Source organism: Sulfitobacter undariae, from assembly GCF_014196805.1.
In the GTDB taxonomy this organism is placed as follows: domain Bacteria; phylum Pseudomonadota; class Alphaproteobacteria; order Rhodobacterales; family Rhodobacteraceae; genus Sulfitobacter; species Sulfitobacter undariae.
The window spans coordinates 173,014-229,055 of sequence record NZ_JACIEI010000004.1; the positions used below are offsets into that span (position 1 = coordinate 173,014).

The window sequence follows — 56,042 nt, forward strand, 5'->3', positions numbered from 1 at the left end:
AGTGGGGTCCAGCAGGTCAAGCCTGCGACCTGATAGCATACGTTGCCATGCACGGGGCTGCTGCGCCATATTTGCGTCCTCGTTTTATCTGTTTCAGCGGGTCCATAACCCATTCAGGGAACCAAAGTGTGTGCTGCACAGTTATTTCCTCAACAAGGAGATAACAATGAAAACCGCATTAACTGCAATCGCCACTGTGGCCGTGATGGCCACATCTGCCGCCGCCCAAGGTGTCTGCATGGACGCCGGTGAAATGCAATCATCATTGATTGAATGGTACGGCGAGCAACCCGTGGCTGGTCCGTCCCCTGATAACACCCGTCTTTGGGTCTCCGATGCCACAGGATCGTGGACCTTGGTCCGTTCCCTGTCTGGTGGTATTTCTTGCGTAGAGGGCCAAGGCGGCAATTGGACCGCTGGCATGGACGCCGAGCAGGTGCTTGCCACGCTTGATGCCCGCACAGACGGCTGATTGCGAAAAAAACTGCACAGTGCTATGGCCGCTCTAACAAGATATGAAGGAGCGCCTCATGGCCAATGACTATATCGTAAAAGACATCAATCTTGCCGATTTTGGCCGTAAAGAGCTGGATATCGCAGAAACTGAAATGCCGGGGCTGATGGCGCTACGCACAGAATTTGGCGAGGCTAAACCATTGAGCGGCGCGCGTATTGTCGGCTCGCTTCACATGACGATCCAGACTGCCGTTTTGATTGAAACACTGGTGGCACTGGGCGCAGATGTGCGCTGGGCGTCTTGCAACATTTTCTCGACCCAAGACCACGCTGCCGCGGCCATTGCTGCGGGCGGTACGCCTGTGTTCGCGATCAAAGGTCAGTCTTTGGAAGAGCATTGGGATTATCTGGATAAATCATTCCAGTTCCCCGAAGGCCCTAACCTGATCTTGGATGATGGTGGCGATGCCACGCTGTACATCCTGCTGGGTGCCCGTGTTGAAAACGGTGAAACGGATCTGATCGAAGTACCCACTTCGGAAGAAGAAGTTGCCGTGTTTGCTCAAATCAAAAAGCGTCTGGCGGCCAGCCCCGGTTGGTTCACCAAAATGCGCGAGCAAATTGTTGGCGTCTCCGAGGAGACAACAACAGGTGTGCACCGCCTTTATGACCTGTTCAAAAACGGCCAGCTGCCTTTCCCTGCGATCAATGTGAACGACAGTGTGACCAAGTCCAAGTTCGACAATAAATACGGCTGTAAGGAATCTCTGGTGGACGGTATCCGCCGCGCCACTGACACGATGATGGCCGGCAAAGTTGCTGTTGTTCTGGGCTACGGTGACGTTGGCAAAGGCTGTGCTGCATCGCTGCAAGGCGCTGGTGCACGTGTGAAAGTCACCGAAGTCGACCCGATTTGCGCGCTGCAAGCGGCGATGGACGGCTTTGAAGTTGTGCTGGTCGAAGATGTGGTTGCGACTGCTGACATCTTTATCACCACCACAGGCAACAAAGACGTGATCCGCATCGAACACATGCGCGAAATGAAAGACATGGCGATTGTCGGCAATATTGGTCACTTCGACAATGAAATTCAGGTTGCCGCGCTGAAGAACCACAAGTGGACCAACATCAAAGAGCAGGTAGACATGATCGAGATGCCTTCTGGCAGCCGCTTGATTTTGCTGTCTGAGGGCCGTTTGTTGAACCTTGGCAACGCAACGGGTCACCCGTCATTTGTGATGTCCGCGTCTTTCACCAACCAAGTTTTGGCACAGATCGAACTGTGGACACGCGGTGAGCATTACAAAAACGAAGTCTATATCCTGCCCAAGCATCTGGACGAGAAAGTAGCGCGTCTGCACCTCGATCGTATTGGCGTGAAGCTGTCCAAACTGAACCCCGAGCAGGCAGCTTATATTGGCGTCACACCCGAAGGTCCGTTCAAACCCGAGCATTACCGCTACTAAGCGGGCGCTGATTTGAGCGATCAACACCCCTACAAGCGCCGCCCCGTACTCCACTGGGCGGCGCTTTTGTGTTTCATCTTTGGGGGTACGGCTTTTGCGGTGTGGCAACTGATGGTTCACCCCGACACTCCTTTGCCGCCCGAATGGAACCCGACAGTGCCGCTGGTAATTGGTGATCCTGTCACCACCCTTACCCCTTGGAAACTGCGCGTCGCGCTGGGCGATGACGCGGCTTGTAGTGCGGCGTTGCAGACAGGGGCGCAGGCGCAGAGCAAAGCGGATTTTATTGATGGTCCTCAATGTGGAATTGCGCCGCAAGTATCACTCAGTGGTGCGGCGGGGACGGCGATCAAGCCCGTGAACACCCGCTGCCAAACGGCGTTGAGGTTGGCAATGTGGACACAGCACGGATTGCAACCGGCAGCGCGGGACATTTTTGGCCAAGACATCGCGCGGATCGAGCATTTTTCCAGCTATTCTTGCCGTGCTATGCGGACAACGGCAGGCAATACGACACGCATGAGCACTCATGCCACCGCCGATGCCATTGATATCAGAGGTTTTGTGCTGAACGATGGCACCCGTATCAGCCTGTTGCGGGATTGGGACGGGGATGCCGACAAGACGGCCTTCTTGCGGCGCGCCAATAGTACGGCCTGCAAGTGGTTTCGCGTGACCTTGGGGCCAGAATATAACAACCTGCATGCAGACCATTTCCATCTGCAAAATACGGGTTTTGGTTTGTGCCGCTAAACATGGGGAAAACAGGCAATAAAATTTCCTTTCGTGATGCGCCGTTTTCAGACTAGGGTTCCCGAGAATGTTGGTGAAAACACCAGCACAGTCCAACCAAGGAGAGTATCACATGGGCAAGCGGGATGAGTGGATCGCGAAATACGCGGAAGATCTCAAAGGGAAGTGCGGCATTGAGCCAGACATGGCACTGCTGACAAAAGTCACAATCGGATGCGGCCCTTCTATCTATAACGCGGATGCATCTACAGTTGCTGGTTCACAGGAATCCGAACTGGAAACCGTTAAAAACAACTTCCTGATCAAGAAGCTTGGCCTTTCCGATGGTCCAGAGCTGATGGCGGCGATCAATTCCGTGATCGAAGTATACGGCAAATCCGAGCGCAACAAATACCGCGCGGTTGTCTATTACATGCTGACCAAGCACTTTGGCAAAGAATCCATCTACGGTTGATCTAGTCACTGATTAACACCATAGAAACGCCGGCTTGGTTAAGTGGGCGTTTCTTTTTTGAGGTCAATTCAACCTACTGTTTTCTTGCAGAAAAATACGACTGCGCGTATGAATGATCTCACGGCTAGGATGGCCAGAACATATTTCGAATACGTGTGCCGGGGTTACGGGAGTGCACGGGGTGAGGAGGGGTGCCGGAACCCTTTTTTCGTATGCGATCGGGTCTTTTTGTCAGGCTTGGGTTTTGCCCATGTCACAGACGATTTTCCATTCTGCCTCTGTCACGGGTTGCACAGACAATCGTGAACTACGCACCAATGCCATATCCGCCAGCCGCTCATCTGCTTTGACCATGTCCAGCGTGACAGGCGCAACAAAGGGGCGCACGGCACGAATATCCACACATTCCCAGCGCGGATCATCGGTGGAACTGTCGGGATGCGCTGCTGCGCAGACCTCGACAATGCCCACCACGGATTTCTCTTTCAACGAATGATAGAAAAATCCCAGATCACCTACGGCCATCTCACGCATAAAGTTACGCGCCTGATAGTTGCGCACGCCGTCCCATTCCTCGCCCGCGTCGCCTTTGGTCACCTGATCGTTCCAGCCCCAAGTGGCGGGTTCGGATTTGAACAGCCAATACGCCATCAGCCGATCACCTTTTTCCATTCGGTCAACGTGACGCTTTGGAACAGGCCCGCTTTGGCATAGGGATCATTGGCGGCCCAAGCTTCGGCGGCGGCCATGTCGGGTACATCCAGCACAATCATCGAGCCGCACATGCCGCCATCCACACCAATCAGCGGGCCTGCCAAATGCACATGATCCGTGCTTTTGAGGTACTCAACATGGGCTGAGCGGTTTTCCAGACGCACGTCCAGCGCGCCAGATTTGTCATGAGCAATCAAACATACAAGCATGTTATTCTTCCTTTAAAGGTCTGTTGAGAAGGCTATGCACAGCCTCTTTTACGTCTAATGTCTTATCCAATAATCCAGCAACCGCCATGGTAATCGGCATATCCAGCCCCGCGTCTGTCGCCACACGTGCCACAGCCAGCGCAGTCGCAGCGCCCTCTACGGTTGTGCTGGCGTCAAACGCTTCTCCACGGCCAAGGCTGAGGCCAAGACGGTAGTTGCGTGATCCTTCCGAGGTGCAGGTCAGCGTTAAATCTCCAAAGCCCGACAGCCCTGCCAGTGTATCCGGATCGGCCCCGCGATGCGCTGCCATACGCTGCATTTCCGCATAACCGCGTGTCATCAGGGCGGCACGTGCGCTTTCCCCCATGCCAGCACCCATCGCCGTGCCACAGGCGATTGCCACCACGTTTTTCAACGCCCCGCCCAACTCTGCGCCAATTGTATCTGTGGTCCGATACAAGCGCAGCGCACGGGTGGTTAGCTGCTGTTGCAGCTGTTTTGCTGTGTCTTCGCACTGTGCGGCGAGGGTCAGCGCTGTTGGCAGTCCACGTGCGATATCGGCCGCAAAGCTGGGGCCAGTCAGGATTGCGGCCTGCGCATTCGGCACCACGTCGTTGATGATCTGGACAGGGCCTACGCCCGAACTCAGCTCAATCCCTTTGCAGCAGGCCACAAGCGCTTTGCCGTTCAAATCGGCTACATGTTCTTGTAAAAATCCCCGCAACTGTTGCAGGGGCAGCGCCAGTAAAATTGTCTGTGCGGTCAAAGTATCGGTCAAATCACCTGTCACCTGCAACGTATCGGGAAACGGGCAATCAGGCAGGCGTTTGGCATTTTGTCGCGTGGTTTGCATATCCGCTGGATCACGCGCCCAGAGCGTCACAGGGCCATTCCCACCCAAAGCAATGGCCAAAGCGGTGCCAAATGCGCCTGCACCTAAAACGGATATGCTCATGCTTTTGCTCCCTTTTTGCCACTACCCAACATCGCGGGCGCGCTTTGATCCAATGGCCAGCGCGGACGCGCCGACAGGTCCATGCCGTCTGGCGCACGGGTGCCCATCTGTTCCAACGCGGCATAGGCGATCATCGCAGCGTTATCCGTGCATAGGGCCAGCGGCGGCGCGATGAACGCGGCATCAAATTTGTGTGCAACCGTTTCCAATGCGCTACGAATGGCCATGTTCGCGGCAACGCCACCCGCGACACAAATGCTGGGCGTATCTGTCATCGGGGCATAAACCGCCAAGGCGCGGCGAGTTTTTTCGGCCAGCACATCCACAACAGCGGCTTGGAACCCTGCGGCAAGGTCTGCCTGATCTTGGGCAGATAACGTGCCATCCTTCAGTAGATGATCGCGCTGGCGCAGCACGGCGGTTTTCAGGCCCGAAAATGACATGTCGCATCCTTGACGGTCCAGCAACGGACGCGGCAGTTTGAACCGTTTTGAATCGCCAGCCTTGGCGCGGGTTTCAATCGCAGGGCCACCCGGTTGGGGAAGGGAAATCAAACGTGCGACTTTGTCAAAGGCTTCGCCCGGTGCGTCATCAATCGTACCGCCAAGGCGCTGGAATTGATCTGGCCCCGAAACGATAAGGAATTGGCAATGCCCGCCAGAAACAAGCAACATCAGGTACGGAAAGGTCACGCCATCTGTCAGGCGCGGTGTTAGGGCATGCCCCGCCAGATGGTTCACACCGTACAGCGGCAGGCCCCGCCCCAGTGCAATGCCTTTGGCGCACATGACCCCGGATACAACGCCCCCGATCAGCCCCGGGCCAGCCGTGACCGCGACAGCATCAATGTCATCAAGGCTAAGCTCTGCCGCCTCAAGTGCCTGCGCAACACATAAATCCAGCTTTTCAGCATGCGCACGTGCTGCGATTTCTGGCACGACACCGCCGAAATCTGCATGCAACGCGGTTTGCCCCATCACAATAGAGGAGAGAACCTGCGCATCCCCTGCTTGCCCGCGCAAAACGGCGGCGGCGGTGTCATCGCAACTGCTTTCAATACCTAAGAGGGTGAGGGAAGTCATAAATCGGGCGTATCCGTTGTGTAGCTGCTGTTGTGGAGGTAACACTTTGACGTCCGGCAAACAATCCAGAGAGCGCCCAAACCCATGGCCCTGCCCAGCCTGCTGATCACCCGTCCCGTTGACAGCGCAGCAGCGTTCGCCGCATCGCTGGACCCTGCGGCATTGACGGCGGTGCGCGTTGTGATTGCGCCGTTGATGAAAATCGTCCCGACGGGGCAGCCATATGGTTTAGAAGAGCACCACGCCGTAATCTTCACTTCTGCAAATGCTGTGGCGCATGTTCCCGCTGGGGCAGGGCGCATGGCCTATTGCGTAGGAGAGAAGACGCGGCAGGCGGCCTTAGCTAGTGGTTGGAAGGCGCAAAAAGCAGGTGATACGGCGCAAGAGTTGGTTGCGACCCTGCAAGCTGACCCGCCGAATGTGTCGTTGTTGCATCTGGGCGGGGTCCATACCCGTGGTGACATTGCACAAAGGTTAACGTCATCGGGCCTGAAAACGGCGCATGTTGCAGTTTATGAACAACACTTGCTGCTAATGGCGAAAACCGCTGTGGAAGCTTTGAAAGCACCCTGCGTTATACCCGTTTTTTCACCCCGAAGCGCTGCGCATTTGGTGCAAATTTCCAAGGGTGACCTTGGAAATGCCCACGTTATTGCCCTTAGTTCTGCTGTTGCCGCGCCTTTTGAGCGAGAAAAATTGGCGCAATTGGTGGTAATATCTGCGCCGCAAGCGATATACATGCGTAATGCGGTTGAAAATATGTGTAAGAGCATCTGCTTGCCTTGAGGGGCCAGAAGATGCGGGTTAAGCTTTCAAAGCTGACCTTGTTCAGTGGTTGGAATCGAAAAGGTATCTGTTGTGGCAACATCGAAGAAAACGGGCCCCGCAAAGGGCAAGTCATCGAAAAGCGAAACGGTCGACGCTATCGAGGATGCAGTGATTGTTGAAGACACAGCAACATCTCCTGCAGATGCAGAAGTGACCAAGCCTGAAGATACTGCTGAGGCCTTGGCCAATGATACGGTTCCCGCCGTGGACGAGGAAGAGTCGCTCACCCCAGATGAGAAAAAGCCGGAAACGCCGCCAGAAACCTATCTGGATGCCTCGGATGACGAGCCATTGGATGCGCAAACCGAAACACATGACACCAGTTCAACGGCGCAAATGGTCCACCCCGTTCCAGCCGTCGCACAAAGCGAGAAAAAAGACAGTATCTTTTTGCCGCTGGTTTTGGGGGGTATCGTCGCGGGTGCGCTTGGCTTTTTCGCGGGTCAGGCTGATTTGTTTGGCGATGGTGATTCAGGTATTACAACCAAACTCCGCAGCGACCTAAGTGCCCAGCAAGAACGGCTTGCTACGTTGGAGGCGGCAGAGCAGCCTGTGACGGACCTATCACCTTTGGAAACGCAGTTGAGTGATCTGGAAACACGGCTTGCCGCGCTTGAAGATCGGCCTGCGCCCGTTGCAAGCGAAGGGGGCAATAGCCAAGCTTATGCGGCAGAGTTGAAAGAGCTACAGTCATCGATTGCAACACAGCGCAACGAAATTCAAGCATTGCTGAATAATGCCAAATCCGTTGAGGAAGCCACAGCAGACGCCGCACGTGCCGCAAGCGCACAGGCGGCGATATCCAAGATTGTGTCTGCGATTGATGCGGGCCAGCCATTTGCGGGTCCGATTGAGGATTTGCAGTCACTTGATCTGGGTGAAATTGATCCGGCGTTGACCGCATCGGCGGCAGATGGTGTCGCCTCATTGAGCGCGTTGCAGGCTGAATTCCCTGATCAGGCCCGCACCGCTTTGGCGACGGCCCGTGCAAGTGGCGCTGAGGAAGGCCAGCAAGGTTTTGGCAGCTTTCTCAAACGGTCGTTGGGCGCGCGTTCGGTTGCCCCGCGCGAGGGGAATGACCCCGACGCGATCCTGTCTCGCGCCGAAGCTGCTATCAGAAAAGGTGACTTAACGGCCACATTGTCCGAACTTGATACCCTGCCCGAAGAAGCACAGGCCGCTATTGCCGATTGGCGTGCGGCGGCTGATGCCCGCGTTTCTGCGCAGGCTGCTGCCGAAGCTTTGTCACAACGCCTCACGGCAGACTAAGGAATAATTTATGCTCTGGTCCCTGATCAAAATCATCTTTTTCATTGGCGTTGTTGGCGCGTTGGCGTGGGGGGCGGGTGTTCTTCTGGAAGCAGATGGCGGACTGCAAATCCGCGCTTTTGGCTATGAATTAAATCCGGGTCCGTTGGAATCGGTTCTGCTTCTGGTGCTGCTTGTCTTTGCGGTTTGGGTACTTCTCAAGGCGCTGGCGCTGCTTTTGGCGTGCTGGAAATTCCTGAATGGGGATGAAACTGCGCTGTCGCGTTATTTTGACCGCAACCGCGAGCGTAAGGGTTTTGATGCGTTGTCCGAGGGTCTGATGGCTTTGGCCAGCGGCGAGGGGCGTGTGGCGATGGCCAAGGCCGCTAAAGCCGATAAATATCTGAACAAGCCAGAGCTGACTAATCTTCTGGTCGCACAAGCGGCTGAAATGGCGGGCGACACGCGCACAGCCGAAGCGACTTACCGCAAGCTGGTTGAAAACGAACAGACCCGTTTTGTCGGTATTCGTGGGATCATGAAGCAAAAACTGGCGGCAGGTGATAAAGAAGTTGCCCTGCAATTTGCTGAAAAAGCCTTTGCGCTGAAACCAAAGCACGAAGAAACGGGCGATATCCTGCTGCGCCTTCAGGCCGAAAAAGAAGATTGGACTGGCGCACGTAAAACCCTGAACGCCAAGCTGCGCAATGGCCAGTTGCCGCGCGATGTTCACAAGCGCCGCGATGCTGTTCTGGCCTTGTCCGAAGCCAAAGAATTGATCGCTGATGACAGCTCAATCGAGAAACGCGAAGCGGCGATTGAAGCAAACCGTCTGTCACCGGATCTGATTCCTGCTGCCGTGATGGCCGCAAATCAATATATTGAGCAAGGCAAGCCGCGTTACGCAGCCCGTGTGTTGAAAAAAGCTTGGGAGGCGCGCCCGCATCCTGATCTCGCAGCGGCCTTTGCCGCAATCGCCCCTGATGAAACACCCGTTGCACGGATCAAACGCTTTACGGCACTGACAAAAGTGAAGGTCGATCACCCCGAGACGAAAATGCTGCTGGCCGAATTGAACATCGCAAACGAAGATTTTCCGGCTGCCCGCCGTGCGTTGGGTAATCTGGTAGAAACTGATCCTGATGCACGTTCTGTGACATTGATGGCTGCGATTGAACGCGGCGAGGGCGCGTCTGATACGGTTGTAAAAGGCTGGCTGGCGCGTGCAATTGCTGTGCCACGCGGCCCGCAGTGGATTTGCGACAACTGCCAGCACATTCATAATGAATGGAAGCCGATCTGCGAAAACTGTTCCAGCTTTGATACATTGGAATGGAAGCGCCCACCGCTGTCCGAGGTCGCCATGCCTGCGGGTGTGCAGATGTTGCCGCTGATCGTTGGTGCGCTGGAAGAGAGTAAAGCAGTGCCAACTCACGGGAATGAGGGCATTGAAGATGCGGAGATCATCGACGCCGAAACATTACCTGACGTAGACAGCACTACGGCCAAAACTTAACGCCCCGTGCAAACTCTTTAGCGTCCCATGTATTTGGGGCGCTAGGGATTTTTGATTGCTATTTTTTCAATTGTGATCGCAAGTCAGCAGCATTCTTAGTCTGTTAGGTGGTTAAGGGAAGCCTGTCAGGCGGTGAGGATTGCGCGAAAAGCTTGTGGCGGGTATAGCGCCACCTAACCCTTCTTACTTACCGGAGTTCCAACATGTCCAATGCCCAGCTTGAAACCGCAATCGAGGCCGCGTGGGAAAACCGCGACGGCATCACACCAGCCACCACAGGTGAAACCCGTGACGCCATCGAAGCGACACTGGCCGCACTTGATACAGGCAAGCTGCGCGTCGCAGAAAAGCAGGCCAGCGGCGATTGGCATGTAAACCAATGGGCGAAAAAGGCTGTGCTGTTGGGTTTCCGTATCAAGGACATGGAAATGCAGAGCGGTGGCCCACAAGGCAGCAGCTGGTGGGACAAAGTTGACAGCAAGTTCATGGGCTGGGGCGAAGAGCAGTGGAAAGAAGCAGGTTTTCGCGCTGTGCCAAACTGTGTCGTGCGTAAATCAGCCTATATCGCGCCCGGCGTTGTATTGATGCCCTCTTTCGTGAACCTGGGTGCCTATGTCGATACAGGCACGATGGTTGATGCATGGGCCACTGTTGGGTCTTGTGCGCAAATCGGTAAAAACGTGCACCTGTCAGGCGGTGTTGGTATCGGTGGCGTGCTGGAGCCGATGCAGGCTGGTCCGACAATCATCGAAGATAACTGCTTTATCGGCGCACGCTCCGAAGTTGTTGAAGGTTGCATCATCCGTGAAGGTTCGGTTCTGGGTATGGGCGTTTACATCGGCCAGTCGACCAAAATTCTGGACCGCGACACAGGCGAAGTCACTTACGGTGAAGTGCCTGCTGGTTCGGTTGTTGTGGCAGGGTCTATGCCCTCCAAAAACGGTGTGAACCTGTATTGTGCGGTGATCGTAAAGCGAGTCGATGAAAAGACCCGCTCCAAAACATCCATCAATGAATTGCTGCGCGACTGATGCGCTTTGCCCTGCTAGTGATCGCGGCGTCAGTGATGGCATCCGCTACATGGGCAGGGCCCTATGATGGCCGCTATCGCCCTGATCATCCTTCGGGCGATAGCTGGGATTGCAAAAGCATCGGCAAAGAAGGTGGCGCAGTTTTGCTAACCACTAACATCTTTTTCGCGCTGGGCAGTCGCTGTACGTTGCGTGATCCGGTCGCCGTCAGCGGTATGGAGGCGACTCTGTACAACGCCATATGCCGCAGCGACGGTGAACCATGGCACAGGCGGATCATGATTATGCGCACGGATACAGGCATCGCAGTGATCCAGAAAGGCGCACGGATGAGCAAGCTGCGCAAATGCGAATGACGCGGCCCGCTTGAGGCTTTTCAATCAGCGCCCAAGCGACTAGGTGTTGCCCCGATACTCCATGAGGCGCACCGATATGTCTGACACTCCCAAACCCAAAAAGCCGTCCCGCCAGCAGGTCTTTACGCTGTTGGTCGAAATCGGCCGCAAAGCAGGCGACGGATTGCCTGACAAGGCCACGGGTGCTGCGCTTATGTGTTTTGCCTCAGGGATTGATGAGGCCGAAGCCGTGCGCGAGACTGTTGCCATCCTCAAGCAAGCAGATACTGCGCCGCTGGATGTAACAGGATATGGCACATTGGCCGAACGTGAAGAAGAAGGTCACGAGATCGACGCCGAAGAGCGCGCTTTGATGCAACGCGCTCTTGACGAGAATTCAGTCATTGTGGCGCAAATGACTCCGTTTTTTGACTAACCCTATGCTGCGCGGCGGTCAGCCAGATAGACAGCTTCAAAACGTTTAAGAACCCGATGTGCAGGCGCGCCGTGTTCGGGCAGGTCATTCCTGTCGATGCCAAACATCACACTCGAGGCGAGTTTATGCGTGTCACGGCGAATGCGCCCGATGTACATGCTTTCCATTGCGGCACCGGCTGCAAGGATCGGTTCGTGATTTGGCAGGATCAGTTGAGTGTATTGGATCAGGTGGCTGGGCGGTTCGATACGCGCCGCAAATCCGTTCACCAGATTTCGCGCAGGGGTGAGCACCTTTTCACATGAAAACAGGTACTCCACTTCTGGCCCATCAATCACCACATGTTGTTCGGGGGCGATGATGATGTCGTCTTGCAGGCCAAAATAGGGCGCGCGCATACGGATCGGGGCAAAGCTGCCCCTTGCGGGAACCGTGCGTGTGATAGATTGCAGCACAGGCACCACTTCGCCATCCGCAGTATAAACGGTATCACCGCGTTTTAAGGTTGCCGCGTTGCGGTATCCCCACGGGGTCGCGATTGGCGTATCAGGTGACAAGGTGGGGCTGACGCCAATCGGCTCGATCTGGTTGGAGAGGGCCGCAAAAACCACTTCGGGCGCGTAATCATGCGTGCCGCGCCCCAACATCAAATCGCGTAAATCCTCTAGAGTGAGCGGCAGAGGGTTTTCAACGGGAACACTGATCACCGCACCATCGCCGACTTGCTCCATCGTCAGGCGGCCCCACTTGTAGGTGATATCCCAAGAATATGTCAGGCGCAGTGTTTCAGCGCGGCCCGTGTTTTTGTGGGCGATTGCAGCATGGGTGACAGTGTTACCCTGCACATGCACCATCGACACGCCCCCACCGGGGATGGCTTGAAACACCAGACTGCGGTGTGTCGGATGGGGGTTGGTAAAGCCAAACAAGGCCTGTGGCTTGGTCTCGCCGGAAAGCTGCGTTTCAAATACGATACTGCCGCGGTTCAGGGTCTGGCCCGCAACATCTGCCACAATCGGAGAGCTGCGTTTTTCGTGTCCAAGCCCATTCAGAGACAGGCGGCGATCATCGTGATCGGTCAAAGCAAGCCAAGTCATTCAAGCCACCCCGCGAGCGGCAGTGGCATTGCGCACTGATTCTGTTCTGTTTGTTGACGTTACTATCATATCACTGCCTCAAACCATTCAAGTGAAACAGCGCAAGCCAATGATGGATATGGGGATTTCCCCATCCGGTCACGTTCGTTTTACGAACCTATCCACCCCTGTTTTCAGGTGATGGAACTGCTTTAGCCCTGCCTCGGGTCATTTATTATGCGGGTACGGTAGCACAATCGCGCTGGAATTGAACCGCGATTTAGGGGGGCTGGCACTTTTACGCCACAAGAGGGATAAGGTGCGTAAACCGCTATAGGAGCCCTGATCCCATGTCGAAATTCACCCCAGTTGATCCCGTTGAACTGACCGCCGCTTTGGTGCGCTGCCCTTCTGTCACCCCCGCAGATGCAGGCGCGCAGGATATTCTGTATGATCTACTGAGCGAGGCAGGTTTTACCTGTGCATGGGCGGAACGTGGCGGCATCCGCAATCTGTTTGCGCGTTGGGGCAGCCAAGGCAACACGCGCAGCTTTGGTTTTAACGGCCACACGGATGTTGTGCCAATTGGCGACGAAGCGGCATGGAGCATGCCGCCCTTTGGCGCTGAAATCAAAGATGGAATCATGTATGGTCGCGGCACCACGGATATGAAATCGGGTGTAGCCGCCTTTGCCGCCGCCGCTGTTGATTTTGTGAAAACGACTCCGCCGGACGGTTCTATCGTGATCACGATCACCGGCGATGAAGAAGGCGACGCCATTGATGGCACCACCGCCTTGCTTGAGTACATGGAAAACAACGGCGAGCGGATGGACGTCTGTCTGGTCGGAGAGCCGACCTGCCCGAACACTATGGGCGAGATGATTAAAATCGGGCGCCGCGGGTCTATGACGATCAAGTTCCGTGTTGTGGGCAAGCAAGGTCACTCTGCCTATCCCCACCGCGCCAATAATCCGCTGCCTGCCATGATGCGTTTGATGGATCGTTTGGCCAGCCATGAGTTGGACACAGGCACCGATCATTTCGACGCCTCCACACTGGCAGTCGTAACAGTGGATACGGGTAACCCGGCCTCCAACGTCATTCCGGCAGAATGTGCGGCGACGGTGAATATCCGTTTTAACGATTCCCATTCCGGCGCCAGCCTGAGCGAGTGGATCGAGAACGAAGTGGCAGCCATTCGCGAGGCGTTTGGCGTGCAGATCGAAACACAGGTAAAAATCTCGGGAGAGAGCTTTATCACTCCTCCGGGTGATTTGTCCTCAATGGTTGCCGGTGCTGTTGAGGCGGTAACAGGTGTCGCGCCTGAATTGTCCACTACAGGCGGTACTTCGGATGCGCGGTTTGTGAAATCACATTGCCCAGTGGTTGAGTTTGGCCTTGTCGGGCAGTCGATGCATCAGGTGGATGAACATGTCCGCGTTGAACATATCGAGCAGCTGAAAACCATCTATACCCGCATCTTGCAGGACTATTTTGCATGATCACGATTTCTAAAACCGAAGACAGGCAAGCCTGCTATGATCTGCGCCATAAGGTGTTTGTAGAAGAGCAAGGTTATTCTGCCGAGGGCGAAATCGACGCGTTAGACCCTGTTAGCCACCATCTGCTGGGGCTTGATGGCGATACGCCTGTTGCCACCGCGCGGGTCTATCTGGAAGGCGATACGGCCAAGATTGGCCGCGTCTGCGTGAGTGAGTCCCAGCGTGGCACTGGCTTGGGCGCTGAGTTGATCAAAGCGGCTGTTGTTTTGGCGCAAGAGCTGGGGGCCACCCGCGCAGCGTTGGGTGCGCAGGTTTATGCAATCGGCTTTTACGGTAAGCTGGGGTTTGAACCTTACGGCGATGTCTATGCCGACGAAGGTGAACCCCATCAGATGATGGCAAGAACTCTGTGAAACCCACACTGGTTGTGATGCTAAAAGAACCACGGCCGGGGCGCGTCAAGACGCGGTTGGGACGTGACATCGGAATGGTCGCCGCCGCGTGGTGGTTTCGACATCAGGTGCGGCGGCTGTTGCGGCGGATCACTGATCCGCGTTGGACAGTTGTACTGGCCGTTGCGCCAGACCGTGCTGGCATGACGTCACGTGTCTGGCCTGCGCATTTGCCGCGTGTCCCGCAAGGGGGCGGCGATCTGGGGGATCGGATGGGACGCGCGTTGCGCAATGCGCCTGTTGGCCCCGTTTGTGTGATTGGCGGGGACATTCCCGATATTAACGCGGATCGGATTGCCGAGGCATTCAAGGCGCTGGGCGCCCATGACGCGGTGTTTGGCCCTGCGGATGATGGGGGGTATTGGCTCATCGGGTTGCGGCGGCGCCGTGCCGTGCCACCAAGCCTCTTCTCTGGGGTGCGTTGGTCTACTGAACACGCGCTAAAGGATACCGAGGCGACGTTATCAGGCCACACAATCGCCCATGTGGCGGTTTTGCGTGATGTGGATACAGTTGCCGACTTAAAATGATGTGACGCGCCTGCGTCTGCGTGCTACCTCCAGTCACATGAATAACATACCTACTAAAAAAGAGATCCTTACATGGGTCGAAGAGAACCCCACCCTGACAGCCAAGCGCGAAATCGCCAAAGCATTCGGGATCAAAGGGGCTGCGCGGATTGATCTGAAGCGGATGCTGAAAGAGCTGGAGGCCGAAGGCCATCTGGAAAAGCGCAAGAAAAGCTATCAAGACCCTGAGCGCCTGCCGCCCGTGAGCGTGCTGTTGGTGACAGGGACGGATGGCGACGGTGATTTATACGCCAAGCCGATGGAATGGGGCGGCGAGGGGGTCGAACCTGTCGTCTTGATGATTCCGCGTGCCGCTGATCCTGCACTGGGTGCGGGCGACCGTATTCTGGGACGGCTGACCTTGGTGAAGGGTGAAAGCCACCACTACGAAGGCCGCCTGATCCGTCGCATTGGCACCAACCCCAAAAAGATTGTCGGCATTTTCCGCAAACATGCGGAAGGCGGGCGTATCCAGCCGATTGATAAAGGTGCGGATAAAGAATGGGCTGTGCCCTCTGATTTCACCGGCGGTGCAAAAGACGGTGAACTGGTCGAAGCGGAATTGGCGGGGCCAAAAGGCCGCATGGGCCTGCCGCGTGCGCGCATTGTGAACCGCCTCGGCGATCCTTCGGCGCCCAAAGCCGTATCACTGATAGCGATCCACCAGCACAGCATCCCCGATGATTTCCCTGATGATGTTGTCGTCGAAGCAGACGCCGCTGCGCCCAAAGGGCTGAAAGGCCGCGAGGATTTGCGCGATGTGCCATTGGTCACGATTGACCCGTCAGATGCACGCGACCACGATGATGCCTGCTTTGCCGAGGCGGATACTGATCCAGCTAATGAGGGCGGCCATATCCTTTGGGTGGCGATTGCGGATGTGTCAGCCTATGTCACGCCGAATTCCGCTTTGGACCGTGAGGCGCGCAAACGTGGCAACTCGACCTATTTCCCAGACCGCGTTGTGCCAATGCTGCCTGACCGCCTATCGGGTGATTTGTGTTCCCTGCATGAGGGCGTTGAACGTGCCTGTATTGCGGTACGCATGGTGTTGGACGCTGAGGGCAACAAACTGCGTCACGATTTCCACCGTGGTCTGATGTGTTCGCCTGCAAGTTTGCATTATGAAGAAGTCCAAGATGCGATGGACGGCAAGCCGAATGACCGTACAGAGCCCTTGTTAGAGACTGTTATCAAGCCGCTTTACGCAGCCTACGCCGCGTTGGTTGCAGCGCGTGAACGCCGTCAGCCGCTTGATCTGGATTTGCCAGAGCGGCGGATTGAACTGGATGAAGATGGCACGGTACGTTCTGTCAATTTCCGCATGCGGCTGGACGCGCACCGCTTGATCGAAGAATGTATGGTACTGGCAAACGTTGCCGCCGCCGAAACATTGATCGCGAAGAAAACGCCGCTGTTGTTCCGTACGCATGAGGAACCAACCCCCGCCAAACTGGACGCCTTGCGCGAAACGGCTGCGGCTGCGGGGTATACGCTTGCCAAAGGGCAGGTGTTGCAGACCGCGCATTTGAACCGCTTGCTGGACCAAGCAGCAGGCACCGATGATGCGGAGTTGATCAACATCTCGACGTTGCGGTCGATGACACAAGCGTACTATGGGCCGGATCAAATCGGCCACTTTGGTTTGGCGTTGCGATCTTATGCGCATTTCACCTCACCCATTCGCCGCTATGCGGATTTGATTGTGCACCGCGCATTGATCACTGCGCATGGCTGGGGCAAAGACGGGCTGTCGCAGCACGATATGGACGATATGGAAGCCACTGGCGCGCATATTTCCGACACCGAGCGGCGCTCGATGATCGCTGAACGTGACACCACTGACCGTTATCTGGCGGCCTATTTGTCTGAACGTGTGGGCAATGAAATGACTGGCCGTATCAGCGGCGTGGCGCGGTTTGGTGCATTTGTAAAACTGGACGAAACAGGTGCAGATGGCCTGATCCCGATGCGCAACATCGGGCGCGAATATTTCCACCATGATGCGGATTCAAGCACCTTGATGGGCTCGGACACGGGGATGACCATCGGTCTGGGCCAACGGGTTACCGTGCGCCTCTCCGAAGTGACACCTGTCACGGGTGGCATCGCGCTGGAGTTGCTGGAGATCGAGGGCGACAAAATCCCGCAAGGCCGTCAAAGCCCTGCAGGGCGCAGCCCCCGCCGCAAAGGGGCGAAGGCCAAAGGCAAGAAGGCCGCGACCAAACGCAAGGTCACGCGCAGCCGCCGTTAATCCATAGCGGCGGCGCAGCGTTTCACATAAGCGCTGAGCACCGCATCCTGTGCCACTCTGCGTGAAAGTGGTGTGGGTACAGGGGCGGCCATCACACCACCAAGAATCGCGCCCACGCTTGCATCTGCAGCCGTGGGCGTATCGCCAAACAGGAACGCACGTTCGTTCAGTTGCGCGGCAATCGCGACAAAATCAGGCTCTACACGGGCCAAACGCTGCTCCACAGTCATTCGCCCCAAACCCATTTTATGGACCATGCCCAGCACGTCTTTCCTGAGTTTCCGCGTGACCATTCCGCGGATCAATGCGGGGAGAAAGCCGAAATACTCTTGGCGGATCACGGCCCAGTTGGCGTCATCGCCCCAGCGATCTTGCATTTGGTGGAAATAGATATGCTCTTCGGCCATGCGGATAAAGGCGCGGGACACAGCCCTGTCACGGGGCGATAGGCCCGCATCAAAGTCATGGCCCGTCTTCTCTAGATATGCGCGAATATTGTCACTGTCGGGGATGATCGTACCGTCAGCAAGGCCAATCGCGGGCAGTTTGCCCAGCGGCATTTTACGCGGGTCGGTCGTGTCTTGGCGCTGCCACGGGACGTTAGACAGCTTAAGAAGCCAACCTGCCTTGGTGCAAAAGGGGCTATAGCTGAATTGTCCGAAACCAGAGGCAAATGTGTAAAGAGTAATCATAACGTTTCCTGTTGGGTGAAGTGGGGCTTGTGTAACAGGGCGTGCTGACAGAAAGTGGCAGTATAGTCTGGCATGTTTGTTTTGATCCGCAGGAGGCGCAGATGAACCGCACACACCGCTTGTTTCAGTTGATGCAAACGCTTCGGCGCTTGCCTGCGCCCGTGACAGCGCAGGCATTGGTGGATGAAACGGGGGTTTCCCTGCGCACGATTTACCGTGATATTGATGCGCTGCGGGGCTTGGGCGCTGTGATCGACGGTGAAACCGGATTTGGCTATACGTTGATCGAAGATGCCACTTTACCACCGCTGGCCTTTGGCGATGACGAGTTGGAAGCGCTGGTTTTGGGGTTGCGTGAGGTTGCTGTGATCGGTGATCCGGCATTGGCTAAAGCTGCCCAATCCGCTTTGGCCAAGTTAAAAGCGCGGCTACCAGCGCGGCAAACCCACCGCTTACAACATGCGGTCTTGGATGCGCGCCGTTTTTCCCGGCCGCCAGAACCGCGAATCGACGTAAAGGCGTTGCGTGCCGCGACGTGGGATGAAGCAACGGTTGAGTTTCAATATGAAGATGGCAAAGGCGACAGGTCACAACGGCAGGTGGATCCGCTGAGTATCGTCTTTATGCAAAACGCGCATATGCTGATGGCGTGGTGTCATCTACGGCAGGATTTCCGTGCCTTTCGTCTGGATCGCATGTGGGATTTGCGTCTGACAGGGGCCAATTTTCGTCCCCGCCGTGTGCCGTTGTTACGGGAGTATATGGAAATTCTGAAAGCGGATGCTTTGGCGCGGGCCAAAGACCGCGCAACGGAAGGCTGAGTGCTTTTAGTGGATGCTGATTGTCGATAAGTTGGAAACAATTAAGATCGTAAAAGGGGCCAGCTATGCGCGGCGTTTCACTTGCAGTTATGTTGATGATGGCCTTGCCTATAGCGGGGCATGCCCGTTCGCTGAAGGTTGATCAGCCGCGCAGCGCGTCCGGATTGCGCGATTGGATTACCGAATTTCGTCCCAAGGCGTTGGCGGCAGGTATCAGCGCGGATGTATTCGACAGCGCAATGGCGGATGTTGTCTTTGCCCCCAAAGTGGTGGAGCGGGACCGCAATCAGTCTGAATTCACCAAGACGATCTGGGATTACCTTGATACAGCCGTTTCTGATCTGCGGATCAGCAACGGACAGGCGGCGTTAAAGCGTGAGCAAAAGGCGCTGGGCGAGATTGAGGCGCGGTACGGCGTGCCCGCCCAGATCGTGACAGCGATTTGGGGCCTAGAGAGCGCCTATGGGACATTTCGCGGCAGCGACCCTGTGCTAAGCTCTATGGCATCGCTTGCCTATGATGCGCGCCGCGCCGCGTTTTTTGAAGCCCAAGTCATTGCAGCGCTGCGCATTGTGCAGGATGGCGACACATCGCTGGCAAATCTGAACGGCAGCTGGGCGGGCGCCATGGGACATACACAGTTCATGCCGGGGTCATTCATCGACCACGCGGTGGATTGGAACGGCGACGGCAAGCGCGATATTTGGGCCGATGATCCGCAGGATGCGCTGGCTTCCGCTGCGGCATATCTGAAAGACAACGGTTGGATTGCGGGCCAGCCTTGGGGCGTAGAGGTGCGGATACCAGAGGGGTTTGATTATCTGCTGGCGAACCGTGAGGTGATGAAAAACCCGACCGAATGGGCGCAGTTGGGAATTGTCGATGCGCAATGCCAAGCCGTGGCAGACCACGGTGCCGCCTCAATTTTGCTGCCCGCTGGTGCGCAGGGCGCTGCCTTTATGGTGTTTAAGAATTTTGAGGTGTTGGAGAGCTATAATACCGCCGATGCCTATGTCATTGCAGTGGGCCATTTGGCAGATCGTATCACGGGCGGTGATGCGTTGCAGGGCAACTGGCCGCTTGAAGACCGCGCGTTAAGCTACGTTGAGCGGATTGAGCTGCAAGAGTTGTTGACCGCACAAGGCTTTGACACGCAAAAGATAGATGCCAAAATCGGGCCGCTTACGGTGAATGCTGTGCGGGGTTGGCAGGTGGCGCAGGGGGAAGTGCCAGATGGCTATGCCTCCCCCCGTTTTCTGGAGCGCCTACGCTCAGCTCGGTGACATACCGCGCATCCGTTCAGAACGGCGGCGCAGGAGTTCAACCACCGTCAGCAAGCAGATCGAGATGCCCACAAGGATCGTCGCAACAGCGAGGATTGTTGGGCTAATCTGTTCGCGTAACCCGATGAACATTTGCCATGGCAGGGTTTTCTGACCTGCGGAGCCAACAAACAGGACCACAACCACTTCGTCAAACGAGGTGATAAAGGCGAACAAGCCACCTGAAATCACACCCGGAAGGATCAGCGGCATTTGCACGCGGAAGAAGGTGGTCACAGGGTTCGCACCCATATTCGCTGCGGCACGTGTCAGGGAGCTGTCAAAACCCACCAACGTGGCCGTCACGGTGATAATCACAAACGGAATGCCCAGCGCCGCATGTGCCAGCACTACGCCAATGTAAGTGCCTTGCAGGCCGATGCGGCTGTAGAAGAAATACATACCCGCAGCAGAGATAATCAGGGGCACAATCATCGGTGAAATCAGGATCGCCATGATGAGGCGCCGGAAAGGCACGTGTGGTTGGCTGAGCCCGATTGCAGCAAGCGTGCCAAAGGATACTGATAGCAACGTCGCCACAGGCGCGATCTTGAGCGAGTTCATCATCGCGCTCTGCCATGCGTCATTGGTAAAGAAATCGCGGTAATGCTTGAGCGAGTAACCCGCAGGATCAAAACGCAGCATTTCCGGCGTGAAGGTAAAGAAATTCTCGGCGTTAAAGCTGAGCGGCATAACCACAAGGATTGGGGTGATCAGGAACACAAAGATCGAACCGCAAATCGTGCGAAATGCGAAATGCCAGAACACCTGACCGGGTGTCAGATAGGGAGGGATTTTCGCGCGGTAACGTCCTTCATACAGCCAGAAGCTTAGAAACCCGAAGAACCAGCCAAAGAAGACGCCAATCACCAGACCGGGTATCCCTGCCAAGGCGAGACCACCGAGGGCGACAAGCACAGTCAGCGCCCAGCGCCCTGCTTTTTCTACCTTGATCAATTTGGTGAGCACAAAAGCAGCAAGTCCCATGAGAGCTGCGCCACCAAGGACGCCCAAGATCAGATTCCCCTGACCTGTGCCGATGAATATGCCGAAAAATGCGCCGAATGCTGCGACTACGGGAACGTAGAATGCGGGTTCAGTGCGCGAGATGGGTGTGAGTGCAACCATGGGTCTGCTCCTTATCCGAGTTTCACGTTATCAATGCCGACGATCTTGTCGTAGGCGTAGTAGAGCAGCAAAACAGCCGCCAGAAGGATCGCGCCCAGCGCGGCACCCAAGCCCCAATTCAGCGATTGGGAGATGTGATAGGCGATCCGGTTCGAGATAAACGTACCTGATGTACCACCCACAATTGCGGGTGTGATGTAATAGCCAATGGCAAGGATGAACACGAGGATACTGCCCGCGCCGATACCTGGAATGGACTGTGGGAAATACACGCGCCAAAAGGCGGTCCAGTTCGTTGCGCCCAGTGATTTCGCCGCACGCAGGTAAGTAGGCTGGATCGTTTGCATGACGGAATACATCGGCAGGATCATAAATGGCAGCAAGATATGCGTCATCGCGATGATTGTGCCAGTCTGGTTATTTATCAGCGCCAGACGGTCATCCGTGCCAACAATGCCCAGCCAGACCAGTGTGTCGTTGATCACACCTTGTTGTTGCAGCATGACTTTCCATGCAGATGTACGCACCAGCAGTGATGTCCAGAAAGGCAGCAACACAAGGATCATCAGCAGGTTTGCCTGACGTGTTGGCAGGTTGGCCAGAATCCACGCAACGGGATAACCCAGCAGGATACATGACAGGGTGATCGCCATGGACATCACCATCGTACGCCAGAACAAGATGCCATAAATCTGTTGGTTTTCGGGGCGCATCTCGGCTCCGTCAACGGATTTCTGCATGTCTACAGCGTTGAGGAAATAGCCGGAGGTGAATTTCGGGCTGTAAACTTTGATTGTCTGCCAGACTTCCAGAGTGGTCCAGTCTTTGTCGATACCTGCAAAGGCTTCTGTAAAGTTGACGGTCTCAAATGTTGCTGCGGCTGTTGCGGCGGCAGACAGTTCGGCGGAGGCAGGCCCAGAGTAAGCGGCAAGATCATTTTCGCCTGTCAAATCTTCGTGCAGGGAAGAATAGATAACGGCCCAAGGGTCTGTTTTATAGAGATTCTTTTCGTCCACGTTCTGGATGAAGTCAGCGTATTGTACATAGGCGGCAGAGGTAGCAGGCAGCGTTGAAGCGATACCGTCACGCAATTCAAACGCAGGCTGGCGGCCGTCAGCGGGTTTCCAATCGGCCATCGCAGCAAGCCATGCGTCACTGGCCATGAAGCTGTTCCAGTTTTCGCCTGTCTTCCAGAAATCGTTCTGGACTTCGAATTGGTCTTGATAGACCTCGCCCATATCCTCAACCTTGCGGCCAGATTTGCGGAAAAGGGACGATGTGCCTGTCAGTTCATAGTTGAGCCGTGAGCCAAGGCGTGTGTGCAGCTTGGCCTCTGCGGCAAAGAACATATCTTTATAGAGCGCCTCAAACACGGGCTCTGGGGGGATGTCGGTGCTTTTTGCGTCCCACTCTGCCAGCATCGTTGTGGTGCGGGGCAGTGTTTCGGAGACGATATCATTCTCAACCGAGCGGAAAAGCATATCCGCGATAGGCGCGATGAAGGTCACCAGCACAAAGATCAGCAAAGGCGCGACCAAAGCAAGCGCACGCATCTTTTGCACCCGTAGCGCGCGGTTAAGCGATTTCTTCAGCGGCGTGCCATCTGCGGCCAGCATGGGGCCGGTGTGCGCTGCATCCGCAATCCGCGCCTCGGCGGCGTGTGATGATGCTGTTTGGGCTGTAGGTGCTTCGCTCATGGTGTCCCCATCGGCTGGTCGTTCATGTCAATTTGACGAATAGTGAAAGTGCGGAGAGGGCCGCGATGGGCCCTCTCCAAAAGCGATTGATCGCTTATTTTACCAACCAAGCTTGGAACTTGGCGTCTACATCATCGCGGTAGTCAGCCCAGAACTCATAGTTGAACACAAAGACGTTCTTTGAGTTTGCTGGGTCTGTTGGCATATGGGGCGCCATGTCGATGCCCAGTTCTGCATGCTTGTCGACCAGTGGAGCAGAAGACGCACGTGCAGGACCGTAAGCGATGTACTTGGACTGATCCGCCAGACGCTTCGTGTCTGTTGCGAATTTCACGTAATCCAATGCACGTGCTTTACGCTCGTCCGACAGACCTGCTGGAATGATCCAACCGTCCAGATCGAACATTTGGCCATCCCAAAGCATTTCAACAGGCTGATCTTGCTCGGCGATAACCGAGAAGAGGCGGCCATTGTATGTGGAACCCATGATGACTTCGCCATCGGCCAAAAGCTGTGGCGTGTCCGCACCGGCAGACCACCAAACAACATCGTCTTTGATGGTGTCGAGCTTGGCCAGCGCCTGCTCTTGGCCTTCTGCCGTTTCCAGCACGTCATAGATTTCGTCTTTGGCGACGCCATCACAGAGCAATGCCCATTCCATGTTGCCGATTGGACGCTTCTCAAGGCTACGCTTACCTGGATAGGCGTCGGTATCGAAGATGTCACAGATTTCTGTTGGCGGTGTGTCGCCAACCAGATCGGTGCGGTAACCGAATGTGGTTGAGAAAACGATCTGCGGGATAAAGCAATCGTTGATCAGCGTATCGCCGAAGTCATCAGAAGGAGTGGAGCCGTCATCGCCAGGGGCAAGTTGTTCGTCAAAGTCGATTTCCATGGCGAGACCTTCGTCACACAGACGGAATGAATCCGCTGCAGTCACGTCAACCACATCCCATGTCACATTGCCCGCTTCGTTCATCGCGCGCAGTTTGGCAACCGCTTCGGCTGAGGATTCATCGTTGATGATCTTAACGCCAGTGTTCGCGGCATAGGGTTCGCTATACGCTTTGATCTGGCTGTTGGAGTATGCGCCACCCCAGCTTACGATTGTCATTTCATCGGCCATTTCCTGACCATGGGACATCCCGGCAGCCAGTGTCAGCGCGGTGGATGTCATCAGTACTTTTGTAAGATTCATTCGTATCTCCCAGTTTTATCCCGTTTGGGTATTCCAAGGCAGCAGCAACGGGTTTGGCCGCTACCTAATCACAGCGCATTACATGCGCCGCGTATGGCACGGGCGAAGGACGTCAGGCGTCCAGCGCACGGCAATCTTCGGGTAGCCAGCCGATTTTGATCTGGCTACCGGGGATCAGGCGAGCCTGATCGGGGGCGTTGCGGGTTTTGATAACAAAATCATCGCGGCCAGCAACACGCAGCCGTGTGCGGAAGATGTCACCCATATAGATGAATTCCAGCACTTCGGCTTTGAGGGTAAAGGCGCCGTCTTGCATGCGCTCTTCATTATATTCGACACGCTCGGGGCGGATAGACACGCGGGTGCGCTCGCCTGCTTGGGTGACGTTAATCGGCTTGGCCTGAATGACTTCGCCGCTGTCCAGTTGCACCAGCGCCACGTCGCCTTTGATTTCTTTGACCACACCCTCAAGGGTATTATTTTCGCCAATGAACTGCGCAACAAAGCTGTTTTCAGGTTCTTCATACAGTTTGTCTGGCGGGGCCAATTGTTGAATGCGACCATCGTCAAACACGGCCACGCGGTCAGACATGGTCAGGGCTTCGGTTTGGTCGTGGGTCACGTAAACTGTGGTAATGCCCAGATCATGTGCCAGTTTGGTGATTTCAAACTGCAAGGTTTCGCGCAGCTGTTTATCCAGCGCGCCCAGCGGCTCATCCATCAGAACCAGCTCGGGTTCAAATACCAATGCGCGGGCCAGCGCGATGCGCTGTTGTTGACCACCAGAGAGCTGCGCAGGACGACGCCCTGCAAAATCACCCATCTGGACCATATCCAATGCGCGGATGATTTTTTCTTCACGTTTGGATTTGCCCATCTTGCGGACTTCCAGCGGGAAGGACAGGTTTTCGGCTACGGTCATATGGGGGAACAAGGCGTAGTTCTGGAACACCATGCCAATGCCGCGTTTGTGCGGCGGGATGTTGTTGATCGAAACACCGTCCAGACGGATATCTCCGTAAGTCGCTGTCTCAAATCCCGCCAACATCATCAGGCAGGTCGTCTTGCCCGACCCTGATGGCCCAAGCATTGTCAGAAACTCGCCTTTTGGCAGGCTGAGGTTGAGATCTTTGACGACAAGGTTTTCGCCATCATAGCTTTTTTGCACGCGTTCAAATTCGACAAAAGCGTCGTTGTTCATTGTATCGGCCAAAATTCTGGCTCCCCGTGGACTTTATTTTTTTATGTTGGGACGAAGTAAACGCATGCCAGCATCGGTTTGCAACTGGATAAAGCCGTTTTTTGGAGGATTGCGCAGATTCAGGGAGGATCGTCTGAATTGTGCTGAATTACAGTTCAAATGACTGTGGTAGGGGTGGTGGGGGCGCAAATGTCTTGCGCCCCATTCCTGATTTTAGGACGCAGCGGTCAACATATCACCGTCTTTCAAGGCCTTATAGGTTTCGTCCAGCGCCGTTTTTGCGCGCTTGTGGAAGATTTCAACCTCGTCTGCAGTGATGGTTAGCGGTGGAGAAATGATCATCCGGTCGCCGACATGGCGCATGACTAAATTATTAGCAAAGCACCGTTCGCGGCACATAAAGCCCACAGTTCCGGCATCCATGGCGAACTTGGCACGAGTCGCTTTGTTCGGCGTCAGGGGCAGGGATGCCATCATGCCTTTGACATTCACGCCACCAACCAACGGGTGATCGCCCAGCTGTGTCAGCGCAGCATTCAGCGCCGGACCCGCGACATTATTCACGTGATCCAAGACGTTTTCATCCTGCATGATGCGCAGGTTTTCCAGCGCCACAGCCGCACAAACGGGATGACCTGAATAGGTATATCCGTGGTTAAACTCGATTGCGTTGATGACTTCTGCAATCTCGTCACAGACAATCGAACCGCCGATGGGCATATAGCCCGAGCTGAGGCCTTTGGCGATTGTCATGATATGCGGTTTGATCCCCATGGTGGTCGAGCCGAACCAATTGCCTGTACGACCAAAGCCGCAGATCACTTCATCCGCGATGATCAGCACGTTGTATTTGTCACAGATGCGTTGGATTTCAGGCCAGTAAGTGCTGGGGGGGATGATTACGCCGCCTGCACCTTGGATTGGTTCTGCGATAAAAGCAGCGACTTTATCAGCGCCCAGTTCAAGGATCTTGGCTTCCAGCTCTTGCGCACGGGCAAGGCCGAATTCTTCTGGTGTCTGATCGCCGCCCTCGGCCCACCAATCAGGCTGGCCGATGTGATGGATGCCCGGGATCGGCAAACCGCCCTGCGCGTGCATATACGCCATGCCGCCAAGTGACCCAGAACCAACAGAAGAGCCGTGATAGGCGTTTTTGCGGCTGATGATATGTGATTTTTCAGGCTGGCCCTTTTCAGCCCAGTAAACGCGTACCATTCGCAGGTTTGTGTCATTGGATTCCGAGCCTGAGCCCGCGAAGAACACGTGGTTCAATCCTTCGGGTGCCAGCTTGGCCAGTTCTGCCGCCAAGGCGATTGCAGGGGTGTGGGTGGTATTAAAGAACGTGTTGTAGAACGGCAGTTCCTGCATTTGACGCGCAGCGACTTTCACCAGTTCTTCGCGACCATAGCCGAGGTTCACACACCACAGACCTGCCATCGCATCCAGAATCTCGTTACCTTCGCTGTCGCGCAGATAAACGCCTTTGCCGCTGGTGATCACGCGGGCGCCGCGCTCGGCCAGTTCATTGTTGGTTGTGAACGGGTGCATGTGATGAGCCGCGTCAAGCGCTTGCAGTTCGGCTGTTGGAAGGTGGTTCGAGATAACGGTCATAAAGGGTACCTATCGGGTTTGGGGTGGCTGCGCTCAAAATATGATCAAATTACTCTGCGGTCAATGAAACAGTATCAAACCTCTCTTAAAGGGGCTTAAGATTCAGCAAAAATGTGATGAAACAGAAGGCGGCTTGTTGAATTACCTTGGCAAGACGCATGAAATTTGATCACCTTCCTGCTAATGCCGGCGCAAGTCCGGTTCCCTTCACGGAGTATCAACATGATCAAGACACTTTTGACTGGCACCGCTGCTGCGGCTCTTTTGACAACCTCGGCGCTTGCTGAAGAAGTCCGCGTTTATAACTGGTCCGACTATATTGACGAAGAGTTGTTGGAGAAATTTCAAGAAGAGACCGGTATCAAACTGATCTATGACGTGTTTGATAGCAACGAAGTGCTTGAGACAAAAATGCTGGCTGGTGGTTCTGGCTATGATGTTGTTGTGCCTACCGGCACCTTCTTGCAGCGCCAGATCACGGCAGGTGCGTTCCAAAAACTGGACCCCGCAAAACTGCCAAATCTGAAAAACATGTGGGACGTCGTTGAGAAACGTACAGTTCAATATGACCCTGAAAACGCCTACTCCATCAACTATATGTGGGGCACAACGGGCATTGGCGTGAACGTTGATAAGGTCAAAGAAGCGCTGGGCGATGACGCGCCGATTGATTCACTGGAACTGGTGATGAACCCCGACAATATGGCCAAGCTGGCCGGTTGCGGTGTTTACTTCCTCGACGCGCCCGCCGAGATGCTGCCGATGGCGATGAAGTACCTTGGCTTGAACCCGGATAGTCATGAGCTTGAGGATATTGAAAAAGCAGAGGAAGTGATGCTGGCGATCCGCCCGTACATCCAGAAATTCCACAGCTCTGAATATATCCAAGCGCTGGCGAACGGTGATATCTGTGTGGCTGTTGGTTGGTCCGGTGATATTTTGCAAGCGCGCGACCGTGCTGCAGAAGCCGAAAATGGTGTGGAAATTGCATTCCATGCTGCCAAAGAAGGTGCGCAGATGTGGTTTGACCAAATGGCAATTCCGATTGATGCACCAAACGTGGATGGCGCGCACAAGTTTTTGAACTTCATCATGGATGCTCAAAACATGGCGGCGGCGTCGAACTACGTTAACTACGCTAATGGCAACAAGGCGTCTCAGGAGTTCTTGATCGAGGACGTGATCGGTGATCCAGCGATCTATCCGGATGAGGCAACGTTGAACAACCTGTTCACAACATCACCTCCGGCCCCAAAAGTGCAGCGCGTGATCACGCGTACATGGACAAAGATTAAATCAGGCATATAAGCCCGAATTTACCTTTTGGTGGGGCCACTTAGGCCCTGCCTGTTCTTCTATCTATTTTTGCGGGGCGATCTTGTGGCGAAACCATCAACAGACACATGGGATAAAGAGTTTTCACCTTGGAATGATCCGGATGAAAAGCCACTGATCCGCTTCAAGAACGTCACCAAAAAGTTCGGCGATTTTGTTGCGATCGATGATCTGACGCTGGATATTTACACCCGCGAATTTTTTGCCCTTCTGGGCCCGTCGGGCTGTGGCAAAACCACTATGATGCGGATGCTTGCGGGATTTGAGAGCGTCACCGAGGGCACAATCGAACTGGCAGGTCAGAATATTGCAGACGTGCCGCCAAACCAACGGGCCGTGAACATGATGTTCCAGTCCTACGCGTTGTTCCCGCATCTGAGTATTTATGACAACATTGCCTTTGGCCTAAAGCGCGACAAACTGCCCAAAGACAAGATCGACGCCCGCGTGGCCGAGATGCTGAAACTGGTGCGACTGGAGAAATTCGCCCGCCGCAAACCACATCAAATTTCCGGCGGCCAGCGCCAGCGTGTGGCCCTTGCCCGCAGCCTTGCCAAAGGTCCGAAACTGTTGCTGCTGGATGAACCCTTGGGCGCATTGGATAAAAAACTGCGTCAGGATACGCAGTTTGAACTGATGGATATTCAGGAGACCACGGGTACAACTTTTGTGATTGTGACCCATGACCAAGAAGAAGCGATGACTGTCGCTTCTCGCGTTGCGGTGATGGACGAGGGCCGCATCATTCAGGTCGCGACCCCTGGTGGTATCTATGAAGGGCCAAATAGCGTTTATGTGGCGGATTTTATCGGTGATGTGAACATCATCACAGGCACGGCCAAAGCGGCAGGCGAAAGCAAATACTATGTCGATTGGGGCGTCAACCAAGCCCCGATTTTGGCCACATCCGAGCGCCCGTTTAGCGATGGTCAGGAGTGCCATCTGGCCATCCGTCCAGAAAAGATTTCGATCACCAAGGAAAAGCCTGAGGAGGCTGAAAATGCCGTGCAGGGCAAGGTGTTAGACATCGCCTATTTGGGGAACCTTAGTACCTATCACGTCGAATTGCCGGGGGGGCAGATCATCAAAGCGCAAACCGCAAACACCCGCCGCCTGTCACGCCGTAACATCACGTGGGAAGACCCTGTCTGGATTCGCTGGAACGCGACGGCAGGGGTTCTTTTGGCGGAATGAATGTGAGTGGTTTAGAATATTTACCCTATTTAGGGAGAAAATCTGATGCGTAGGTTTGCAATGATTGCGGTGCCGTACGGCTGGCTGGCTGTGCTATTCCTGATCCCCTTTCTGATTGTGTTTAAAATTTCGCTTTCTGACGCGGCGCTGGCGATTCCGCCCTACGCGCCGACCATGAAAGACGGGTTCGGCGCGTTGCTGCAAGGGTTGGACTTTGAGAATTTTGTGTTTCTGACCACGGACGACCTCTATTACAAAGCCTATCTGAGCAGTCTTAAAATTGCGTTTTTCTCTACCTTCTTTACGCTGCTGGTGGGCTATCCTATGGCCTACGGTATGGCCCGTGCCCCTGAAGAATGGCGCGCAACGCTGATGCTATTGGTGATTTTGCCATTCTGGACCTCTTTCCTGATCCGCGTTTATGCGTTGATTGGTATTCTGAGTAATGAAGGCTTGCTTAACCAATTCCTGCTCTGGCTTGGGGTGATTTCTGAGCCGCTGGTGATCTTGAACACCAACATCGCTGTCTATGTAGGCATCGTTTACACCTACCTGCCGTTTATGATCCTGCCGATTTATGCGGCGCTAGACCGTATGGATGATAGTTTGATCGAAGCTGCCGAAGATCTGGGGTGCTCGCGGATGTCAGCGTTTTGGTTGGTGACAATTCCGCTGTCCAAAAACGGGATCATCGCGGGGTGTTTCCTCGTGTTCATTCCAGCGCTGGGCGAATTTGTGATTCCCTCACTGCTGGGGGGCTCTGGGACGCTGATGATCGGCAAAGTGTTGTTTGAAGAGTTCTTTAACAATCGTGATTGGCCCGTTGCCAGTGCCGTTGCTGTGATCTTGCTGCTGATCTTGATCATCCCCATCGTGCTGTTTCAACGTAACCAACAAAAGCAGGCGGAGGCAGAGGGATGAAACGTCTAAGCCCATTTAACATCACGTCGTTGACCCTCGGGTTTGCCTTCCTCTACCTGCCGATGATTCTGTTGGTGATCTACAGCTTTAACTCTTCCAAGCTCGTCACGGTTTGGGCGGGATTTTCAACAAAATGGTACGGCGAATTGCTACGCGATGAGGCCTTCCTTGATGCGGCTTTGGTGACGATCAAAGTTGCTGTCATGTCCTCCGCCTTGGCCACAGTTTTGGGCACAATGGCGGCCTATGTGCTGGTTAATGGCGGCAGGTTCTTTGGGCGGACGTTGTTTTCGGGCATGATCTATGCGCCGCTGGTGATGCCCGAAGTCATCACGGGGCTGTCGTTGCTGTTGTTGTTTATCGGCATCGGGATGGACCGCGGTGTGCTGACAATTGTGCTGGCCCACACGACATTTGCCATGTGTTATGTATCGGTTGTGGTGTCCTCGCGGCTGGTCAGCTTTGACCGCTCGCTAGAAGAGGCAGCGCTTGATTTGGGGTGCAATCGGTTTGATGCATTCCGTCTGGTGACCTTGCCAATCATCGCGCCTGCTGTGATCTCTGGCTGGCTGCTGGCCTTCACGCTCAGCCTGGATGATCTGGTAATCGCGTCTTTTGTGTCTGGCCCATCCTCGACCACCTTGCCGATCAAAATCTGGAGTTCCGTGCGCCTTGGGGTTTCACCCGAAATTAACGCCCTATCCACGATGATGATTGGGATCGTAACAATTGGTGTCATCACGGCGTCTTTGGTGTCCAAACGTAAATCTCTCAATGCGCAAAAAGACGCACAAGCGGCAGAGCGCGCTGCGTGAAGCGGCTGTTTGATGACTACGCCTACGGTGATGGTCCGCGCGAAAAATGTTGGTGGGACGACAGCCATCAAGATATCAAGCGCCCTCCGCTGGATCACAGCCAGCGCACAGATGTTGCGATCATAGGAGCAGGGTTTACGGGTCTTTCTGCTGCGCTGCATTTGGCGCGTGCGGGCGTCAGCGTCACTGTTCTAGATGCGCAGCGCATCGGCTGGGGGGCCTCGGGTCGCAATGGCGGATTTTGCTGCCTCGGTGGTAGCATGGCCAGCGATTTAATCCTTGATCAGCGTTTTGGCCTCGAAGGTCGGGTTGCGTTTCGACGTACTGAACTGGCCGCAATCCAACTGGTTGAGGGGATCATTCAAAATTACAGCATTGAGGTTGATCGCCATTCTGCTGGTGAAACGTCGCTTGCTCATCATGCCAAAACTATGGGAGCACTTGCCAAACATGCAGCCACCCTTGATGAAAATTATGGCGTGTCGCACCAGTTGCATAGCGCTGGTGACCTCGCGGAATTGGGTATGGCTGGCCCCTTTCATGGCGGATTGACGATTAATGCGGGTTTTGGCTTGAACCCGCGTAAATACCTGTGTGGGTTGGCGAAGGCTGCCGAGGCGGCAGGCGCTAAGATTTTTGAACAATCTGCTGTGACGGAACTCACTTCGCGAGTGGATGGATGGGCGTTGCGGATTAACGGCCATCAATTGCGGGCTGATCGTGTGATCCTCGCGACCAATGGCTATTCCTCGGAGGATATTCCGGATTGGTTGGCGGGGCGCTACCTGCCAAGTCAATCAAATGTGATTGTGACCCGCCCATTGAGCGATGATGAACTGGCTGCGGCGGGCTGGACAACGGATCAAATGGCCTATGACACCCGTAATCTGCTGCATTATTTTCGCTTGATGCCGGATCGCCGATTTTTGTTCGGGATGCGCGGCGGCGTGTTTACCGGCGCCAAAGCTGAGGCTGCTGCGTCTTCCAGAGTACGTGCCGATTTTGACGCAATGTTCCCAGCGTGGCGAAAGGTCGAGTCGGATCACAGTTGGTCTGGCATGGTGTGTCTTGCTCGGGATAGGCTTCCTTTTGTTGGGGCTGTACCAGATCATTCAGGGCTTTGGGCAGGGCTTTGCTATCATGGGAATGGTGTGGCGATGGGCAGTTATAGCGGCGCTATCCTGGCCCAGTTGGTACAGGGTAAGGTGCCTGAAATGTCCTACCCCAATGCAATGAGTACGCCTTTGCGCCGTTTCGAGTTAGGGCGATGGCGTCGGGCGATGATTCCATTGGCATATGCAGCCTATAAGATCGCTGATCGCTAGCTCGCTTCGCGTAACGCTGTGACACTGGCCGCAGGTGCCTCAGATCCACCTACAAAAATCACCTGCGCTTGGGCGCCAATATTTTGTACCTCTACGATCCGTGCATAGGTGCTTACTGAGGTGGCTGCCAAGGTGCTTTCGTTTGCTCCGGTCGCTTCGGTTTCAAATCGGTAGAGGCCAGCAGGCAACGGGGTTCCGTTTTGTTGCACCCCCGCCCAAAGCACCGGATCACTTGAAACAGGTAAGGCGCCACGATCTACTTCGTTACCTTGATCATTGTAGACGACGAGCTCCATTTTCTGCGCCCCTATGGGTGGTTCGGGAAGCAACGTAAGAGGGGCGCCGTCAAACAGCACGGGCGCTGTTGTGCGTCCTTCCATACCGATCCATCCGGCCATTTGACCCATTGTGCTGCTGCCAAGTTGATTTGTCAGTGCAGTAAGTAGATCATTGGATAGCACTTGTTGTTCAACCATGGAAAACTGCGCCAACTGCGCCGCATATTCCGAGCTGTCCAAGGGCTCAAGCGGGTCTTGGTATTTCGCTTGAGTTGTAAGCATTTTGATAAATGTCTCAAAATCAGACGATAACACTGCTTCCGCCTGAGGGGACGGGGTGGTTGCGTTGGTCATGTTTGAGGAGGTTGTGGTCGGAGAAATCATGATGGTTCCTTACAATCGAATGTCGATCCCGGTGGCAGGCACCTGATCAAGATCAATGATGTTAATATCTGTGGATGAAGCAGTATTGCCGCTTTTGCTCCCCACGTGTTGGTCGGGTTTGTCATCGCCGTTCGCATGGCCTGATTGATCACCGTTTGCTGCCCCCTGACCAAAAGAGAATGAGACCTGATCGTATCCCATCCCGCGGAAGGTCTGCGCCAGTTGATCAATATGGCGGCGCATCAAGTCGAGGGTATCGGGTCGCTCGGCTAAAATGTTGATCGCGACTTTACCATCTTCAGCCGCGACAGACATTCGAACCCGCCCCAACTCGGCAGGAGAGAGTGCAATTTCAACCGGACGCTGACCAGCTTGAGGAATTACTTCTAACAATTGCCGTGCGATGTGCGGGGCCAAATCTGCGCGCTGGGGTATTGTTGAGTTGGCATGTTGGGCCGAAACGGGGCGGGTTGTATCCCAGTGGAACTGATCTGAAATTTCGGTTGCTGCAGTTAGAGAATTGGGCGGATCTGCGGTGAAAATCATTTCCGTCGCCATGCCAGCTAAAATTTGAGGGGGCGTTGGTTTTGCTTGTGTCGCATGCACAGCATCATCATTGATGCTGTGACCACTCGAAGGTTTCGTTGTCAGGGCAGCATGATCAAACGGTGTTTCTATTGGTTTGGCTTCTGTTTGGCCAAAGAGTTTCGGGTTCGACTTGACTGAAATCAGAGATCCGATCGAAGCAGGTTTTTCGAGATCGATTGCAGTTACTTTCGTTACTGTCTCAGAAGGTTTATGCGATACCTGTTGTGGCGTGTGTGCTGCGCTCTGGGGGGGGGGGCAAATTCCAAGTTTGCTAGCTTACCAGTGCCATCATTAGGGCGCGGTTGGCCTTGACTGATGGCAGATGCCTGAGCCGTGGGGGTGGTGAGCACGTCTGGTGTGACTTTTGACTGTTGTGGGTTTCGCATGACTTGCTGACTGCTTTCCAAAGGAAGCAGCTCACGTGAAGGTTTCGTCAAAAGGGACGTGAATTCAGCACCTGTGTGTCCTGCCTTTGGTTTTTGGTTCCCCAAATCTTTCTCATCCAGAGCGGTCGGAGCGATAGGCACCATGTCATGAGTTTTTAGAAGGGTATCAGGTGAATTGCCTAACCCTCGCATCGACGTGTTAACAGGTCCGCTATCTTCTTGTTTAGCTTCATTGGAGATGCGCGCCCTTGTAGGCCCATCATGCACATAATTTTGGGCGTGATGAAGGAGGGGTCCAGATGCAATGGCTTTGCTATCAGCTCCACGAGCGGGGTTTGTGATAGGAGACGGGCGTTCTGCCCCCCCCGTACCTTCAGAAGGATGCTCTGTTGGGCGCCAGATTACGTCATATGGCAGGGATGCGCTTTGGCCGGCCGTTCGTGTGCTTTTTGTACCTGACAGTACTGGATCCTCGGTCAAGGGAATTACATCATTTTCAAACCGATGTTTGGTTTTCTCCTCATCTGTGTCAGGTTGAGATGAGGGTGGTTCGCCATTTTTGTCGGTGCCTTTAGTGTCTTCAAAGACGGAATTATCCTTTGTTGCGTCTTCCGCATTATGGTTTTGCATAGGCACAGCGGTAAGCGCAGAGACTATCTTAGCGAAATCCGTATGGTCAGCATCAGTGGTTTCTGAAGAAGCTGTTGGAGTTCGTGAGGGAACACTTGGGGCCAGAGGGGTAGGCGCTGGATTTTTGGCTTGTGCTAGGTTGATATTCATTTGACGCCTTTCGGGTTTCTGCCTCGAGCACTCAGAACTATGCTTCTTTTTCCTTACTAATTCTTTACCGCTTTGCGTCCATGTTCAGGAAATTCCACGTAATTTAAGGAGTGTTTCTGATGATTCTAACTTCCAATGCGCCCCCCACGTCGGTGCAATCAAACCTATCGCGCGACGCGAAATTGATGGACGCCGCCCGTAACCTCGAAGCGGCATTTCTTGCAGAAATGTTGAAATCGGGGGGCCTCGGGCAAAGCAGAGAGGGATTTGGAGGGGGAACGGGAGAAGATCAGTTCAGTTCGTTTTTGGTGCAAGAGCAAGCCAGCCTGATCGTCCAAGGGGGCGGTATTGGCCTTGCACAATCGCTTTTTGACGCAATGAAGGAGCACGAATATGACGCTTGAAGATGTAGATGTGTCCAGACTGGAAGAACTGTTGGAACAAGAACGGGCCCTTTTGTTAGCGGGAGACTTGGAAGGGTTGGGAGCGTTACTGCCACTCAAGGAGGAATTGGTGGAGACGTTTTTGTCTGATTTTGGGGCCAATAGGGAAAAAATTCTGCCGCTTGAGATGCGATTGCAAAGAAATCAGGTGTTGTTAGGGTCTGCGCTTGACGGGATCCGTGCAGTCGCAACAAGGCTTGCCGCATTACGACAGGTTCGCGTCGCGTTGGACATCTATGACGCACAGGGACGTAAACAAAATGTGGCGGCCTCATCTAGGTCAAAAGTCGAAAAGCGGGCATGAGGAAAGTGCCACGATTCGGCGCATAGCGCCCGTTGTCAGCCAAAAGATTACTGCAACCAAAATTGTCGAAAGTTGTGCCAGTTGATTCAAATACGCTTCACAGAATGTATGGGCGTTAAGATTTTTGTAAGTGTTAAAGAGGCATGGTGAGGGTGCATCCGATCACGGATGGCACACTGCCTCTTAGGGGGTAATGTAACGGTCAGAATGGCATTCCTGTCCCACAATCGTGCGGACGTTATCTGGCGCAAAGCGCCGACTTGAAAGGAACATGCTTCAATGTCGAGCATTCTTACAAACAGCAGTGCAATGGTTGCACTGCAAACCCTGAAATCCATCAACGGCAATCTGGCAAATACGCAAAATGCGATTTCCACCGGTAAAGACATCAACTCCGCAAAAGACAACTCCGCAATCTGGGCCATTTCCAAGGTCATGGAGTCTGACGTTGCAGGGTTCGATGCCGTTGCTGACTCTCTTGCTGTGGGCGAATCTACAGTTGGTGTTGCATCTGTGGGTGCAGAGAAAATTGTCGAAACCTTGAAAGAGATGAAAGCTCTAGCCGTAGCAGGTCGAAGTGAAACTTCCGACCACGCACAAATCGAGATCGACCTTCAAGCCAAACGTGACCAGATCACAGCGGTCATTGAAGGATCTCAATTTAACGGCGTCAATTTGCTGGCCTCAAATGTAGACGGCAATGGCGGTACACAGTTGACAGTTGTGTCTGCGCTGGATCGTGTCGGTGCTGCTGCGCCTACAGCCAAGACGATTGATGTGGCGGGGTTGGACTTCGAAGGAAATCTCGATCTTGCTGGGATGACAACCATAACCGCGGCTGATGCCAACGATGTCCTTGTTGAAATCGAGGCTATGTTGACCACAGCAATCACTGGTGCAGCTGCACTCGGTGCGAGCGCAAAGCAGATTGGCGATCAAGGCAATTTCATTGGGAAACTGTCCGATGCAATGGTCACGGGTATCGGTTCTCTAGTTGACGCCGATATGGAAGCGGCTTCTGCGAAACTTCAGGCGCTGCAAACACAGCAGCAGCTTGGTGTTCAAGCACTGTCAATTGCCAACCAGGCACCGCAGACCATCCTATCTCTCTTCCGCTAAGATTTGGGGTTTGAAAAAGCCAGGGGCGGGTTGATATCCGCCCCTGGTACACCCAATGAAGAGTAGGGATACCAGTGAACGCAACAACACTTGCCCATCGTGGCTATGCGCCCACCTCAGCGCCGCTGAAATCAGCACGAAAAGCGGAATATGATGTCATCGCGGGTATTACCTCGCGGTTAAGATCAGCGATAGATGCAAGAGATTTTGTCAAGTTGATCAATGCGATGCATGAGAACAGAACGCTTTGGCGAAAACTGGCGTTAGATGTGATCGATACTGGGAACTTGTTGCCTGACGATCTTCGCGCACGTTTGATTTATCTTGCTGAATTCACGGAACATCACTCGCGTAAGGTTATCCGTCGTGAAGCATCGGCCGCGCCGCTTGTTGAAATTAACACCGCAATTTTACGCGGTCTGAAATAGATTGGAAGCCGATATGAGCGGTCTCGTCTTGAAGCTGGCTCCGAAAGAGCGGGTCCTGATCAACGGTGCGGTTATCGAAAACGGAGACCGAAGAAGTCGCCTTGCGATTATGACACCGGATGCGAAAATTCTGCGGCTGCGGGATGCTATCCACCCTGAAGATGTGAAAACGCCGGTCCGTCGAACACTGTTCGCTGTGCAATTGGTGCTTTCAGGCGATAAGGACGTGGAGAAATCGCATCTTTCGCTGCTACGGCAAATCGAAGAGCTAAGTCAGGTGTTTACAGATTCTGACAGTCGCCAGCTGCTGGCAGATGCGAGTCAGGCTGTTATAGAAAAACAGCACTACCGAACACTAAAAGCGTTACGCGCCCTTCTTCCACGTGAGGAGCGGCTGTTGGCCGTGCGGCCAAACTGATGTTTCAACCAATTGTCCCCATCAGTGGCCTTGGCGGTTGGCGGTTTCTGCAAGAAACTTATGATAGTCAGTTTAAAGCGTTTACCCAAAATGCCCATATTCAAAGGGATTCCGATTACTTTCGTGAGAACATCGGGAACATTGAGACGGCAGAGGAATTGGTGAGTGACCGTCGGCTGCTGACGGTTGCGTTAGGTGCATTTGGCCTGCACGACGATATAAACAGCAGTTTTTTCATTCGAAAAATTTTAGAAGAGGGAACAACAAGCGATGATGCTTTGGCAAACAGGTTTTCTGACCCTCGATATGCGGAAATGTCACAGGCTTTTGGTTTCGGCCCAAGTGAGCAGCTTAAAGTAGGGGAGGCAACATTCGCGCGTGCCATCACGGATCGTTTTAAACAAATCGAATTTGAAATTGCCGCGGGTGAAAAGAGCGAAGCGATGCGATTTGCTCTATATGCTGAGCGGGAGATGGGGGGACTAGCAGAGAGTGACATGTCCAATGATGCCAAATGGTTTACATTGATGTCTGAGGCCCCATTGAGGGAATTGTTTGAAAAGGCCTTCAACCTGCCTGCATCTTTTGGTCAAATTGACCTAGATCAGCAATTGGGGGTGTTCAAGGCGCGCGCAAAAAAGGAATTTGGATCGGACGATTTGACCATTTTTAAAGATCCAGAAGTTGTTCAATATCTGATCACAAAATATGTCGTGCGTGAACAAATCTCCCTGTTTAATGCCAGCTATTCTCCCAACGCTATTGCGCTCACCCTCTTGCAGGGAGGGTAAGTAGAAGGTCACATCAACAGCGCTTATTCTGAAACTGAGCAGCTTATCCAGTAGTTTTGTAAATAGGCATTGTGGGCTTGCTCCTTTGAGCTGGCAGGTTCGGTATGCCACGCATTTTCTGAAGCTAGTTGACACCTACCCATAAAAGACTCCACGTAGGGTCATCAGGGCAGAGAATGTCCCAAACCAGAGACATTCTGGGGGCGCGTTTCGGTCGGTTTGCTATTTTGTCATATAGACCGGCTGCTACGCTTTAATATTCTTATCGTTCCACATAGTCATTCAACTGATTCCCATGCATGATGAGCCAAATTTTAGGCTTTCCGAGGATATGATGAGTAAAAAGAACCAACACCCACTTCGCGACGCTGGAACAGATCGTACTGCTGCCGATGAAGTACCCGTTACACCTCAAACCCAAGCGCCAGCTTATAAGCTAGCGTTCAATGACTTCGACTTCTTGTGCCGGGATGAATTACGGCCCGTACGCCTTCAGCTAGAGTTGCTTAAGCCGCAAATGATGTTGGATGAATATGGCGTGGATTCCACAATTGTCCTATTTGGCGGGGCGCGTATTCCTGCACCGGAAAACAAAGACACTGCACGGACAAAAACGCTGGCCGATCTGTCACGTTTCTATGATGAGGCACGTGAGTTTGCGCGGCTGATGACGCTTAAATCCAAACAAAGCGATGGCCGTGAGAATGTTATTGTTACGGGCGGCGGGCCGGGGGTGATGGAAGCAGGCAATCGTGGTGCGATAGATGCCGATGGTGTTTCAATCGGTTTGAATATCGTTTTGCCATTTGAGCAGGCGCCAAATGAATACGTCACGCCGGAATTGTGCTTTAACTTCCACTATTTCGCGATCAGAAAAATGCACTTCCTCATGCGTGCAAAAGCAATCTGCGTCTTCCCGGGCGGCTTTGGCACCTTGGATGAGACGTTTGAGGCGCTGACGCTGATTCAGACCGGTCGTATGGAGCGTGTGCCGTTCTTACTGTTTGGCCGCGCTTTTTGGGAAGGGATCATCAACTGGGACGCACTTTCCGAAGCAGGTACTATTTCTGCCGAGGATCTAGATTTGTTCCGATTTGTCGAAACCGCTGACGAGGCGATGGAGCTGATTGAAAACTGGGGCGATGCCACGGCGCGCAGCGATGTCCCCGGGCGCTGATCAGCTGAACATTTCGCAAGGCAGTTCACAAAGGGCCACGTGGTGGGGCAACGTCTCTAGCACGTGTTTGCCGTCTTCGGTATCGCGGATGGAATAACCATAGCCCTTGAGGCGGTGTTTCCATTCGCGTGTAGACAGCGCGACTTCCCGTTCGTGGGACACAAGTTGCATCACATCGGCGGTGACCAACGAATCTTGATTAATGATCTTAGACATTGCTTCACTCCTGATTAGCAGTTCTCAGGAAGCATATTGTTCTGTTGTTATGGCAGGATTTCGCTGCGATTGTGTCGAGGTGGTGACTTTCCAACACCTCAAGATTGAAGTGGTGCCCTCAGTGAGGGAAGGGCGCGATGCCTTTAAGGCAATCACTGCATCCATCGTTTAAGTAGATATGGGGAACCAGAATAAAAAACGAGTGTTGCTTGGTTATTCGCTCGCGACGCCCGCTTCTGCTTCGATCTGACGGCGCGATTTGCGCGCGCGTTCGGTTTCTGACTTGAGCTGGCCACAGGCCGCCATGATATCTTCGCCGCGTGGTTTGCGTACTGGCGAAGCGTATCCAGCCTTGTGAACGATATCCGAAAACGCACGAATGCGGTTGTTGGAAGAGCGTTTATATGGTGCGCCGGGCCATTCGTTGAATGGGATCAGGTTAATCTTGGCAGGGATGCCTTCAATCAACTTCATCAAGCGGTGTGCATCTTCGTCGCTGTCATTGATGCCGTGAAGCATGACATATTCAAAGGTAATCCGCTCCGAGTTGCTCACTTTGGGGTATTCGCGCAGGGCATCCAGCAGTGCTTCGATGTTCCATTTCTTATTGATCGGCACCAGCGTATCGCGCACCTCATCTGTGGTGGCGTGGAAGGATACGGCCAACTGGCAGCCGATCTCGGCGGCGGTGCGTGCGATCTCTGGCACAACACCTGACGTAGATAGGGTAATCCGGCGACGTGACAGTTGAATGCCTTCTGGGTCCATCGCGATTTTCATCGCATCGCGCACATTCTCAAAGTTATAAAGAGGTTCGCCCATGCCCATCAGAACGATGTTGGACAGCAGGCGCGCTTCATAGGTGCGTGTACCGGATTTTGGCCATTCGTCCAGATCGTCACGGGCCACCATGACTTGTCCGATGATCTCACCAGCGGTGAGGTTGCGAACCAGCTTTTGTGTGCCTGTGTGACAGAACGAACAGGTCAGTGTGCACCCGACCTGAGAGCTAACACACAGCGTTCCGCGATCCGCCTCGGGGATATAGACCACCTCAACTTCATGCCCGCCCGCGATACGCACAAGGTATTTGCGTGTGCCGTCGGTGCTTACCTGCTTGGTAACAACCTCGGGCACTTCGACGACAAAATGCTCGGCCAACTGTGCGCGGAAGTCTTTGCTAAGGTTGGTCATCGCGTCAAAGTCGCGCACACCCCAGTTGTAAATCCACTGCCAAATTTGCCCCACACGCATCTTGGCTTGCTTTTCAGGCGTGCCAATCGCAATCAATGCATCGCGCATCCCTTCACGTGTCATGCCGACAAGGTTCTTCGGCCCCTCCGGCATTTTGCGCGGTATGGTGTGAACATCTTGTGTGATCGGTGCAGACATGGGAGCGATTCCTATCAAGGGTTGCGTCGTCTATAGTTGAAAGACCCGCCAAATGAAAACAGCCCCGCCCGTAAAGGCAGGGCCGCTTGGCGAAATCCGCGTTGGTTCAGCCGCCGCAGCGTTTGGCCGCATCTTCTACTGCTGCGGTAAAGCCCAACAGCGAGAACGTATCGTCAGTTTGTGTACCACGGCCTGAACGGCCGGTCAGCTTGGCATCTGCGCCGCGCTTCATTGCAGCGATGATCTTGGTGTCATCCGCAGGGCTTGCGGGCCATGCCCACTCACCTTCGGTGAATAATTCAAATGTCGTGCCGCCGATATCCAGCTTCACGGTCGAACCGCCAGCGAAAGGATAACCGCCCGTAAATGCAACCTGCCCGCTGGCGCCCGCGCTGGGGCGATAGAACACCATCAACAGGGTTTGACCACGGTTCACAGCAACAACGCGCCCATCGCGCGAATTTACGGATTGCTTTGGCGTGGATACGCCCCAACATTCGGTCGGGTTGTCCTCAACAAAGACGCTCCAGTCAGTTTGTGCCGCTACGCGGTTGGTGCTTTGGCTTTGCGCCAGTGCCCCTGTTGCGATCAGGCCTGCCATCACGGCCGCCGCCACACCTGTTTTTAAAAATGCCATCTTCTCAACTCTCCAGCCGTCTCGTTGCCTCAATACCTACTACATAACCTAGCTTCTGCCGCTTTAATTTGGGCCATTCTATTGCTTTGGTTTGCATTCTAATCGACAACAAACACCATAACGCGAAATACGCGAGTGGTGAAACCCCGCATTGGCAGGTTTTCGCCCATAAATCTGCGAAAAGGAACTAACTATGACCGATCCCGCCCCCTTTGCCGAAATCTGGCGTGGCCCGTTTCTGGAAAGCGTCCATTCTGGCCATGCTGTAATCTGTGATTCCACTGGTCAGATTATGGAGGCATGGGGTGACCCTAGCCGTGTTGTTTTGGCGCGCAGTTCGTCCAAGATGATACAGGCGTTGCCCTTGGTTCGTTCGGGTGCAGCCGACGCTTTTGGCCTGACGACGAAACAACTGGCGCTGTCTTGCGCATCGCATCAGGGGGCGCAAATCCATGTGGATAATGTTGGCGCTTGGATTGAAGGGTTGGGTTTAACGGATGATGCCTTCCGCTGCGGCCCGGAGGAATCGCGCGACCGTACGGTGAAAGAGGCGCAGATCCGTGCCCACGAATCGCCTTGCCGCATTCATAATAATTGTTCAGGCAAACACGCTGGGTTTCTGACGCTCACCCGTCATCTTGGCGCTGGACCTGACTATGTTAAGCCTGATCACCCTGTTCAGCGCGCCTGCCTTGAGGCGTTCGAAGAGGTAACGCAAGAAACCAGCCCGGGCTTTGGCATCGACGGCTGTTCTGCCCCGAACTATGCCGCCACGCTACACGGCATCGCCCGTGCCATGGCACATTATGCGGCCGCACCAGAAGGCAGCGCCGAAGCGCGTTTGCATCAGGCGATGCGTTTGCATCCTGAGCTGGTCGCAGGCGAAGGCCGCGCCTGTACCGAATTGATGCGTGCTTGTGAGGGCAAAGTTACCCTAAAGACAGGCGCCGAAGGGTTCTTTATTGCCATCGTGCCTGAGCGCGGCATTGGAATCGCCCTCAAAGCTGCCTGTGGCACCACCCGTGCAGCTGAGGCGGCGATCACCGCGCTTTTGGTGCGTTTGGATTTGCTGGATGCCAACCATCCAGCCGCGCTCAAACGGATGAACGCGCCGATCACCAATTGGGATGGGCTGACAACGGGTATTTTGAAGCCCGCAGAGGGCTTGCTGGCGTAAGCGATTGTGGGGGCGGCTATGCGCCCCCGCATGCTTCACCCGACAAAATCAGTTTTTGAATACCCTTGGACATAGAGCAGCGACGTCAGATCACCAAAGTTGATCCGCACATTACACTGCGCCGCGACGCTGGGTTTTGCATGGAGTGCCACGCCTAATCCGGCACGCGTCAGCATCCCCAAATCATTTGCGCCATCGCCCACGGCAATCACGTCTGTGTCAGCAATGCCCAACCGCGCTGTAATTTCCTCCAGCGCGTCAACTTTGGCCTGCTTGCCCAAAATAGGCATGCCAACTTTCCCTGTCAGTTGACCCTCGGCGACCAACAGCGTGTTGGCACGGTTTTCGTCAAATCCCAGTTCTGCCGCCACGCTGGCAGTGAAGGCGGCGAATCCGCCTGACACCAGCGCCGCATAAGCACCCTGTGCTTTCATCGTCGCCAGTAAAACATGACCGCCCGGCATCATCGTGATCCGTTCGGCCAGTACTTTGGTGATGACGCTCTCGGGGAGGCCAGCCAGTAGGCCAACGCGTTCGCGTAGCGCACCGTCAAAATCCAGCTCGCCGTTCATGGCACGCGCCGTGATGTCTTTCACACGCGCCCCGACACCTGCCTCATCTGCCAGCTCGTCAATGCATTCTTGCTGGATCATCGTGCTGTCCATATCCGCCAGCAACATCTTTTTGCGGCGGTTATTTGTCTCTACGGTTACCAGATCAATGCCCATCGCCTGACAGCTTTCCCAGACCTCCCAGAGGTTCTCTGGCATCACGGTCAGCGAAAATTCTGCCGCTTCATCAGGAGAAAGCCAAAGCGCATCACCGCCGCCCCATGCATTGCGCAGCGATTCCACCAGTGCAGGTTCCAGATTACGCGCCATCGGCGCAGCGAGAAGAACAGCAGTAAACATATCAAAGTTTCCGATCAGCGTCAGAGGGCGTCGCAAAAAGCGTATAGGGCGGCGGTTTAGCCCCAAATCCCCGCTTGTGCCAGATGCGATTGGGCCGTAAAGCCATAGGTGGGACACCCTTCCCCAACGAAGGGCGATTATCTGAGAGGATAGCATAAATGGCTATTACACAACCGACAACGCGACCAACGAATCCGCGTTTTTCTTCTGGCCCTTGCGCCAAACCCCCTACATTTGATCTGGCAAAACTGTCTGACGCGCCTTTGGGCCGCAGCCATCGCGCCGCACCTGGCAAAGCCAAGCTGCTGGCAGCGATCGAAACCACGCGCGAGATTCTCGGCGTGCCTGCCGATTACAAAATCGCCATTGTGCCTGCCTCTGATACGGGTGCCTATGAAATGGCCATGTGGAACCTGCTGGGCGAACGTCATGTTGAAATGCTCGCATGGGAAAGCTTCGGCTCTGGCTGGGTTACAGATGCGCTGAAGCAGCTAAAAATTGACGCAACAGAGAAGAAAGCCGCCTACGGCGAGATCGTCGATCTGGATGGCGTGAACTTTGATAACGATGTTTGCTTTACCTATAATGGTACAACATCCGGTGTACGTGTGCCCGCATCCTTTGACATTCCCGCAGACCGTGCTGGTCTGACGTTGTGTGATGCGACATCTGCTGCTTTCGCCATGGACCTGCCATGGGACCGCTTGGACGTCACAACGTTCAGCTGGCAAAAGGTTCTGGGCGGCGAAGCGGCCCACGGCATGTTGATCCTGTCGCCCCGCGCAGTTGAGCGTTTGGAAAACTATACACCTGCATGGCCTCTGCCAAAAATCTTCCGCCTGACCAAAGGTGGCAAGCTGATCGATGGTATCTTCAAAGGCGAAACCATCAACACGCCTTCCATGCTTTGTGTCGAAGACTATTTGTTGGCGCTGGAATGGGCGAAATCTGTGGGCGGCCTGAAAGGCATGATCGCCCGTGCAGATGCCAACACCGCCGCAATCAACGCCTTTGTTGACGCGCATGACTGGATTGATTTCCTTGCGGTTGATCCAGCGACACGTTCAAATACGTCGGTTTGCCTCAAGTTCACAGATGAGCGGATCACCGATGGTGCTGCATTTGCCAAGGCCGTTGCAAAACGGCTGGCGGATGAAAACGTTGCGCTGGATATTGGTGCCTACCGTGACGCGCCCGCAGGCCTGCGCATTTGGTGTGGTGCAACGGTTGAAACGTCAGACATCGAAGCGATGCTGCCGTGGCTCGACTACGCGTTCAACGCCGAACTCAACGCATAAATTCTTAACGGCCCTAACGCGCGTAGTCCTCTTTCGGGCTCCCGTTGGGGCCGTCGCACCCTCATATTTATATTCAAAGGATCGCACTCATGGCGCCTAAAGTACTCATTTCCGACAGCCTCAGCGAAGCCGCTGTTCAAATTTTCAAAGACCGCGGCATTGACGTGGATTTCCAGCCAACGTTGGGCAAAGACAAAGACAAGCTGCTTGAAATCATCGGCAACTATGATGGCCTTGCCATCCGTTCCGCCACCAAAGCGACCGAGAAAATCATCGCGGCTGCCACCAACCTCAAGGTCATTGGCCGCGCCGGGATCGGCACCGATAACATCGACAAAGACGCCGCATCGAAAAAAGGTGTGATTGTCATGAACACGCCTTTTGGCAATATGATCACCACTGCCGAACACGCCATTGCGATGATGTTTGCCGTGGCACGCCAGATTCCCGAAGCCTCAGCATCTACACATGCGGGCAAATGGGAAAAGTCCAAATTTATGGGTGTTGAGCTGACAGGCAAAACATTGGGCGTGATTGGCGCAGGGAATATCGGTGGCATCGTGTGCGACCGTGCCCGTGGTTTGAAAATGAAAGTCGTGGCGTTTGACCCCTTCTTGGGCGAAGAAAAAGCTGCAAAAATGGGTGTTGAGCGGGTTGAACTGGATGAGCTGCTCAAGCGCGCTGATTTCATCACTCTGCACGTCCCTTTCACTGAGCAAACAGCGAACATCTTGAGCCGTGAAAACCTAGAGAAAACCAAAAAGGGCGTACGGATTATCAACTGTGCCCGTGGCGGTCTGGTTGACGAAGAAGCATTGGCCGATCTGTTGAAATCCGGCCATGTTGCTGGCGCTGCCTTTGATGTGTTCAAAGAAGAACCGGCCACAGAGAACCCGCTGTTCAACCTGCCAAACGTTGTCTGTACCCCGCACCTTGGTGCGGCGACCACCGAAGCACAAGAAAACGTAGCACTGCAAGTTGCTGAACAGATGTCTGACTATCTGCTGACAGGCGCGGTCAGCAACGCGTTGAACATGCCCTCCGTCACAGCCGAAGAAGCGCAGGTTATGGGCCCATGGCTCAAGCTGGCGGGGCATCTGGGTGCGTTCATTGGTCAGCTGACAGATGAGCCGATTAAGGCGATCAACATCCTCTATGATGGTGTGGTCTCCGAGATGAACATCGACGCGCTGAACTGTGGTGTGATCGCGGGCATCATGAAGCGTGCCAACCCTGACGTGAACATGGTTTCTGCTCCCGTTGTTGCCAAGGAAAAAGGCATTCAGATTTCCACTACAAATCAGGACAAATCCGGCGCGTTTGACGGTTATGTTAAAGTGACTGTTGTGACAGAGAAACGCGAACGCTCTATTGCGGGTACGGTATTTTCTGATGGCAAACCACGGTTCATCCAGATCAAAGGCATCACCATCGACGCCGAAGTGGGCAGCCACATGCTCTACACCACCAACAACGACGTTCCGGGCATCATTGGTACGCTGGGTGCGACATTGGGCGAAGGCGGCGTGAACATTGCTAACTTTACTCTTGGCCGTGCCAGCGTGAAGGGCGAGGCCATCGCCCTGCTGTATGTTGACGAACCTGTGCCAGCGCCTGTTGTTAAGGCATTGCGCGACACGGGTCTGTTCAACCAGATCAAGCTGCTGGAATTCGACGTCGCATAAGCGTATCCAGACGGCACCACTAAGGCGCGGCTCTTGCAGGGTCGCGCCTTTTGCATTGGAGAGAGCATGACAAACCCCATTTACGCCATCGGCGACATTCACGGCCAGCACGACGAATTGCTGCGCGTTTTATCTCTGATCAAAGCAGATGGTGGCCCTGATGCCGAGATCGTCTTTTTGGGGGATTACCCTGATCGTGGCGCGGCAACCGCTGCCGTGATCGATACGCTGATTGAGGGCAAAGCGGCAGGCAAGTCGTGGCATTGCATCAAAGGCAACCATGACCGGATGTTCAGCTGGTTCTTGCAAGATTACCCCAAACATGACGCCTACCTGCCTATCTATATGTATTGGCTGCATGAGCGCGTTGGCGGGGATACGACGCTGGCCTCCTACGGCGTGCATGTGAAGGAAACGGATCGCCAGCTTGATGCCCATGCGCTGGCCTTGGCCGCTGTCCCCCAATCCCATGTCGATTTCCTCAATAACCTTGTGCTGTGCCACGAGACAGATGATCTGTTTTTTGCCCATGCAGGCATTCGTCCTGGTGTGGCTTTGTCTGATCAGGTCGAGCAAGATTTGCTGTGGATTCGCAAAGAGTTTCATCAAGACACACGTGATCATGGCAAGCTGATCGTGCATGGGCATACCCCTGTGAAAGAGGCCACCCATTATGGCAATCGCGTCAACCTTGATGCGGGGGCAGGCTATGGCAAGCCACTGGCAGTCGCGGTTTTTGAGGGGCGGGAGTGCTGGGCATTAACCGATCAAGGGCGGACGGAGATAACGCGCCAAGGTTAACCCTACTTTGCCGTAACGTTGTGTCTTCCATTTGCTGCCCGTCACTCTAATCTAGCCTCATAATTTTGGGAGTAGATCATGTCTGACGATATCGTAATTTTGGGCGGCGCGCGCACGGCCATTGGTACTTTTGGTGGCGCATTGGCGGGTACGCCTACAACGACGCTGGGTGCGACTGTTGCCCGCGAAGCGCTAAAGCGGGCGGGCGTTGAGGGCGGCCAGATCGGACATGTGGTGTTCGGCAATGTTATCAACACCGAACCACGTGATATGTACCTCAGCCGCGTTGCCGCGATGGAAGCAGGTGTGCCCGACGAAGTACCTGCGATGAATGTGAACCGCTTGTGTGGCTCTGGTGTGCAGGCGATCGTGTCTTCGGTACAGTCTCTGATGCTGGGCGATGCGGATTTCGCATTGGCCGGTGGTGCAGAAAACATGAGCCGCGCGCCCTACATCCTGCCAGCTGCCCGCTGGGGCCAGAAGATGGGCGATGTCGCCTCTCTGGATATGTTGTTGGGCACGTTGAACTGCCCCTTTGGCACAGGACATATGGGCGTGACTGCTGAAAATGTTGCGGGTGAACATGACATCACGCGCGAACAGCAAGACGCCTTTGCGATGTTGTCGCAAGAACGTGCTGAGGCGGCGATTGCAGCAGGGCATTTCAGCAGCCAGATTGTACCCGTTGACGTCCGTAAGGGCCGTACAGAGTCTACTTTTGAGGTCGATGAACATCCCAAAGCGACGTCCCTTGAAAAGTTGGCTGGTTTGCGCCCCGTGTTTCAAAAAGACGGTTCTGTTACGGCGGGCAATGCATCTGGCATCAATGACGGGGCGGCGGCGGTTGTTCTGGCGCGCGCTTCTGCTGCGGCTTCTGCTGGGCTGCGCCCACTGGCGCGGATTATCGGCTATGCCCATGCGGGTGTGCGCCCCGAAGTTATGGGGATCGGCCCTATTCCAGCAGTGACAAAGCTGTTTGAAAAGACCGGCCTGACCGCTGGGGACTTCGATGTGATCGAAAGCAACGAAGCCTTTGCTTCTCAGGCATTGGCAGTAAGCAAGGCGCTTGGATTTGATCCAGCGCGTGTAAACCCCAACGGCGGGGCGATTGCACTGGGCCATCCGGTAGGCGCAACTGGGGCATTGATCACTGTCAAAGCCCTGTATGAGCTGGAGCGCATTCAGGGCAAACGCGCTTTGATCACCATGTGTATCGGTGGGGGCCAAGGCATCGCATTGGCAATCGAGCGCCTGTAAGTTGAAATCTGGGCGGGGGATTATTCCCCGCCCTATCCACAATATGGGTATTTTCAGGTCAGCGCATTAACCAGTGCGATAATCCCTGTCGCAGCCCCAGCGCCCAGCGCAGCAGCCAGCACAAGATAGCGTTTGTAAGGTTTCTTTGTTGGCTCTAGCGGAACGGCTTGGCGGATCAATGCAGCCTCCACCAAAGCAGGCAGGCGAGGACCAAAGCGCGACAGCACCCGCGCAGTTTTTGTTAGATCGTCCAAGACAGCTTTGGGGCCAATTGATCTGGTCACATAATCCGTCACAATCGGTGCGGCAACTTGCCAGATGTTCATATGCGGGTTCAATGAACGCGCCACACCTTCCACCACAACCATTGTACGCTGAAGCAAGATCAGTTCGGTCCGTGTTTCCATGCCGAAACGCTCTGTTACCTCAAACAGATAGGCCAAAAGACGCGCCATTGAGATGCGGTCTGCATCCATGCCAAAGATCGGTTCACCCACGGCGCGCAAGGCGCGGGCAAATTCATCGACATCTTTATCGGCAGGGACATACCCCGCTTCAAAATGAACCTCGGCAATGCGTTTGTAATCTTTGCGGATAAAGCCAAAAAGGATCTCGGCGTAAACACGGCGGGTGTATTCATCAATATGGCCCATGATCCCGAAATCAAGCGCGATGATGTTGCCGTTGGCCGCGACTTTCAGGTTGCCTTGGTGCATATCGCCATGGAAAAAACCGTCACGCAGGGCATGTTGCAAGAAGAGGGCGAGGATGCGCTCGGACAACTCAACACGGTCATGACCTGCGGCATCAATGGCAGCATTATCCCCCATGGGCACGCCCTCGGCCCAACCCAGCGTCATGACGCGGCGGGCGGAGTAATCCCATTTGATATCGGGCAGTTCAAACCCTGCGTCATCTTTTGTATTCGCCGCATATTCGGACGCGGCAGAAGATTCGAGCCGCAAGTCCAACTCGCCGCGCACAACTCCATCGAAATGCTCAATGACATCCATCGGGCGTAAACGACGCGATCCTGGTGAGAACAGCTCAACCATCCGCGCTGCAAGATAGAAGGCATCCACATCTTTGCGGAACGCTTTTTCAATACCGGGACGCAGGACTTTGACGGCAACTTCTTCGCCAGTGCTGTTCAACCGTGCGTGGTGCACCTGCGCAATCGAGGCAGCAGCAACAGGAGCGCTGAATTCAGAGAACATCGTGTCAATCGGCTGCCCCAGCTCTTTCTCCACTTCGGCCTTGGCGACCTCTAGGGGAAAGGCGGGCAGTTGATCTTGCAAAATGCGCAATTGCTGCGCCATCTCATCTCCCACCACGTCAGGGCGGGTTGAGAGGATTTGACCGAATTTGATATAAGCGGGACCCAGTGCTGTCAGCGCACGGGCCGCAGGCTCCAAGTTTGGGTCGCCTTTGTAGCCCAGCGGTTTAAAGGGAATCGCCAGCGCCCGCGCAACAAGGCGCACGGCTTTGGGGGCTTCAAACGCATCCAGCACAAAGTTCATCGCGCCTGTGCGCTCTAACGTGGCGCCTGTGCGGATCAGACGCCAGATATTATGAGGCCCGCGCATCTCAGATTTTCCAGCCAGAATGAAGGGCGGCAATGCCCATGGTCATATTGCGATATTTCGCATTCTCGAAACCTGCCGCACGCACCATCCCAAGGAATGTTTCTTGATCGGGAAAATTGCGGATCGATTCAACGAGGTACTGATAACTGTCGCGGTCATTGGCGATCATATGCCCCATCTGGGGGATCACGTTAAAGCTATAGAGATCATAGGCCTTTTGCATCATCGGATTGGGCAGTTGAGAGAACTCCAGCACCATTAAGCGGCCACCGGGTTTCAAGACGCGGTAGGCTTCGTTCAGCGCTTCTTGGGGGCGGGTGACGTTACGGATGCCGAAAGAAATCGTGTAGACGTCAAACGTGCTATCCTCAAAAGGCAGGGCCATCGCATCGCCCACAACCCAATCGAGACTCTCTTGCATGGCCTCAGCTTCGGCGCGTTTGCGGCCTTCGATCAACATGCCTTCGGTTAGGTCACAAACCGTCGCATGGCCTGATCCTGCACGTTTAAGGAACTTGAACGACACATCCCCTGTGCCGCCCGCCACATCCAACAGCTTTTGCCCGGCACGTGGCGCCAGCCAATCCATCATCGCTTCTTTCCAGATGCGGTGGATGCCCATGCTCATCACGTCGTTCATGACATCGTATTTGTTCGCCACATCCGTGAACAGGCTGCGGACTTTGCCCGCCTTTTCATCTTCGCGGATGGTCTGTGCGCCAAAGTGTGTGGTATTTTCGGTCATGTGATTGATCCTGATCTTGTTGTCTTGGGGATATAGCCTCAATTAAGAAGGTGCAAACCGCCATTTGACGCAGGAGCCGCAATGCCCGAACTACCCGAAGTCGAAACGGTCCGTCGCGGGCTGGCCCCTGTGATGGAAGGCGTGGTGATCACGCATACGGATGTAAACCGCGACGGGCTGCGCTGGCCTTTCCCGCAAGGCATGGCCGCGCGGCTAAGTGGTGTGACGGTGGAGCGGCTGCGCAGGCGGTCCAAATACATTCTGGCTGATTTAAGTTCTGGCGAAACACTGTTGGTGCATTTGGGTATGTCGGGGCGGATGTTGATTTCGGGTGATCCTGCCAACCCCGCCCTCGAGGGTGCCAAGACGGCGCAATTTGTGCATGATCATCCCCCAACGCAAAAGCATGACCATGTGGTGTTTCATATGGCAAACGGCGCGCGGATCACATTCAATGATCCCCGCCGCTTTGGCGCGATGGATTTGCTGGAGACTGCCACGGCCGCAGATCACAAGCTGCTGGCGGTTTTGGGACCAGAGCCGCTGAGCAATGATTTTCATGATTCGATTCTGGTAAATGCTTTTGAAGGCCGCAATACACCCGTCAAATCGGCCTTGCTGGACCAGCGTATCGTTGCAGGTTTGGGCAATATCTATGTGTGTGAGGTTCTTTTTCGGGCAAGAATCAGCCCAAAGCGCAAAGCAGGTCGCATCGCCGCCTCTCGGGTTGCTGCTATGGTTCCGATCATTCGAACTGTTCTAGAAGACGCCATCGAAGCTGGAGGATCATCGTTAAAGGACTTCCGTCAAGCTGATGGCGAGCTTGGATATTTCCAACATTCCTTCGATGTTTATGGAAGAGAGGGCGCACCCTGCCGCAGAGATGGGTGTGGCGGGACCATTGCGCGGGTTGTGCAATCTGGGCGATCTTCTTTCTATTGCCCCGCATGTCAAAGATAGCTTGAACCGTATCGCGGCCATGATATGCAAGTGGTCTGAATAACAAAAAAGGGCCGCATATATGGCTTATGAAACGATCATCCTCGACGTCGACAACCACGTAGCTACGGTAACGCTTAACCGGCCAGATGCATTGAACGCCTTGAATGATCAATTGCTGGGTGAGTTGGCAAACTGCCTCACCAGCTGTCAGGAAAATGACAAAGTGCGCTGCATTATCGTTACCGGCTCGGACAAGGCATTTGCCGCGGGTGCGGATATTGCGATGATGAAAGACAAGTCCTTTGTCGATGCCTTTGCAGGTGATCTTTTCACTGCAGAAACCGATCAAATCATGCGCGTACGCAAGCCGATCATCGCAGCCGTATCCGGTTATGCGCTGGGCGGTGGCTGTGAACTGGCGATGATGTGTGACTTTATCATCTGCTCTGAAACTGCAAAATTTGGCCAGCCTGAAATCAATTTGGGTGTTGTTGCTGGTATCGGTGGCACACAGCGTTTGACGCGGATCATCGGGAAATCCAAAGCAATGGATATGAACCTGACAGGCCGTTTCATGGACGCCGCCGAAGCAGAGCGTTCGGGCCTTGCGTCGCGCGTGGTGCCTGTGAAAAAGCTGATGGAAGAAGCCATGAGCGCGGCCCTGAAGATTGCCGAAAAATCAATGATTTCAACCATGGTCGTCAAAGAAGCGGTGAACCGCGCCTACGAAGTACCATTGCGTGAAGGCCTGCTGTTTGAACGCCGCATGTTCCATTCGTTGTTTGCGACAGAGGATCAAAAAGAAGGCATGGGTGCCTTCCTTGAAAAACGCGAAGCACAGTTCCGCGACCGTTAAACTTCCTTTGTGGGGCCTTTGGGCGCCTGCACAGAAAAAGGTGTCACCGGGCCACAAGTGCTCGGTGACAAATACTTCCGGAGATCAATGTTCTAATCACGTAGAATCATCTGGATCATTGGGGGGCAAGGTTGCCAGAAGCCGAGTTTTTCTTCTTTGCAACATGCCCACCTTTACAACCCAGCCCATTCTCCGCTATAGCCGCCGATATACATGCGCGTGCAGCCCGCTCAGGCTAGAATCACCTATCGGTGTCCTCCCCGCTCGGGAGCTGTTGCACGCATTGACACAAGACATTTAGATAGGACGATCCTCATGGCCAATACACCACAAGCAAAGAAACGCGCACGTCAGAACGAAAAGCGTTTTGCTATCAACAAAGCACGCCGTTCACGTATCCGTACGTTCATCCGCAAAGTTGAAGAAGCAATCGAATCTGGCGTAAAAGACGATGCAGTTGCGGCACTGAAAGCAGCACAGCCAGAACTGATGCGGGGCGTCACAAAAGGCGTTTACCACAAGAACACAGCATCGCGCAAAATGTCGCGTCTGGCTGCACGGGTAAAAGCAATCGCTTAATTCTTAAGAAAAAGTTAATTTATGCAGGCGTCACTTTTAGTGGCGCCTGTGTTGTTTTCAGGGCCCCATTTTGGCGGTTATGAGATTCTTTTTCAACAAACATAGAGTCAACAAATATGTTCTGTTGAACCCCCCCTTAGCAGCTTGGTAGTTAGTGTGAGCGAGTCACATCGCGGGGGGACAGACCCAGAAATCTGACACTATTTTGCTAGAGGTGGTTGTACAGATTAAAAGGTTACCTTCGACGTCCAGTAGGATCGTTCGAAGGTTTGCGGATGCTGCTGCCAGCACATTTGCCTGTCACGTTTAATGAACGGTTGCGTTCGATACCTTTGGTGCATTCTGCGCCATCTGTTCGTGCGCTACACACTAACAGTCCAATGGACAGGGCCGGTTTCTGATGGGACCGGGCGGCTGGTCTTTGCCTGATGGATTGAACGAAGGATTGCCGCAGGGTGCGGCATAAATGAATGTGGTAGGTAGAGAATGACACGGGACGAATGGGGCAGCGTTAAGCAACGACTTCTTAAAACAGTCGGGCAAAACAACTATACAACTTGGATTGACCCTCTGCTTTTGGGTGCGCTTGATTCCGGCATTGCCACCGTGAATGTCCCGACGACATTCTTTGGTAACTACGTGAGTCAAAATTTCGCTGACCTCATCCTGCATGAGATGCGTGCTTTTGATGATTCCCTATCGCGTTTGAAATTTGAAGTTGCAGGAAAAACCGCCAAGCCTGCTACCCGCCAGACAGATGCCATCGCTGCCCCACGTTCAACGCCCCCAAAAGCGACGACTACATATACTGCCCCGCTGGAACGCCGCTTTTCGTTTGATACTTTTGTTGTCGGGAAGCCGAACGAATTGGCCCATGCGGCTGCCCGCCGAGTTGCCGAAGGTGGCCCTGTATCGTTCAACCCCCTGTTTCTGTATGGCGGCGTTGGCCTTGGCAAAACCCACCTTATGCATGCCATCGCGCAAGAACTTCAAATCCGTAAGCCCGAATTGAACGTGCTCTATCTGTCGGCAGAACAATTCATGTACCGCTTTGTTCAGGCTTTGCGTGACCGCAAGATGATGGATTTCAAAGAAATCTTCCGTACAGTGGATGTGCTGATGGTGGATGACGTTCAGTTCATTGCAGGCAAGGACAGCACGCAAGAAGAGTTTTTCCACACTTTTAACGCGTTAGTGGATCAAAATAAGCAGATCATCATTTCTGCTGACCGCGCCCCGCAAGACATCAAAGACCTTGAAGACCGCGTGAAGTCGCGTCTGCAATGCGGTTTGGTGGTTGATCTTCACCCCACTGACTATGAATTGCGTCTTGGCATCTTGCAGACCAAAGTTGACACGCACCGCGCCTCTTATCCCGAGCTGGCGATGGAGGATGGTATCCTTGAATTCCTCGCACACCGCATCTCGACCAACGTGCGCGTGCTAGAAGGTGCGCTGACGCGGCTGTTTGCCTTTGCCTCACTAGTTGGCCGTAAAATTGATATGGAGCTTACCCAAGATTGTCTGGCTGATGTGCTGCGTGCATCCGAACGGAAAGTCACCGTTGAGGAAATCCAGCGTAAGGTCTCGGATCACTATAACATCCGCTTGTCTGATATGGTCGGCCCCAAACGTCTGCGCAGCTATGCAAGGCCCCGTCAGGTTGCGATGTATTTGTGCAAGCACATGACCAGCCGTTCACTGCCCGAAATCGGGCGTCGGTTTGGCGGCCGCGATCACACCACCGTTATGCACGGGGTGAAACGTATCGAAGAGCTGAAAATCTCGGACGGTCAGATCGCTGAAGATCTTGAACTTTTGCGTCGCGCATTAGAGGCATAAGCCTATCAAAGATGCAGCGATGCCACAGGGCAGCCTTTGAGGGGCTGCCTTTTGTATTTCACCTCCGTTAGGTCTTGTGGTTAAAGGGAAAGCGGGTAGTTTGCATTTCCCGACCCTGTGCAATGGAGATAGGCATATGAAATTCAGCATCGAACGCGCCGCGTTGCTTAAGGCCGTTTCTCAGGCACAATCAGTGGTTGAGAGACGCAACACCATTCCAATTCTTGCGAACGTATTGATTGAGGCCGAAGGCAGCGATGTTTCCTTCCGCGCCACCGATCTGGATATCGAAGTGGTGGACAAAGCCCCCGCTCTGGTAGAGCGCGCAGGCGCTGCCACGGTTGCAGCAACCACATTGCACGAAATTGTACGCAAGCTGCCGGATGGCGCGCTTGTCTCACTTACCGCGGATAACGCCGCTGG

At 54.3% G+C, this 56,042-nt stretch carries 59 protein-coding genes (2 of these 59 only partly in view); 38 read left to right on the top strand and 21 right to left on the bottom strand.

Translation table 11 applies throughout. The annotated features are described in order from the left end of the window. On the bottom strand, positions 1-69 hold the 5' end (the start) of the coding sequence (locus tag GGR95_RS08850; RefSeq protein WP_184564924.1) for an HD domain-containing protein. 528 nt of this gene lie to the left of the window's left edge; the window shows 69 of its 597 coding nt (coding positions 1-69); it begins with the start codon at positions 67-69; the stop codon falls past the left edge of the window. A 97-nt stretch (positions 70-166) separates the two neighbouring features. Between GGR95_RS08850 and GGR95_RS08855 the strand changes: the two genes are divergently transcribed. From GGR95_RS08855 to GGR95_RS08870, 4 genes are all read left to right on the top strand, one after another. Then, complete coding sequence (locus GGR95_RS08855; protein ID WP_184564926.1) at positions 167-472, top strand: S-adenosyl-L-homocysteine hydrolase; 306 nt, start codon at positions 167-169, stop codon at positions 470-472. Positions 473-530: 58 nt separating this feature from the next. Then, complete coding sequence (ahcY, locus tag GGR95_RS08860; protein ID WP_184564928.1) at positions 531-1,922, top strand: adenosylhomocysteinase; 1,392 nt, start codon at positions 531-533, stop codon at positions 1,920-1,922. A gap of 12 nt (positions 1,923-1,934) precedes the next feature. Next, the gene (locus GGR95_RS08865; protein ID WP_246423338.1) at positions 1,935-2,675 is read left to right on the top strand and encodes an extensin-like domain-containing protein; all 741 of its coding nucleotides are present in this window, start codon (positions 1,935-1,937) and stop codon (positions 2,673-2,675) included. A gap of 112 nt (positions 2,676-2,787) precedes the next feature. Beyond that, the gene (locus GGR95_RS08870) at positions 2,788-3,129 is read left to right on the top strand and encodes a DUF2853 family protein (protein ID WP_184565069.1); all 342 of its coding nucleotides are present in this window, start codon (positions 2,788-2,790) and stop codon (positions 3,127-3,129) included. A 231-nt stretch (positions 3,130-3,360) separates the two neighbouring features. Here GGR95_RS08870 and GGR95_RS08875 read toward each other — a convergent pair whose 3' ends face one another. From GGR95_RS08875 to tsaD, 4 genes are read right to left on the bottom strand one after another with little or no spacing between them, the layout of a single operon-like run. Then, entirely contained in the window at positions 3,361-3,780 is a 420-nt protein-coding gene (locus GGR95_RS08875) for an EVE domain-containing protein (protein WP_184564930.1), read from the bottom strand. Continuing rightward, positions 3,780-4,052, bottom strand: coding sequence for a YciI family protein (locus GGR95_RS08880; RefSeq protein WP_184564932.1), 273 nt, complete (start codon positions 4,050-4,052; stop codon positions 3,780-3,782). The genes GGR95_RS08875 and GGR95_RS08880 overlap by 1 nt, the downstream gene beginning before the upstream one ends. Before the next feature lies 1 nt (position 4,053). Then, positions 4,054-5,007 carry an NAD(P)H-dependent glycerol-3-phosphate dehydrogenase gene (locus GGR95_RS08885; RefSeq protein ID WP_184564934.1) on the bottom strand — a complete coding sequence of 318 codons (954 nt, stop codon included), beginning with the start codon at positions 5,005-5,007 and terminating at the stop codon, positions 4,054-4,056. After that, the gene (tsaD, locus tag GGR95_RS08890; RefSeq protein ID WP_184564936.1) at positions 5,004-6,089 is read right to left on the bottom strand and encodes a tRNA (adenosine(37)-N6)-threonylcarbamoyltransferase complex transferase subunit TsaD; all 1,086 of its coding nucleotides are present in this window, start codon (positions 6,087-6,089) and stop codon (positions 5,004-5,006) included. Before tsaD ends, GGR95_RS08885 begins: the two co-directional genes overlap by 4 nt. 84 nt (positions 6,090-6,173) lie before the next feature. On the opposite strand from tsaD, the gene GGR95_RS08895 reads away from it, so the two are divergent. From GGR95_RS08895 to GGR95_RS08920, 6 genes are all read left to right on the top strand, one after another. Further along, positions 6,174-6,875, top strand: coding sequence for a uroporphyrinogen-III synthase (locus GGR95_RS08895; RefSeq protein WP_184564938.1), 702 nt, complete (start codon positions 6,174-6,176; stop codon positions 6,873-6,875). 45 nt (positions 6,876-6,920) lie between these two features. Continuing rightward, the gene (locus GGR95_RS08900; protein ID WP_184564940.1) at positions 6,921-8,186 is read left to right on the top strand and encodes a COG4223 family protein; all 1,266 of its coding nucleotides are present in this window, start codon (positions 6,921-6,923) and stop codon (positions 8,184-8,186) included. Positions 8,187-8,196: 10 nt separating this feature from the next. Then, positions 8,197-9,681, top strand: a complete 1,485-nt coding sequence (locus GGR95_RS08905; RefSeq protein ID WP_184564942.1) for a heme biosynthesis protein HemY — start codon at positions 8,197-8,199, stop codon at positions 9,679-9,681. Between the two features lie 203 nt (positions 9,682-9,884). Further along, a complete protein-coding gene (gene dapD / locus GGR95_RS08910) occupies positions 9,885-10,712 on the top strand; it encodes a 2,3,4,5-tetrahydropyridine-2,6-dicarboxylate N-succinyltransferase (RefSeq protein ID WP_184564944.1) in 828 nt (275 codons plus the stop codon). Continuing rightward, positions 10,712-11,068, top strand: a complete 357-nt coding sequence (locus GGR95_RS08915; RefSeq protein WP_184564946.1) for a hypothetical protein — start codon at positions 10,712-10,714, stop codon at positions 11,066-11,068. Before dapD ends, GGR95_RS08915 begins: the two co-directional genes overlap by 1 nt. A gap of 76 nt (positions 11,069-11,144) precedes the next feature. Beyond that, entirely contained in the window at positions 11,145-11,483 is a 339-nt protein-coding gene (locus GGR95_RS08920) for a hypothetical protein (protein ID WP_184564948.1), read from the top strand. Positions 11,484-11,485: 2 nt separating this feature from the next. Here GGR95_RS08920 and GGR95_RS08925 read toward each other — a convergent pair whose 3' ends face one another. Continuing rightward, on the bottom strand, positions 11,486-12,580 hold the full coding sequence (locus GGR95_RS08925) for a Hint domain-containing protein (RefSeq protein WP_184564950.1): 1,095 nt from the start codon (positions 12,578-12,580) through the stop codon (positions 11,486-11,488). A 329-nt stretch (positions 12,581-12,909) separates the two neighbouring features. Between GGR95_RS08925 and dapE the strand changes: the two genes are divergently transcribed. Genes dapE through rnr form a run of 4 tightly spaced genes read left to right on the top strand, consistent with a single transcriptional unit; the run spans position 12,910 to position 17,339 of the window. Then, a complete protein-coding gene (gene dapE, locus GGR95_RS08930) occupies positions 12,910-14,064 on the top strand; it encodes a succinyl-diaminopimelate desuccinylase (protein ID WP_184564952.1) in 1,155 nt (384 codons plus the stop codon). Next, complete coding sequence (locus GGR95_RS08935) at positions 14,061-14,477, top strand: GNAT family N-acetyltransferase (RefSeq protein WP_184564954.1); 417 nt, start codon at positions 14,061-14,063, stop codon at positions 14,475-14,477. Before dapE ends, GGR95_RS08935 begins: the two co-directional genes overlap by 4 nt. Beyond that, on the top strand, positions 14,474-15,046 hold the full coding sequence (locus GGR95_RS08940) for a TIGR04282 family arsenosugar biosynthesis glycosyltransferase (protein ID WP_184564956.1): 573 nt from the start codon (positions 14,474-14,476) through the stop codon (positions 15,044-15,046). Before GGR95_RS08935 ends, GGR95_RS08940 begins: the two co-directional genes overlap by 4 nt. A gap of 37 nt (positions 15,047-15,083) precedes the next feature. Then, a complete protein-coding gene (gene rnr, locus GGR95_RS08945; protein ID WP_184564958.1) occupies positions 15,084-17,339 on the top strand; it encodes a ribonuclease R in 2,256 nt (751 codons plus the stop codon). On the opposite strand, the gene GGR95_RS08950 is transcribed toward rnr, so the two are convergent. Beyond that, entirely contained in the window at positions 17,336-18,031 is a 696-nt protein-coding gene (locus GGR95_RS08950; protein ID WP_184564960.1) for a glutathione S-transferase family protein, read from the bottom strand. The genes rnr and GGR95_RS08950 overlap by 4 nt on opposite strands. A 101-nt stretch (positions 18,032-18,132) precedes the next feature. On the opposite strand from GGR95_RS08950, the gene GGR95_RS08955 reads away from it, so the two are divergent. Then, positions 18,133-18,852: a helix-turn-helix transcriptional regulator gene (locus GGR95_RS08955; protein WP_184564961.1), complete on the top strand. Its 720-nt coding sequence runs from the start codon at positions 18,133-18,135 to the stop codon at positions 18,850-18,852. Positions 18,853-18,917: 65 nt separating this feature from the next. Beyond that, positions 18,918-20,135, top strand: coding sequence for a lytic murein transglycosylase (locus GGR95_RS08960; protein ID WP_184564963.1), 1,218 nt, complete (start codon positions 18,918-18,920; stop codon positions 20,133-20,135). Here the strand turns inward: GGR95_RS08960 and GGR95_RS08965 are convergent. The 5 genes from GGR95_RS08965 to GGR95_RS08985 all read right to left on the bottom strand — a co-directional run bounded on the left by GGR95_RS08965 (position 20,124) and on the right by GGR95_RS08985 (position 27,009). Continuing rightward, the gene (locus GGR95_RS08965; protein ID WP_184564965.1) at positions 20,124-21,302 is read right to left on the bottom strand and encodes an ABC transporter permease; all 1,179 of its coding nucleotides are present in this window, start codon (positions 21,300-21,302) and stop codon (positions 20,124-20,126) included. The two genes, GGR95_RS08960 and GGR95_RS08965, sit on opposite strands and share 12 nt — an antisense overlap. An 11-nt stretch (positions 21,303-21,313) precedes the next feature. Continuing rightward, entirely contained in the window at positions 21,314-22,999 is a 1,686-nt protein-coding gene (locus GGR95_RS08970) for an ABC transporter permease (RefSeq protein WP_184564966.1), read from the bottom strand. Positions 23,000-23,093: 94 nt separating this feature from the next. Further along, the gene (locus tag GGR95_RS08975) at positions 23,094-24,197 is read right to left on the bottom strand and encodes an extracellular solute-binding protein (protein ID WP_184564968.1); all 1,104 of its coding nucleotides are present in this window, start codon (positions 24,195-24,197) and stop codon (positions 23,094-23,096) included. Between the two features lie 112 nt (positions 24,198-24,309). Next, on the bottom strand, positions 24,310-25,410 hold the full coding sequence (locus tag GGR95_RS08980; protein ID WP_184564970.1) for an ABC transporter ATP-binding protein: 1,101 nt from the start codon (positions 25,408-25,410) through the stop codon (positions 24,310-24,312). A 201-nt stretch (positions 25,411-25,611) separates the two neighbouring features. Beyond that, positions 25,612-27,009: an aspartate aminotransferase family protein gene (locus GGR95_RS08985; protein ID WP_184564972.1), complete on the bottom strand. Its 1,398-nt coding sequence runs from the start codon at positions 27,007-27,009 to the stop codon at positions 25,612-25,614. A gap of 222 nt (positions 27,010-27,231) precedes the next feature. On the opposite strand from GGR95_RS08985, the gene GGR95_RS08990 reads away from it, so the two are divergent. The 5 genes from GGR95_RS08990 (at position 27,232) to GGR95_RS09010 (ending at position 32,599) form a co-directional block, all read left to right on the top strand. Continuing rightward, on the top strand, positions 27,232-28,317 hold the full coding sequence (locus GGR95_RS08990; protein WP_184564974.1) for a polyamine ABC transporter substrate-binding protein: 1,086 nt from the start codon (positions 27,232-27,234) through the stop codon (positions 28,315-28,317). A gap of 72 nt (positions 28,318-28,389) precedes the next feature. Next, entirely contained in the window at positions 28,390-29,538 is a 1,149-nt protein-coding gene (locus tag GGR95_RS08995; protein WP_184564976.1) for a polyamine ABC transporter ATP-binding protein, read from the top strand. Positions 29,539-29,583: 45 nt separating this feature from the next. Then, positions 29,584-30,459, top strand: coding sequence for an ABC transporter permease subunit (locus tag GGR95_RS09000; protein WP_184564978.1), 876 nt, complete (start codon positions 29,584-29,586; stop codon positions 30,457-30,459). Then, on the top strand, positions 30,456-31,274 hold the full coding sequence (locus tag GGR95_RS09005; RefSeq protein WP_184564980.1) for an ABC transporter permease subunit: 819 nt from the start codon (positions 30,456-30,458) through the stop codon (positions 31,272-31,274). The genes GGR95_RS09000 and GGR95_RS09005 overlap by 4 nt, the downstream gene beginning before the upstream one ends. Beyond that, the gene (locus GGR95_RS09010; RefSeq protein ID WP_184564982.1) at positions 31,271-32,599 is read left to right on the top strand and encodes an FAD-dependent oxidoreductase; all 1,329 of its coding nucleotides are present in this window, start codon (positions 31,271-31,273) and stop codon (positions 32,597-32,599) included. The genes GGR95_RS09005 and GGR95_RS09010 overlap by 4 nt, the downstream gene beginning before the upstream one ends. On the opposite strand, the gene GGR95_RS09015 is transcribed toward GGR95_RS09010, so the two are convergent. From GGR95_RS09015 to GGR95_RS09025, 3 genes are all read right to left on the bottom strand, one after another. Further along, positions 32,596-33,261 (bottom strand): flagellar hook capping FlgD N-terminal domain-containing protein, encoded by a 666-nt coding sequence (locus tag GGR95_RS09015; RefSeq protein ID WP_184564984.1) that lies wholly within the window; start codon positions 33,259-33,261, stop codon positions 32,596-32,598. The two genes, GGR95_RS09010 and GGR95_RS09015, sit on opposite strands and share 4 nt — an antisense overlap. 9 nt (positions 33,262-33,270) lie before the next feature. Beyond that, positions 33,271-33,819: a flagellar hook-length control protein FliK gene (locus GGR95_RS09020; RefSeq protein ID WP_184564986.1), complete on the bottom strand. Its 549-nt coding sequence runs from the start codon at positions 33,817-33,819 to the stop codon at positions 33,271-33,273. Positions 33,820-34,040: 221 nt separating this feature from the next. Beyond that, positions 34,041-35,015, bottom strand: a complete 975-nt coding sequence (locus GGR95_RS09025; protein ID WP_184564987.1) for a hypothetical protein — start codon at positions 35,013-35,015, stop codon at positions 34,041-34,043. 119 nt (positions 35,016-35,134) lie between these two features. Here GGR95_RS09025 and GGR95_RS09030 point away from each other — a divergent pair, with 119 nt between their 5' ends. From GGR95_RS09030 to GGR95_RS09060, 7 genes are all read left to right on the top strand, one after another. Then, the gene (locus GGR95_RS09030; RefSeq protein WP_184564989.1) at positions 35,135-35,419 is read left to right on the top strand and encodes a rod-binding protein; all 285 of its coding nucleotides are present in this window, start codon (positions 35,135-35,137) and stop codon (positions 35,417-35,419) included. Beyond that, entirely contained in the window at positions 35,409-35,762 is a 354-nt protein-coding gene (locus GGR95_RS09035) for a hypothetical protein (protein WP_221384795.1), read from the top strand. The genes GGR95_RS09030 and GGR95_RS09035 overlap by 11 nt, the downstream gene beginning before the upstream one ends. Before the next feature lie 279 nt (positions 35,763-36,041). Beyond that, on the top strand, positions 36,042-36,881 hold the full coding sequence (locus GGR95_RS09040) for a flagellin N-terminal helical domain-containing protein (protein ID WP_184564991.1): 840 nt from the start codon (positions 36,042-36,044) through the stop codon (positions 36,879-36,881). 74 nt (positions 36,882-36,955) lie between these two features. Beyond that, positions 36,956-37,309 (top strand): flagellar biosynthesis regulator FlaF, encoded by a 354-nt coding sequence (gene flaF / locus GGR95_RS09045; RefSeq protein WP_184564993.1) that lies wholly within the window; start codon positions 36,956-36,958, stop codon positions 37,307-37,309. A 13-nt stretch (positions 37,310-37,322) separates the two neighbouring features. Next, the gene (gene flbT, locus GGR95_RS09050) at positions 37,323-37,727 is read left to right on the top strand and encodes a flagellar biosynthesis repressor FlbT (protein WP_184564995.1); all 405 of its coding nucleotides are present in this window, start codon (positions 37,323-37,325) and stop codon (positions 37,725-37,727) included. Beyond that, entirely contained in the window at positions 37,727-38,518 is a 792-nt protein-coding gene (locus GGR95_RS09055; RefSeq protein ID WP_184564997.1) for a DUF1217 domain-containing protein, read from the top strand. Before flbT ends, GGR95_RS09055 begins: the two co-directional genes overlap by 1 nt. Before the next feature lie 334 nt (positions 38,519-38,852). Beyond that, positions 38,853-39,695 carry an LOG family protein gene (locus GGR95_RS09060; RefSeq protein WP_246423339.1) on the top strand — a complete coding sequence of 281 codons (843 nt, stop codon included), beginning with the start codon at positions 38,853-38,855 and terminating at the stop codon, positions 39,693-39,695. On the opposite strand, the gene GGR95_RS09065 is transcribed toward GGR95_RS09060, so the two are convergent. The 3 genes from GGR95_RS09065 to GGR95_RS09075 form a co-directional block, all read right to left on the bottom strand. Beyond that, on the bottom strand, positions 39,696-39,911 hold the full coding sequence (locus GGR95_RS09065) for a hypothetical protein (RefSeq protein WP_184564999.1): 216 nt from the start codon (positions 39,909-39,911) through the stop codon (positions 39,696-39,698). 213 nt (positions 39,912-40,124) lie between these two features. Next, complete coding sequence (gene rlmN, locus GGR95_RS09070) at positions 40,125-41,303, bottom strand: dual-specificity RNA methyltransferase RlmN (protein ID WP_184565000.1); 1,179 nt, start codon at positions 41,301-41,303, stop codon at positions 40,125-40,127. Between the two features lie 106 nt (positions 41,304-41,409). After that, entirely contained in the window at positions 41,410-41,940 is a 531-nt protein-coding gene (locus GGR95_RS09075) for an invasion associated locus B family protein (RefSeq protein ID WP_184565002.1), read from the bottom strand. 193 nt (positions 41,941-42,133) lie between these two features. Between GGR95_RS09075 and GGR95_RS09080 the strand changes: the two genes are divergently transcribed. Continuing rightward, the gene (locus GGR95_RS09080; RefSeq protein ID WP_184565003.1) at positions 42,134-43,117 is read left to right on the top strand and encodes an asparaginase; all 984 of its coding nucleotides are present in this window, start codon (positions 42,134-42,136) and stop codon (positions 43,115-43,117) included. Between the two features lie 35 nt (positions 43,118-43,152). Here GGR95_RS09080 and serB read toward each other — a convergent pair whose 3' ends face one another. Continuing rightward, positions 43,153-44,028, bottom strand: coding sequence for a phosphoserine phosphatase SerB (serB, locus tag GGR95_RS09085; RefSeq protein ID WP_184565004.1), 876 nt, complete (start codon positions 44,026-44,028; stop codon positions 43,153-43,155). A gap of 158 nt (positions 44,029-44,186) precedes the next feature. Between serB and GGR95_RS09090 the strand changes: the two genes are divergently transcribed. The 4 genes from GGR95_RS09090 to GGR95_RS09105 all read left to right on the top strand — a co-directional run bounded on the left by GGR95_RS09090 (position 44,187) and on the right by GGR95_RS09105 (position 49,069). After that, positions 44,187-45,326 (top strand): phosphoserine transaminase, encoded by a 1,140-nt coding sequence (locus GGR95_RS09090; RefSeq protein WP_184565005.1) that lies wholly within the window; start codon positions 44,187-44,189, stop codon positions 45,324-45,326. A gap of 89 nt (positions 45,327-45,415) precedes the next feature. Next, entirely contained in the window at positions 45,416-47,011 is a 1,596-nt protein-coding gene (gene serA, locus GGR95_RS09095) for a phosphoglycerate dehydrogenase (RefSeq protein WP_184565006.1), read from the top strand. A gap of 66 nt (positions 47,012-47,077) precedes the next feature. Then, positions 47,078-47,812, top strand: coding sequence for a metallophosphoesterase family protein (locus GGR95_RS09100; protein ID WP_184565007.1), 735 nt, complete (start codon positions 47,078-47,080; stop codon positions 47,810-47,812). Positions 47,813-47,890: 78 nt separating this feature from the next. Beyond that, positions 47,891-49,069, top strand: coding sequence for an acetyl-CoA C-acyltransferase family protein (locus GGR95_RS09105; RefSeq protein WP_184565013.1), 1,179 nt, complete (start codon positions 47,891-47,893; stop codon positions 49,067-49,069). A gap of 53 nt (positions 49,070-49,122) precedes the next feature. On the opposite strand, the gene ubiB is transcribed toward GGR95_RS09105, so the two are convergent. Both ubiB and ubiE read right to left on the bottom strand, forming a co-directional pair. Beyond that, a complete protein-coding gene (gene ubiB / locus GGR95_RS09110) occupies positions 49,123-50,655 on the bottom strand; it encodes a 2-polyprenylphenol 6-hydroxylase (RefSeq protein ID WP_184565015.1) in 1,533 nt (510 codons plus the stop codon). A 1-nt stretch (position 50,656) separates the two neighbouring features. Next, positions 50,657-51,400 carry a bifunctional demethylmenaquinone methyltransferase/2-methoxy-6-polyprenyl-1,4-benzoquinol methylase UbiE gene (gene ubiE / locus GGR95_RS09115; RefSeq protein ID WP_184565017.1) on the bottom strand — a complete coding sequence of 248 codons (744 nt, stop codon included), beginning with the start codon at positions 51,398-51,400 and terminating at the stop codon, positions 50,657-50,659. A gap of 81 nt (positions 51,401-51,481) precedes the next feature. On the opposite strand from ubiE, the gene mutM reads away from it, so the two are divergent. The 5 genes from mutM to dnaN form a co-directional block, all read left to right on the top strand. Continuing rightward, positions 51,482-52,360: a bifunctional DNA-formamidopyrimidine glycosylase/DNA-(apurinic or apyrimidinic site) lyase gene (mutM, locus tag GGR95_RS09120; RefSeq protein ID WP_184565019.1), complete on the top strand. Its 879-nt coding sequence runs from the start codon at positions 51,482-51,484 to the stop codon at positions 52,358-52,360. 61 nt (positions 52,361-52,421) lie between these two features. Continuing rightward, the gene (locus GGR95_RS09125; protein WP_184565021.1) at positions 52,422-53,198 is read left to right on the top strand and encodes an enoyl-CoA hydratase; all 777 of its coding nucleotides are present in this window, start codon (positions 52,422-52,424) and stop codon (positions 53,196-53,198) included. A 315-nt stretch (positions 53,199-53,513) separates the two neighbouring features. Beyond that, the gene (gene rpsT, locus GGR95_RS09130) at positions 53,514-53,777 is read left to right on the top strand and encodes a 30S ribosomal protein S20 (protein ID WP_184565023.1); all 264 of its coding nucleotides are present in this window, start codon (positions 53,514-53,516) and stop codon (positions 53,775-53,777) included. Between the two features lie 486 nt (positions 53,778-54,263). After that, complete coding sequence (gene dnaA / locus GGR95_RS09135) at positions 54,264-55,619, top strand: chromosomal replication initiator protein DnaA (RefSeq protein ID WP_184565025.1); 1,356 nt, start codon at positions 54,264-54,266, stop codon at positions 55,617-55,619. Between the two features lie 136 nt (positions 55,620-55,755). After that, positions 55,756-56,042, top strand: the 5' end (the start) of a protein-coding gene (dnaN, locus tag GGR95_RS09140) for a DNA polymerase III subunit beta (protein ID WP_184565027.1). 832 nt of this gene lie beyond the right edge of the window; the window shows 287 of its 1,119 coding nt (coding positions 1-287); it begins with the start codon at positions 55,756-55,758; its stop codon lies off the right edge, out of view.

Excerpts from the sequence above, each read along its gene's own strand:
- GGR95_RS08855 (WP_184564926.1), top strand. The coding sequence starts at position 167 with ATGAAAACCGCATTAACTGCAATCGCCACTGTGGCCGTGATGGCCACA.
- ahcY (WP_184564928.1), top strand. The coding sequence starts at position 531 with ATGGCCAATGACTATATCGTAAAAGACATCAATCTTGCCGATTTTGGC.
- GGR95_RS08870 (WP_184565069.1), top strand. The coding sequence starts at position 2,788 with ATGGGCAAGCGGGATGAGTGGATCGCGAAATACGCGGAAGATCTCAAA.
- GGR95_RS08875 (WP_184564930.1), bottom strand. The coding sequence starts at position 3,780 with ATGGCGTATTGGCTGTTCAAATCCGAACCCGCCACTTGGGGCTGGAAC.
- GGR95_RS08880 (WP_184564932.1), bottom strand. The coding sequence starts at position 4,052 with ATGCTTGTATGTTTGATTGCTCATGACAAATCTGGCGCGCTGGACGTG.
- GGR95_RS08885 (WP_184564934.1), bottom strand. The coding sequence starts at position 5,007 with ATGAGCATATCCGTTTTAGGTGCAGGCGCATTTGGCACCGCTTTGGCC.
- tsaD (WP_184564936.1), bottom strand. The coding sequence starts at position 6,089 with ATGACTTCCCTCACCCTCTTAGGTATTGAAAGCAGTTGCGATGACACC.
- GGR95_RS08895 (WP_184564938.1), top strand. The coding sequence starts at position 6,174 with ATGGCCCTGCCCAGCCTGCTGATCACCCGTCCCGTTGACAGCGCAGCA.
- GGR95_RS08905 (WP_184564942.1), top strand. The coding sequence starts at position 8,197 with ATGCTCTGGTCCCTGATCAAAATCATCTTTTTCATTGGCGTTGTTGGC.
- dapD (WP_184564944.1), top strand. The coding sequence starts at position 9,885 with ATGTCCAATGCCCAGCTTGAAACCGCAATCGAGGCCGCGTGGGAAAAC.
- GGR95_RS08915 (WP_184564946.1), top strand. The coding sequence starts at position 10,712 with ATGCGCTTTGCCCTGCTAGTGATCGCGGCGTCAGTGATGGCATCCGCT.
- GGR95_RS08920 (WP_184564948.1), top strand. The coding sequence starts at position 11,145 with ATGTCTGACACTCCCAAACCCAAAAAGCCGTCCCGCCAGCAGGTCTTT.
- GGR95_RS08925 (WP_184564950.1), bottom strand. The coding sequence starts at position 12,580 with ATGACTTGGCTTGCTTTGACCGATCACGATGATCGCCGCCTGTCTCTG.
- dapE (WP_184564952.1), top strand. The coding sequence starts at position 12,910 with ATGTCGAAATTCACCCCAGTTGATCCCGTTGAACTGACCGCCGCTTTG.
- GGR95_RS08935 (WP_184564954.1), top strand. The coding sequence starts at position 14,061 with ATGATCACGATTTCTAAAACCGAAGACAGGCAAGCCTGCTATGATCTG.
- rnr (WP_184564958.1), top strand. The coding sequence starts at position 15,084 with ATGAATAACATACCTACTAAAAAAGAGATCCTTACATGGGTCGAAGAG.
- GGR95_RS08950 (WP_184564960.1), bottom strand. The coding sequence starts at position 18,031 with ATGATTACTCTTTACACATTTGCCTCTGGTTTCGGACAATTCAGCTAT.
- GGR95_RS08955 (WP_184564961.1), top strand. The coding sequence starts at position 18,133 with ATGAACCGCACACACCGCTTGTTTCAGTTGATGCAAACGCTTCGGCGC.
- GGR95_RS08960 (WP_184564963.1), top strand. The coding sequence starts at position 18,918 with ATGCGCGGCGTTTCACTTGCAGTTATGTTGATGATGGCCTTGCCTATA.
- GGR95_RS08965 (WP_184564965.1), bottom strand. The coding sequence starts at position 21,302 with ATGGTTGCACTCACACCCATCTCGCGCACTGAACCCGCATTCTACGTT.
- GGR95_RS08970 (WP_184564966.1), bottom strand. The coding sequence starts at position 22,999 with ATGAGCGAAGCACCTACAGCCCAAACAGCATCATCACACGCCGCCGAG.
- GGR95_RS08975 (WP_184564968.1), bottom strand. The coding sequence starts at position 24,197 with ATGAATCTTACAAAAGTACTGATGACATCCACCGCGCTGACACTGGCT.
- GGR95_RS08985 (WP_184564972.1), bottom strand. The coding sequence starts at position 27,009 with ATGACCGTTATCTCGAACCACCTTCCAACAGCCGAACTGCAAGCGCTT.
- GGR95_RS08990 (WP_184564974.1), top strand. The coding sequence starts at position 27,232 with ATGATCAAGACACTTTTGACTGGCACCGCTGCTGCGGCTCTTTTGACA.
- GGR95_RS09000 (WP_184564978.1), top strand. The coding sequence starts at position 29,584 with ATGCGTAGGTTTGCAATGATTGCGGTGCCGTACGGCTGGCTGGCTGTG.
- GGR95_RS09005 (WP_184564980.1), top strand. The coding sequence starts at position 30,456 with ATGAAACGTCTAAGCCCATTTAACATCACGTCGTTGACCCTCGGGTTT.
- GGR95_RS09015 (WP_184564984.1), bottom strand. The coding sequence starts at position 33,261 with ATGATTTCTCCGACCACAACCTCCTCAAACATGACCAACGCAACCACC.
- GGR95_RS09020 (WP_184564986.1), bottom strand. The coding sequence starts at position 33,819 with ATGGCGACGGAAATGATTTTCACCGCAGATCCGCCCAATTCTCTAACT.
- GGR95_RS09025 (WP_184564987.1), bottom strand. The coding sequence starts at position 35,015 with ATGAATATCAACCTAGCACAAGCCAAAAATCCAGCGCCTACCCCTCTG.
- GGR95_RS09030 (WP_184564989.1), top strand. The coding sequence starts at position 35,135 with ATGATTCTAACTTCCAATGCGCCCCCCACGTCGGTGCAATCAAACCTA.
- GGR95_RS09035 (WP_221384795.1), top strand. The coding sequence starts at position 35,409 with ATGACGCTTGAAGATGTAGATGTGTCCAGACTGGAAGAACTGTTGGAA.
- GGR95_RS09040 (WP_184564991.1), top strand. The coding sequence starts at position 36,042 with ATGTCGAGCATTCTTACAAACAGCAGTGCAATGGTTGCACTGCAAACC.
- flbT (WP_184564995.1), top strand. The coding sequence starts at position 37,323 with ATGAGCGGTCTCGTCTTGAAGCTGGCTCCGAAAGAGCGGGTCCTGATC.
- GGR95_RS09055 (WP_184564997.1), top strand. The coding sequence starts at position 37,727 with ATGTTTCAACCAATTGTCCCCATCAGTGGCCTTGGCGGTTGGCGGTTT.
- GGR95_RS09060 (WP_246423339.1), top strand. The coding sequence starts at position 38,853 with ATGAGTAAAAAGAACCAACACCCACTTCGCGACGCTGGAACAGATCGT.
- GGR95_RS09065 (WP_184564999.1), bottom strand. The coding sequence starts at position 39,911 with ATGTCTAAGATCATTAATCAAGATTCGTTGGTCACCGCCGATGTGATG.
- rlmN (WP_184565000.1), bottom strand. The coding sequence starts at position 41,303 with ATGTCTGCACCGATCACACAAGATGTTCACACCATACCGCGCAAAATG.
- GGR95_RS09075 (WP_184565002.1), bottom strand. The coding sequence starts at position 41,940 with ATGGCATTTTTAAAAACAGGTGTGGCGGCGGCCGTGATGGCAGGCCTG.
- GGR95_RS09080 (WP_184565003.1), top strand. The coding sequence starts at position 42,134 with ATGACCGATCCCGCCCCCTTTGCCGAAATCTGGCGTGGCCCGTTTCTG.
- serB (WP_184565004.1), bottom strand. The coding sequence starts at position 44,028 with ATGTTTACTGCTGTTCTTCTCGCTGCGCCGATGGCGCGTAATCTGGAA.
- GGR95_RS09090 (WP_184565005.1), top strand. The coding sequence starts at position 44,187 with ATGGCTATTACACAACCGACAACGCGACCAACGAATCCGCGTTTTTCT.
- serA (WP_184565006.1), top strand. The coding sequence starts at position 45,416 with ATGGCGCCTAAAGTACTCATTTCCGACAGCCTCAGCGAAGCCGCTGTT.
- GGR95_RS09100 (WP_184565007.1), top strand. The coding sequence starts at position 47,078 with ATGACAAACCCCATTTACGCCATCGGCGACATTCACGGCCAGCACGAC.
- GGR95_RS09105 (WP_184565013.1), top strand. The coding sequence starts at position 47,891 with ATGTCTGACGATATCGTAATTTTGGGCGGCGCGCGCACGGCCATTGGT.
- ubiB (WP_184565015.1), bottom strand. The coding sequence starts at position 50,655 with ATGCGCGGGCCTCATAATATCTGGCGTCTGATCCGCACAGGCGCCACG.
- ubiE (WP_184565017.1), bottom strand. The coding sequence starts at position 51,400 with ATGACCGAAAATACCACACACTTTGGCGCACAGACCATCCGCGAAGAT.
- mutM (WP_184565019.1), top strand. The coding sequence starts at position 51,482 with ATGCCCGAACTACCCGAAGTCGAAACGGTCCGTCGCGGGCTGGCCCCT.
- GGR95_RS09125 (WP_184565021.1), top strand. The coding sequence starts at position 52,422 with ATGGCTTATGAAACGATCATCCTCGACGTCGACAACCACGTAGCTACG.
- rpsT (WP_184565023.1), top strand. The coding sequence starts at position 53,514 with ATGGCCAATACACCACAAGCAAAGAAACGCGCACGTCAGAACGAAAAG.
- dnaA (WP_184565025.1), top strand. The coding sequence starts at position 54,264 with ATGACACGGGACGAATGGGGCAGCGTTAAGCAACGACTTCTTAAAACA.